Origin of the sequence: Leclercia sp. EC_58, assembly GCF_019584355.1 — a bacterium.
Taxonomy (GTDB): domain Bacteria; phylum Pseudomonadota; class Gammaproteobacteria; order Enterobacterales; family Enterobacteriaceae; genus Enterobacter.
In genome coordinates, this window is the sequence record NZ_VDAM01000001.1 from 29,191 (window position 1) to 84,434 (window position 55,244).

Below are 55,244 nucleotides of genomic sequence, written 5' to 3' on the forward strand. Positions count from 1 at the left end.
ACGCACCACGCCTTCAGTAGCGGAGCAGGAAGGACATCTGATGGAAATGGAAGCCACGCAAGCACCTTAAAATCACCATCATACACTAAATCAGTAAGTTGGCAGCATTACCGGGTTTCGGAAAGACTGCTTAAGTCATATTCATTTTTACTTTGGCAATGAAGATGAATATTCACCGTTTACTGGTATATTCGGTGGTAGTATTGGCAAAGTGGCAACCGAGCAGCTACGGGGGCGACAGTGGGAGGGGTTGCTGGCAAAGAGTTAAAGATAAACTTAATAATGCAAAAAAGAAAAATGGAAAAATGGAAAAATTTAATATTAAGGATTTGGTTAAACTGGTTTGCGTATGTGTAAGTATATTGTTTATTGCGGTACTCATAAGCTATCTAATCGTTTCAGTAATCGTTTATTTTAAAATAAGTGTATTTGAGTTCGATTGGAGAGAAGCTTTCAGTGATGCCTTAAGGAAAGGCATCGCTGGCGGCTTAATACTTGCTTTCGGCATCTGGGTTAAAGCCAGGTTACAAGAGCGTAAAAAACAAAAAAGAAGCAGATAAATAAGTCAACAACAATCTCAGTCAGCAGACTGGGATTGTTGTAGAGAATAGCGCCCCTGGTGACATCGCCACGGGGCAAGTGCCGGGTAAACCCACCGAGCAGGTGGCCGAAGAGCAGGTGAAGGCCGAAAATGAACGCTATAAGCGCGAAAAATGTAGGAATACTTGCAGCGATGACTCTTGCAGAAGTTGGGCCAGCGTCTGATGTAAAAGGTTTTTTCAATGTGGTGCTCTCTTTATTATAAAACGGCACCAACGGTAGCAAATATCCTTGGATAATGAGAAAACTTTACCGTGGGTCTTTAGCTTATGATGAGCTTTACAAAGTCAAAAACGAGCTGGACTCCATTAAAAATGAATTCTCAGCAATATCACCTGATAATATTGAGTGGTCGACATTTGGGATAGTTAAAAATCACTCCAGATTAAACTTTGATGCTGGGAATTTGTTTTTAGTCTTTGAACGGTTCTTTAAAGCTTTTGAAGAAGCATTTACATGTTCAGAGGCTTACTATCAAGCTTTTAATGAATATATACCTGTAAGATTAGGGTTCAACGACGCGCCTTATTATATTGATGATGTGAATAGAACATCAGAGCAATACAATGCATCAGGCCCAAATGTTCCACCTTTCTGGTTACAATAATCAATATTAAGATAGCTCCAGTTTATTCTGGAACTGGAGCTACTCTATCAATGGCGAGCGCCCTATAGAAAAACCTGTATTAATGAACCGGGAGAGAAAGAATGAGAAATGATCAAGAGATTTATAAAGATATCGGTACTGTTTTATACAGTATTGCTCCCGACGAAGCTAAAAAGATCATTATGCGTGCAGAGTTGTCACCGGAAAACGATCATTGTAAATATGAATATGATTATCTTGATGATGCTGATGAAACTCAATGGTTGACGGCTGGTGGAAGGGCAAATACAGATATCCTTCGTTATCTGGTAGAGCTTCGCAACTACTATATTGAAAACAATCTGACCAATGGCCGCCCTGCATGGCATGGATGTGAAGTTACGCTGGATATTGAAAAAATGAAACTCAATATAGACTTCCGCTACGATGATTAGGCATCAACGCTCCCTCTCCTGGCACCGGGAGCATGCTATCAGACGTGAACCCATTGCCCTCCTGGCAAAATGCGTTGTTCGAGGGGGCGTGTTATCGATGGTATCACTTGAACCGATTTAGTATTGATGTTCTATTTTAAGCATCGCTATCGAGCTCATATGAGCTAATTTATCTGTCAGGAGGAATGATGCGCGAATCCCAGGATATTTATAATGACATTGGTGCGGTATTGCTTTCGATCGCGCCTGAGGATGCGGTAGAAATCATTCTGAACGCAAAGTTAGAACCTGAAAGCGACTGCGGTGAGTTTACTTATGACTATGTCGATAAACAGGGAAACCAGCATTGGGTTACTGAAACAGCGGATGCCAGTGCAAGACTTTTAGATCTTTTGGTCGAACTGAGGAATTTCTTCGTTGATAACGTTCAATCACTCGAAAAGCCGTTCTGGCAGGGCTGTGAGGTAACGGTAAACGTTGAAACACTCAGTATTAATATTGACTTTAAATATGAGGACTAAAATGTCTAATTTTTTGAAAAAAGTCTTATCCGGTTGCGGCGGTCAATTTTGTCTAAAAGAAGATGGCATATACACGTTCGATCCAGAGACAGGCGCTTTTGATTACCTTGCTCCAGATATCAATGAATGGTGTAAACATATTCTTGAAGACTATGAGGTATTAACGGGCTACCCACTGGCAAACGCATGGCAGAAGAAGTATGGTTCAATACCAGCGGGCTATCGCCTGGTTCCAAAAATTCCGTTTGTAGTGGGTGGCGAATATGAGCCAGATAATCTTTATTTAGAAAAATCGACAATAGCAATGAAAGCAAGAGCCAATATTGCATTGCAAATAAGAGACGTTCCTGATGGTAGCAATATCCAGTTAACGTTAAAATAGTGTGCAGTGAGGTTCAATAATATGTTAGTCAACATTGATGAAATACAAAAACAAGTTAATGAAATTATTTTACGAGCAGGCTTTCCAAAACATTCAGTTAATCTGTGTTCTGCTCCCTATGGCGATGGCACTCCCTATATTTCATTCGAAAATAGTTCATATAACTATATTTACTCAGAAAGAGGGTATGAGTTCTCCCGAAAAGTCACTCACTCTTTAAACACGCTGCTTTATTGGATAATCTCCGAATTTGCCTATAAGATTGCATACCAGTATGAGTTAGATCACAGGGTTGAAGGCAGAGATGGAAGGCGCATCGCTTTTCCAAAATTTATTGAAATAATGGCAAATATGAACCCAGCCTGGGAGTCAGAAGCACGAAATGAAATTCAAAATATTCTGGTTGAAGCACCCTATGACGATAGCCTCTATACATAGTTGAGGGCAGCATCGCATCAGCACCGACGCAGAAAATGTCTGCTCATTTTGACAAGGTAATGGCTATCAATCACAGGGAGTCGCAAATGAAAATATTCCCCATCCTGTTCTGTTTCATGCTCAGCGGCTGTGTTGTTGGCAATATGGATTCAACCGACTATCAATACGTGCGCTATGCGCAAACGTTTCAGAAGCCGGGTGCAGGCGGTTACACCGATAATGAACAGCGTAAAGCCGATCTCTATAGCTGTGGCGTACCTAAAAATGCCAATCTTGATGATGGTAGCTGGAACGGTGGCAGCGCCCGCCCGGAGCAAACGCTTCAGGAGATCGTTGCCAGGAACGAAAAAATTTCAGGCTGTATGAAAAGTAAAGGCTACAAGGTGTACGGTTACGATGCATGTGGCCCACTTAAAGCGCCGACCGGCCTTTGCCCTAATTAATACGATTTGTCACCCCAGGATGAAAATATGCGCGAATCCCAGGCTATTTATAATGATATTGGCTCGGTCTTAGTTGCCGCTGCGCCCGATAACGCCGCAACCGTCATCGTGCGTGCTGAGCTGTCGCCCGAAAATGATCACTGCAAATGTGAGTTTGATTATGTGGACAGCACCTCAGGTGAGACAAACTGGTTTACTGCAGGCGCACAGGCCAATGCTGATTTGCTGGACCTTCTGGTTGAGCTGAGGACATTTTTTGTTAATAACATCTCCTCAAAACAGCCTTCGTTCTGACATGCCTGCGAAATAACGGTCGATGTTGAAACGCTCAGAATCAAGATTGATTTTAAGTATGCTGATTAACAGATAATAATCTTGCACTAAATAAAACTTCAGGACAAATAAATGAGCGACTTAGACGATCTGCATAATAAAATTGGTCAATTACTGGTTGATGCCGGTCCTGCTGAGGCGAAGAAAATCATTGCTCGCGCAAAATTAGCCCAAGATGGCGAGTCCTGTGAATATGAATATGATTATGTTGATCAGCAGGATAACCTGGACTGGTTCGTGCCGGATAAGCTCGCCAGTTATCATCTTCGGCTCCTGTTAGTTAACCTGCGGGACTATTATATTCAGAATAATATGATGCAGGCTAAAGCGCCCTGGACAGGTTGCGATATCACCGTTGAAATACCCACAGAGAAAATAAGCATCAGCTTTAAATATGATGCCCTACCAATATAGGGGAGGCAAATTCCAGGACTATTCTGGCCTTTAAGATTATTCCCTATTTCATCACCCACCAAAAAAACCAACAATTTTATCGCCTTAATTTGCAGTGGAATATCTTCAGCCTGACGGATGGGGATCTGTGGCATTACACATAAAAAATGACAACAAGGATTACGGAAAATGAAAAAACTCTCTCTGGCGGTATGCGTTGCGGCGAGTCTGGCAAGCGGCGCTGCTCTGGCGGATAATCAGACCGTTTCTGTGGGTTACGCGCAGAGTAACGTTGAAGACTTCAAAAATATCCGCGGCGTGAACGTTCAGTATCGCTATGAGTGGGATTCCCCGGTCAGCCTGATGGGTTCATTCACCTATATGAGCGGCGATCAGGACGAGCATTATTATCTCTTCTCTGACTCCGTTAAAAACCACATTGAAGTGAAATATTACTCCCTGATGGCAGGCCCGGCGTATCGCCTGAATGATTTCGTTTCCCTGTATGCGCTGGGCGGCGTGGCGCGCGTGAAAGCAGACGGCCACACCACCTGGGTGAACGGCGGCGACAACTATACCCAGCGTGACGGCATCGATGAGAAATCCACCTCTTTCGCTTACGGCGCGGGCGTACAGTTCAACCCAACGCCTGAGCTGGCGATCCACGTCGGTTACGAAGGCACCACGGCCGACCTGGGCGACGATTATGGGATCGACGGCTGGAATGTGGGCGTAGGTTACCGTTTTTAATTGGTGCGGCCTGATGCCGGGTGGCGGCGATGCCTTACTCGGCCTACGGTCTGAAGGTTTTGTAGGCCCGGCAAGCGCAGCGCCGCCGGGCGTTACAAACCGCACTGTGCCTGCATAATATGCTCAATAAACCGCGTGAGTTTCGGCAACGGACGTAGATCCTGACGCCATAACAGGTGTACCGGTCGGGGTTGTGGTGTGTAACCTTCTAAAACGCGTATAAGCCGCCCATTCGCCAGTTCGTCCGCCACCAGCACCTCCGGTTGCAACATTAATCCCCCGCCGGCAATCGCCGCCATCCGCAGGCCATACCCGTCGTTACAGCGCAGGATCGCATCGCGCTTCCAGCGCACCTCCCCCTCCATGCCCGGCAGTCGCCACTCGTTGCGCGCGGTCCAGACGGTGTGGGAGAGACAAAGATGCTCCACAAGATCGTCCGGCGTTTGCGGCGTGCCGTGGCGGGCTAAGTAGTCCGGCGCGGCGCAGATCACCATCCGGTACGGGCAAAGGTATTTCGCCACCAGATCCTCGGTGTGGATGTCGCCAATGCGGATCGCCAGATCTACCCCCTCCTCCACCAGATCGACCATCCGGTTAGTGAGATCCAGCTCGACGCGCACCTCAGGGAAACGCTGCAAAAAGGTGGCGGTCAGCGGGGCAATCACGCACCCGCCGAACGAGGTGGGCGCGGTTACCCGTAGCGTGCCCGCGGGCGCGGTACGCAGACGCTCCACCGAACGTTCAGCGATGGCGACCTGCTCGATAACCCGCTTTGCCTCCTCAAACCAGACCCGCCCGGCGTCGGTCAGGCTCTGGCGGCGGGTATTGCGCTCCAGCAGCCGGGTGCCAAGCTGCGCCTCCAGCCAGGCGATATACTTCCCGACCATCACCGCCGACATCTCCAGCCGGGCGGCGGCACCGGTAAAGCTGCCGCTCTCCACTACCGCGATAAAGGTCTCCATGCCGCGAAGCTTATCCATATTGCAAACCTCTGGTTAATAATGATCTAACTTTAGCCCAGTTTATCCGCCCTCTGGTTTGTTAAACAATCAAGGCTCACAACACAGAGGAGTCGGCTATGAAAATCGTCATTATTGGTGCCAGCGGTACGGTCGGTCAGGCCGTTACAGAAGAGCTAAGTCGTCGTCATGAGGTCATTCGCGTGGGTCGTACGAAAGGCGATCATCAGGTGGATATAACCTCGCAGGCCAGCGTGCAGGCGCTGTTCGAAAAGATCGGTCCGGTGGATGCGATTGTCTCCGCCAGCGGCGGGCTGCACTTTGGCCCTCTGTCGACCATGACCGACAGCGAGTTTAACCAGGGATTGCAGGACAAATTGCTGGGCCAGGTGCGGCTGGCGCTCACCGGGCAGCACTATCTGAATGAAGGCGGGTCAATTACGTTAATCAGCGGCATCGTCGCCCACGAGCCTATCGCCCAGGGGGTGAATGCCACCACGGTAAACGCCGCGCTGGAAGGCTTTGTCCGCGCCGCCGCCTGCGAACTGCCGCGCGGGATCCGCATCAACCTGATTAGCCCGACGGTACTCACCGAATCGGCAGAAGCCTACGACGGTTTCTTCCCGGGGTTCGAAAGCGTGCCCGCCGCAACTGTCGCCCAGGCCTATCGCCGCAGCGTGGAAGGGGTACAGAGCGGGCGGATCTATAAGGTGGGTTACTGATGATATCCGGGGCGAGTCGGCCTCGCCCCGGTCAGGATCAGAGCCTGCGGCGGATTTTTTCCACCATCGCCGCGGTGGAGATCCCGTAGCGGTCGTGCAGGGTCGGCAGCGCCCCGGCGTCGAGGAAGGCGTCCGGCAGCGCGACGGTATCAAAATCGACATGCACCCGGTTGCGCATCAGCAGTGACGCCACCGCCTCGCAGAGGCCACCCACGCTGCTGTGGTTTTCCGCCACCACCACCAGCCTGCCCGGCTTCGCCGCCTGCGCCAGAATGGTCTCCTCGTCCAGCGGCTTGATGGTGGGCGAGTGCAACACCGCCACGCTGATGTTGTCCTTACGCAGCTGCTTCGCCGCCTCCAGCGCCCGCATGGTCATCAGGCCGGAGGCGATAATCAGCACATCGCTCCCCTCCTCCAGCAGCGCGGCTTTGCCGATTTTGAACTGATAGTTGTACTGGTCCAGCACCACCGGCACCTTGCCGCGCAGCAGGCGCATATAGACCGGGCCATCGTGATCTGCCATGGCCGGTACCGCCTGCTCGGTGTCTATCGCGTCACAGGGATCGATAATCGTCATCCCCGGAATGCCGCGCATGATGGCGAGATCTTCCGTCGCCTGATGGCTGGGGCCGTAACCGGTGGTCAGCCCCGGCAGCGCCGCGCAGATCTTCACGTTCAGATGCTCTTCGGCAATCACCTGATGAATAAAGTCATAGGCGCGGCGGGTGGCAAACACCGCATAGGTGGTGGCGAAGGGAATAAAGCCCTCTTTCGCCATCCCGCCCGCGGCACCCATCAGCAGCTGCTCCGCCATCCCCATCTGGAAGAAGCGCTCGGGGTGTGCCTGGGCAAAGATATGCAGGTCGGTGTATTTCGACAGATCCGCCGTCATGCCGACGATCTCCGGGCGCTGCTCCGCCAGCTTCACCAGCGCGTGGCCGAAAGGCGCGGCGCGGGTCTCCTGCCCCTCTTCGGCAATTGAGGCGATCATCGCCGAGGTGGTTAAACGCGGTTTTTTCTCGGTGGTCTGGCTCATCACTGCACTCCTTCCGGTTTGTTCGCGTCCAGCACCGCGAGCGCTTTTTGCCACTCGTCAGCATCCACGCGGATAAAATGGTTCTTGTCGCGCTGCTCAAGGAAAGGCACCCCCTTGCCCATCAGGGTGTCGCAAAGAATGACGCGGGGCTGATTCTCCGGATAGCGCTTCGCGTTATCGAACGCCGCCACCAGCGCCGGCACGTCGTTGCCGTTGACCCGCTGCACGTACCAGCCAAACGAGGTCCACTTATCTTCCAGCGGCTCAAAGCCGAGGATTTTGTGGGAGTTGCCGTCGGCCTGCTGGCGGTTGATATCCACCAGCACGATCAGGTTCGACAGGCCGTGGTGGGCGGCGGACATCGCCGCTTCCCAGGTGGAGCCCTCATCCAGCTCGCCGTCGGACATGGAGTTCACCACCCACGCCTCACTCCCCTTGTGCTTCAGCCCCAGGGCCATGCCCACGCCGATGCTCAGGCCCTGTCCCAGCGAGCCGCCGGAGATCTCCATGCCCGGTGTGTAGGTAGCCATGCCGGACATCGGCAGGCGGCTGTCGTCGGCGCCGTAGGTCTCCAGCTCCTCTTCGGGAATAATGCCCGCCTCGATCAGCGCCGCGTAGCAGGCGATGGCGTAGTGGCCGTGGGAGAGCAGAAAGCGGTCGCGCCCTTCCCACTCCGGCTCATCGGCTCTGAAGGTCATGCCGTGGGCAAAGGCGGTGGCCAGCACGTCCGCGTAGCCCAGCGCCTGGCCGATATAGCCCTGCCCCTGAACTTCACCCATCCGCAGGGCGTAGCGGCGGATGCGCCATGCTGCGGCGGCGACCTGTTGAATCGTGGTATCAGTCATAATCCTGTCTCCTTAGTGGATCAGCATGCCGCCGTTGACGTCGAGGGTGATGCCGGTGGAGTAAGAGGAGAGATCGCTGCCGAGGAACAGCGCGGCGCGGGCGATATCCTGCGCGTCGCCGAGGCGGTTTAGCGGAATGCCAGCCAGAATGGCGGTTTTCATCTCGTCCGAAAGTTTGCCGGCGGTGATGTCGGTCTGGATCAGCCCCGGGGTAATGCAGTTAACCCGCACGTTGTCTGGCCCCAGCTCGCGGGCCATCGCCTTCGCCAGCCCCAGCACGCCCGCTTTGGCGGCACTGTAGTGCGGCCCGCCGAAGATGCCGCCGCCGCGCTGGGCCGACACCGAGGAGATGCAGACGATGCTGCCGGACTGCTGGCCGCGCATGGTGGGAATAACGGCCTGGGACATTAAGAGCGTGCCGCGCAGGCTGACGTCCAGCACCGCGTCATAGTTTTCCCGCTTAATATCCATCAGCTTGATCGGCTGGGTGATGCCAGCGTTATTCACCAGAATATCGATGCGCCCGTATTTGCCCAGCACCTGCTCGATGGCGGCATTCACCTGCAGCTCGTTGCTGACGTTCGCCGCCAGCCCCAGATGCCCCTCGCCCAGGCTTGCCGCCGCCTGCTTACTGGCCTCTGCATCTAAATCAATAATGACCACTTTCGCGCCCTGTTCGGCATAGAGTTTTGCCGTGGCGAACCCCAAACCGCGTACGGAAGCCGCGCCGGTAATAACGGCGACTTTATCTTTCAGTAGCATATATTTACTCCATAATATTGAGAGGTGTTTAATTTATTATTTCGGTTCTTCCAGCAGGGTGATCATTAATAAGCCAACGGCTGCGCAAATACCGAAATAAATAAAGACGGAATTAAAACTTCCTGTTTTATCCAGCAGATAACCCGCCAGCATTGGCGAAACAAATCCACCGAGATTACCGCCGCTGTTAATAATGGACGCGGCGATGGGATAGGTTTTACTGTCCGCTACCGCCATGCCGTAGGCGGTAAAAGCGGGCCAGCCGATATTCAGACACAGGCCAACAAAGAAGAGCCCCACGCACACCGCCACGGTGCTTTGCGGAATATTGAGCATGATGACCATCATCAATACGGTGCTGATGGCGGTAAACATCATGGTCGGCTTACGTCGGCGCCCCAGCAGCTTGTCCGACACGTAGCCGCCGAAAATCGCCCCGATAAAGCCGCCGATGCAGGGCATGCTGGCGACCAGCCCCATGCTCATGAAGGTAAAGCCTTTCTCTTTGACCAGGTAGAGCGGGATCCAGGTCAGCAGGCCGTAAAGCACGCTTACCATCATGAAGTAGGCCACGCAGTCGCCGAGAATATTCTTCGAGGTAAAGAGCCCTTTCACCGTCTCTATCGGGGCCAGATCGCGCACGCGGATCAGCCGGTCGAGGCGGTTGAAGCGCGGTTCAATCACGATGTTTTCCCGGCGGGTTTCCGCTGCGTTTTGCCCCCCGACAATGGTCTCCAGCTCAGCTTTAGAGACCATCGGGCTCTCTGCGGGACGGGTACGCACCAGCAGATACCAGAGCACGGCAATCACCAGCCCCGGAATGGCGAAGGAGAAAAAGACCCAGCGCCAGCCCCAGGTCATGGCGATCCACACCGCCAGCGGCGGCACCAGAATGGGGGCGAACATGGTGGCGGCGATATAGACGCCGGTGGCAGTGGCTTTCTCCTTCGGCGGGAACCAGTTATTGATGGTGGAGGCCAGCCCTACCGGGCAGGGGCCTTCCGTCAGGCCGAGCCCGAGGCGGATAAACTTCAGCCCCAGCACCGAGGTGGCGGTGCCCATCAGCCAGGTGAAGGCAGAGAAGCCAAATATCGACAGGGCCACCATGCCGCGAATGCCTTTTTTAGCAATAAAAAAGCCCGCCGGGATCTGGCTCAGGGCATAGCCTAAAAAAAACATGCTGGCGATGGCGCCGGCCTCGAAATTATTGATATGAAATTCATCGATGATAAAGGGAAGCACGGCGCCAATATTGGTTCTGTCTGCATAATTAATGGCATACACAATAAATATTAACGCCAGCACCACGAAGCGGTAATTGGTTTTTTTTGTGGCTATGTAGGGGACAGCTTGTTCTATACGAGACATGTTTTACCTCATTATTCGAACAACGTGAGTCGTTTTAATTTCGCGTTCGAACTCAATATATCGGCTTACGTTTGAAACACCATTCAATAAAACTCATTTATTGCTGAGATAAATTTGATTCGCGAAGCGCGTCATAAAAATAACGGCTTCGTTTATGGGGATATAGGTTTTTTAAAAAATGTGGCGGGGATCCTGTTTAATCCATTCAGCCGCAATAATATTGCCGGTGCAGGGCCAGGATGTTATGTTTTTTTACCGCAACATCCTCAAGGAGGACCGGTTATGCCCGCGCAGGATCGCCAGACGCTCCCCATCCCTTCGCTGCGAAACATTCAGTCTTTTATCGCGGTCGCCAACTCCCTGAGCATTCACCTGGCGGCCGAGCAGCTTAACGTCACCCCCTCGGCGGTGAGCCATCAGATCGCCTCTCTGGAGTCCTGGATGGGCAAAAAGCTGTTTATCCGCAGCGGCAAGGGGGTCACCCTTACGCCTACCGGCGAGAAGTATCTGCGGGAGGTCTCGGCGGCAATGAGCGCCATCGGGCGCGCCACCGAGCAGGTGATCAAAGAGAAGGAGAACGCGGTGCTGCGCGTACACTCCTCCCCGACCTTCGGTTTATCCTGGCTGCTGCGCCGCCTGGGCAAGTTCCGCGCCGAATATCCCGATATCATCCTCAACCTCACCTGCTCTTATGAGAACCTGCAGTTCGCCCGGGATAACATCGACATCGATATTCGCCACGGCATCCCGGACTGGGACGCCTATCGGGTGATGACCATTAAGAATGACGCGCTGGTGGTGCTGGCCTCGCCGGATTACCTGCGTGAGCACCCCGTACAGTCACCGCAGGATCTCTTACAGCAGGCGCTGATTTCATCCACCAGCACCCTGGTGAACTGGGAGAAGTGGTTTGCCTGGCACAATATCGACCGGCCCTGGCTCAACTTCAGCCTGAGCTTCGATCGCTCCTATATGAGCTTTGAGGCGGCGCGCATGGGGCTGGGATTTATTCTTGAAAGCAAGATGATGGCTACCGATCATCTGAACGATGGCTCGCTGGTGCAGGTCCTGCCGGACAGTATGGGGATCGCCATCAACGCTCATCATCTGGTGATGCCGCACATGAACGAGCGCAGCTGGAAGATCCAGCAGTTTGTCGAGTGGATTGACCGGGAGTTGCGGCTGTCGGGGTATCATCTGTAACGCCGGGTGGCGGCTTCGCCTTACCCGGCCTACAGAACGTGCGGCCTGATGCCCTCACCCCAATCCTCTTCCACAAGGCTGAGGAATCCCCGGTAATTTTATTGCCTTTAAAGCAATGAAATAATCACATTAAAATAAATAAATTACAGCGACTCCCTGGTCCGGCTGAAAATCGCCGAAGCGTTTCCGGAAGGCCGGGGCGAGGCGCAGGGACGCGCCGAGAGGGCATAGCCTGCAGGGATGCAGGCTGGTGCCCGACCCGAAAGCCTGAAGGAATAAGCTGAGGGGACCGCGAAGCGGCGATTTTCTTTGCCGGGAGCCGGGGTTGCCAGGGGGGAGGCGGCGAGCCCCCCTGGCACGTTCACTGGTTCAGGCGTATCAGAGAAGCAAGGAACGTGAGGTGAACGGAACCCCCTCTTGAGTCGCATGCTCCCCCTCAGCCCACAGGGTGAGTACGCAAACACTAAAAACGGTAACTGGCGCTACCGTTTTGCTTTTACCTTGTAGGCCGGGTAAGGCGTAGCCGCCACCCGGCACAACATCACCCCACCGTGCCCCACACCAGATTCCCGTTATGGAAGGTCGCGGTACGCGGGGAGATGCGCGCCACCGCTTCGGCGGAGCAGGAGGCGTCCACCAGCACAAAGCTGGCAGCGTCCTGGGCTTTCGGCCAGACGCGTTCGCCTTTATCGTTCAGCGGCAGCACGTCGCCAGTGGCGATACCCAGCGCGCGGGAGAGCGTCTGCTCGTTCGGGCGGATATAGAGCTGGGCGTAGAGATTCGCTTTCTCCAGCATGTCCCCTAGGCCATACGGCGACCAGTGGTCGATCACGCTGTCGGTGCCGGTCATGACAAACACGCCTTTGTCACGCAACTGCTTGAGCGGCATGTGGAGCGTGCCAATCGGCACCGTAGAGGCGATCGTCACCTGCTGCGCCGCCATGCGGGTGGCGATCTCATCCACCTGGTGCTCGTTCATCGTCGCCAGCGCAAAGGCGTGGCTGATGGTCAGCTTACCCTTCAGCGCCGGAGTCTTCTCTACGGTCTGCACCATGTAGTTCACCGCCGCCACGCCCGCCGGGCTGGTTTCGTGCAGGTGGATATCCACCCCTCTGTCGTAATCGAGCGCAATCTGGAACATCAGGTCGAGGGATTTCTCCATCGCTCCGTCAACGCTGGTGGGATCCAGCCCGCCGACGTAGTGCGCCCCGGCCTGCATCGCCTCACGCATCAGCTTTTCAGCATTTGAGAGCAACAGGCCGTGCTGCGGGAAGGCGACAATCTCACAGTCAAACCCGGGTTTACGTCGGGCCAGTACCGCCTGTAAATTTTCCAGGTTTTTTAATCCGGAGGTCGGCTCGATATTGCAGTGGCTGCGGGCGATGGTGGAGCCCTTCGACTGGATCAGATCGATCATTTTTTCCGCCCGCTCCCGGGTATAAGGTTGCAGCTCCGGGAGCAGCTTTTGCTCCAGGCGGATCATATCCTGAATGGTGGTGCCCGCCGGGCGGTTGAGCGAGCGCCACGGGCCGCCGTAGAAGGTCTTATCCAGATGGATGTGCATATCGCGCATCGCCGGTAACAGCAGTTTGCCGCCCGCATCGTAGTGCGGCAGCGTGGCGTCGGCGTGGCTGTTGTTGTCGCGCAGGGCGGCGATTTTGCCGTCCTTGATCTCCAGCGTTTTCAGCTCGGTGCGGGTGCTGACGGCCACGTCGCCGTCAAAGTTAAACCCGGCCTCCAGCAGCACGTTGTCCAGATAGTAGTGTGTCGCGGTGATGTTCATCGGTTTGCCCGTCTCGCAGGTCGCTTTTGCGGTGTCAGCAGCATACGCGACGGAGCCAGCAGTGCCAAACAGGGCGCAGGCGGTTGCAGCGGTGGCGATTTTGCCGCTCTGGCTGAGAAACTCCCGGCGGCTTTTATTCTCACTCATTGTCTTGTCCTTTTACTTACGCATTCACACAGCGGGCGGGAAGCCCGCCAGGGTTAAGCCACAATATGGGTTCCGGTTTCACCACGCAGGGCTGCGGGCAGGCAGTCCGGCGAGGTGATGATCACCCGCTTGCCGCCGTGGTGCAGAAATTCCAGCGAGGCCACAATTTTCGGCAGCATGCTGCCCGCCGGGAAGTGCCCCTCTTCCATGTAGCGCGTCATCTGCGCCACGTTGACGGTGTCCAGCGCCTGCTGGTCTGGCTTGCTGAAGTTATGCACACTCTCTCCACACCGGTGGTGATCACCAGTACGTCGGCGCGGATCTCCCGCGCCAGCAGCGCGGTAGAGAGATCTTTGTCGATCACCGCATCCACGCTCTGGTAGTCGCCCTGTTCGGTACGCACCACCGGAATGCCGCCACCGCCCGCGCCAATCACCACAAAGCCTTGTTGCGTGAGGGCCTTGATGGCATCCGCCTCAACGATGCGTAGCGGCTGGGGCGAGGCCACCACCCGGCGGTATCCGCGGCCTGAATCCTCGACGAAATGCCAGTCGGGATGGGCGCGTTGCAGCTCATCGCGCTGCGTCTCGCTGAAAAACGCCCCAATGGGCTTGGCAGGATGGGTAAAGCCGGGATCGTTTTTATCCACCTCCACCTGGGTGACCACCGTGACCGCTTTCTGCTCACCGCGGGCGGCAAGGCGGTTATTCAACGCCTGCTGGATCAGGTAGCCGATGCCGCCCTGGGTATCGGCCACGCAGTTTGCCAGCGGGGTCAGCGGCAGCCCTTCCCGCTCGTGCGCAATCTCGGCGCGGCGCAGATCCAGCCCCACCTGGGGGCCGTTGCCGTGGGTGAGTACGATGTCGTAGTCGGAAGCCAGCATCTCCAGCACCGACTCGGCCACCGCTTTCACCGCCTGCGCCTGGTGCTCAATCGACTGGCTAGCGTTATCTTTGATAATGCTGTTGCCACCAATGGCAACGACCATAAGCTCTTTCATACGTTGTCCTTTATAACGGTGCCCGACGTCGCGCTTGCCGCTTCGCGGCTATCCAGAACATGCTTCAGCACAAACATGCCGCTCATCATCAGGTAAGCCAGCACAAAGGTCAGCGAGCTGCCCTCGGCGAAGCCCACCACCGGGGCGTGGATCACCCCGAACAGCGCCAGCAGCGCACCGACCGCGGCGGCAACGGCACCGCGAAGCGGCTTATTGATGATGGCGAAGATGGCGATACAGCCCCACAGCATGCTGGCGAGCGGTGCGCCGTTGCCGAGATGCATCAGCCCTTCGTAGTAAATCCCTTTGCTGTGCAGCACGTCGGTGCCGATTTTCGCCGCGTTGGTGCCCGCCGCGCCCATCACGCTGTTCATCATGGTCAGCGCCCAGTTGGCGATCCACGGGAACAGACAGATAAAGATGACGGGTACCTCCACTTTGGGCGTCTCCCTCACCACCTGGTTGGCGGTAACCACGCCGATAAAGACCAGAATCGGCACGATGGCGGTCATCGGGATGATGGCGAGCATAAAGGCCCCCAGCCCGAACAGCGGCACGATAAACATGGTGACGCCGGAGGCCAGCGTATAGCCGATGCTCGCGCCCATCGCTTTCCAGCCTGCGTGGCCGACGTAGACCGTCACCGGGAACGGGTTCCCCATCAGGCAGCCAAGCATGGACGAGAGCCCGTTGGCCAGCATCACCTTGCGGGTCGGGTATTCGTCCCCCGCCGCGTGGGCGCTTTCGATGTTCTCCAGGTCAAAGATGTAGTTCGCCAGCCCCAGCGGCACGGCAGAGGCCAGATACGGCAGTGCGTGCGGCAGACCCTGCATAAAGCTGTCGATATGCACTTCCGGCGGGTTAAAGCCGAAGGAGGACATCGACGCCTTGATCGCTTCCGGGCTTTGCAGGCCGGAGATCCACGCCAGTGCCGTACCGGCGATCAGCAGCAGGAGACCGGTGGGGATGCGGGCGAAGATCGGCTTTTTACCAAACCAGTTAATGAAGATCAGCAGCAGGACGATAAAGGAGACCGTCGGCGCTTCGAACGCCTGCAACATCGGGTTCATCGCCAGCAGCAGCAGACCCAGACCGGAGAGGCACGAGAGCAGCACGGTACGCGGGATCATCTTGCGGATGGTTTCGCCGAGGAAGGAACCGCCCGCGAGGATCATCGCCTCCACGAAGCACCACACCAGACCAATCTGGATGGCGAAATCCGCGTCACCGGTCTGCTGGTAGACCGGCATCAGCACCAGAAAGGTGACGGTGAAGATCGAGGGCGCGCTCGGCCCTGACGGCAGTGCAGTCACATCGTTACGCCCGGTCTGGCGCGCCATCTGTAAACCAAACCACGCATAGCAGATGCTCGCCACCAGTACCGCCAGCCCGAAGGCTGGCGCAATACGTCCATAAACAATCTCTTTCGGGATGCCGACGACAAAAATGAGCAGCCCCATCATGGTCAGCAGGTTCGTCAGGTTGTTGGTCATCAACCCGAAGTACGCCGCCCAGTCACCTCTTTTCCACTCCAGTTTCATGCTTTTCATGGATGCTTACCTTAAAGGAAATAGCGATCGCGGAAGGCTAACAGCGCCTTTTCAAAACAGCTAAATGGCGGATGAACGATCCCGGCACCAATCATGCCGATGCCCGCATCTTTATGGGCAATGGCGGTGTTGATCACCGGCAGAATACCGCTGCCCGCCACGCGGGTGATGTCAATGGCGGTGGGAACGCCCATAAACGAGAGCAGCGGAATGGTGACGTTCGGGTTTTCGCCCAGCGTGATCTCGCGCATCTGGCGGGAGAAGTCGATGGCTTCTTCCACCGTACCGCCCACCAGGGCGACAATCGCCGGGGCCGTCGCCATCGCAAAACCGCCAATGCCGTAGGTTTCGGTGATGGCGCTGTCGCCGATATCCAGTCCGGAGTCTTCCGGCTTGTATCCCGCGAACATCGGGCCAATCACCTGCTGCGCCGGACCGGTGAACCACTGCCCCGGCAGGCCGGAAACGCGCAGGCCGAACTCGTAGCCGTTGCGCGCCATGGTGGTGACCACGGTGCTGTACTCGATGCCGTGGGCGGCATCCAGCGCGGCCTTACACATCGCCATCCAGGTCGGGCCGGAGAAGTAGTCGCTGCTGGCGACGAATTCAAACACCTGCCGCTGCTGCTCCACCGGATAGCCCGCCTGGATCAGCCCCGGGGTTAAGGCCTGAATCAACAGCGTGGTGCCGGCGTTGTTGCGGTTGTGGCACTCGTCGCCCATGTGCAGCGCCTGAGCCAGCATCAGGCGCAGGTCGATTTCGCCGATGATTTTCATGGCGTCGCGCAGCATCGGGCCGAGCACGTCGCGCATCCAGTTCAGACGGTCGATCACGCTCTGGTCATTGGCCCCCATGCGCAGGATCTTCGCCATCTGTTCGCTGAGGTTGGTGAAGGCGCGGTTGCCGTAGGTTTTGTTCTCGACGATGTGCATAAACATCGACGCCGAGGTGACGCCCGCCATCGACCCCACGCAGTCGTGCTCGTGGCACGGCGAGAAGGTGATCTCCCCGGAGGCCGCCAGTCGTGCCGCCTCTTCCAGATCCCTGGCTAAACCTTCAAACACCAGCGCCCCGGTGACCGCTCCTTTCATCGCCCCGCACATGTTTTCCCATGCCACCGGCGGACCGGCATGTAGAATGGTGGTGCGGGTCATGCCTGGCACGACGTTGATCGCCTGGTCATAACCCACCAGCACCGGATGCGACTGAATAATGCGTTCAAGGGCAACCTTGTTAGCCGCGGCGATCTTCTCCGCCAGCGATTTTTCAGCCAGCTGATCGAGGGCTTCAACGACCTGCATATTGCCCTGCCCCGGCGGGGTCCAGTCGAGATGGGTGACCGGAACGTGCTGCTTCTTGAGATCGTCGCTGAACAAGGCGATGCCGACGTTAATGACGTTTAGCGGCTGGTTAAATAAGGTGGTCATCAGGCTTTCTCTCCTTTGAAGACAAATTCACGTGCCAGTAATCCGGTGTTGGTGCTGCTGCTGGCCCAGATGACGCCCGCGTCGGTGAGCCGCTGGCACTGCTGCGCCAGAGACTGGGGATCCTGGTCGGTGCCGAGCACATAGCCGAGGATGACCAGCGGTCGGTTATCGGCTTTCGCGATCGCCTGCGCCTCCTGGATCGCCTCGATCATCACCCCTACCGGATCGTCATGCGATCCAAAGCCGAGGACGAAATCCATCACGATCACACCCACTTCCGGATCGCGTGCCTCCTGCAACAGGCGGCTGATGCGGTTGGTCGGGTCGATCATCGGGTGCGGTTTGCCGTTGGTGAAATTGTCATCGCCGAAATCGAGGAAGGTATGGGCCTGGCTGACGTTAATGTCCTTCAGGCGTTTAGCCGGGTCCGGCTGGATGTTGCTCCAGACGTCGTCATATTTTTCCAGCGCGGCGAACATCGCTTCGTCGCACAGGGTACCGCCGCAGAACAGGCCGCGAATGTACTTCTGCTGCGGGGTCAGATGGGCGCGCACCTCTTCAATCAGCGGCCAGTTAAGCGGGTGCAGATCGAGGGACTCTTTTTTGATGCCGGTGAGCAGGACCGCCTTCAGTGCCGCCTCTTTGGTGCCGCGGGCAAACACTAATCCCGCTTCATCGGCGGGGGGTTCATTGCGGCCGAGGAAACAGACTACGACCGGTTTGCGGCAGGCACGGGCGCGGGCCAGCACCTTTTCCGCCACCGCAGGCGCAGGCGGTTTGGAGATCAGGGCGATGACCTGGGTGGCGTCGTCCGCTTCCAGCATGGCGATAGCATCAAGCATCATCAGGCCGCCGATTTTTTCGCTCAGGTCGCGACCCCCTGTGCCGATCAGCTGGGAGATGCCACCCCCGAACTCGTGGATGCGCGCGCTCAGCTCCTGGCTGCCGGTGCCGGAGGCGCCGACGATGCCAATGGATCCGCGACGGACCGCGTTGGCGAAGCAGAGCCCTGCCCCGTTAATGATGGCGGTACCGCAGTCCGGCCCCATCATCAGCAGCCCTTTTTCATGGGCCAGCTGCTTGAGCGCCAGCTCATCGTCGAGGGAGACGTTATCCGAGAAGAGCATTACGTTGAGGTTGTTCTCCAGCGCCTGCCGCGCCTCGCGGGCGGCAAAGGTGCCGTTGACCGAGATCACCGCCAGGTTGGCGTCCGGGCGGTGGGTTTTGGCGCTGGCGAGCGTGGCGTAGCGCGATTCGTGTGAGCCTGCGCTCTCTTTGCGGGTAAACAGGGCTTCGATGGCGGCCAGGGTGTCGTCGTTAGCGGCCTCGCCTTTAATCACAATCATCAGATCGCCGTTTTTGGCGTCTTCTAATTCCGGCGTCAGCAGGCCGAGATTTTTTAATACGCCTTTATTCATTTCGGTGGCCATAGCAACAAAGGCCTGCTCCACGCCGGGCAATTTGTTGGCTTTGGTGGAAACCGACATCAGCGAAACAGAATCAAAATAAGTGTTCTTTTTTATCACGATTTTGGTGGGCATTACGTCCTCCTGAATGCGGGCAAAAGGGGGCCACATCACGCCCGAAGGCATGACGGGAAGAGCTATTTTTATTTCAGGCCAGCGCGAAACGGCTGGCCGGGAGTATTACGCGCCGGCGGCGATCAGCAGGTCGGCAATTTCGCTGAAGCCTTTTTCCCGCGCCAGTTCGAGGGGGGATTTGCCGTATTTATCGGTCATGTGCGGGTTGGCGCCGTGGTCGAGCAGTAGCTTCACGATCGCCTGCTGGCGAGGGCCGCCGTCATTTAACACAATGGCTTCGAGCAGCGGGGTCCAGCCGACAAAGTTGGTGTGGTTAACGTTGATGTCGGTGCGGGCCAGTAGCTCTTGTACCACCTCCAGATGCCCTTTCTCGCTGGCCGGGGTGATCCCCACCCCGCCAAAACGGGTCAGCCTGTCGAGATCCGGGTTGGCCGGTAGCACAAGACGCAGCAGGGTGAGATCGTTGGTCAGGCAGCTAATCAGGAACGGGTTGAAACAGGTCTGATCCTGCTGGTCGATATTTGCGCCAGCGGTAATCAGCCGCTCCACGCAGGAATAGTGTTTATTCAGGCTGGCGATAATAATGGCGGTTCTTTTCTGCCGGTTGGTGGCATTTATATCCACCCCTTTTTCCAGACAGGCGTTTAATGCCGCGACATTCCCCTGCTCGGCGGCTAACAGAAATTCAGTAACGAGTTCATTGCTGGACATATCCACACTCCGGGTTTTCCTTTCTGATGGAGTGAGCATAGCAATGGCCTGGTCAGAAAAGAATCCGCTTAAAAATGATTCATCGACAGCGAATTCATTGTTGAGTTAAATTTAACAGTCCGGTCAAAACGTGCGTCTGTGCAACCTTTTCCTTATGTTTTACCGCTTTTTAGGCCCTTAAGCTGCATTCTGCTTATGTTTACGCAGGCCTTGCGCTGCGGGGCTCGCAGCAAATTAGCAGAACTGTGACCGGCTTCAAATGAGTTGTAACCGCGTTGTTAAAATATGTTCAAAACTGATGGGTGCCGGGAGCCATAATATGAATTCCATCTTTACCGAAGAGAACCTGCTGGCGTTTACTACCGCGGCCCGCTTCAGCAGCTTCAGCAAAGCGGCTACCGAGCTGGGGGTCACCACCTCGGCCATCAGTTACACCATCAAGCGGATGGAGACCGGCCTCGACGTGGTGCTGTTTGTGCGTAACACCCGCAGCATCGAACTCACCGAATCGGGCTTTTACTTTTACCGTAAGGCAGTAGACCTGCTGAATGACTTCCACGCCATCAAACGCGGGATAGATACTATCTCCCAGGGCATTGAGACGCGGGTGCGGATCTGCATCAACCAGCTGCTCTATACGCCGCGCCACACCGCCCGCCTATTGCAGGTATTAAAGAAACAGTTCCCCACCTGTCAGATCACCGTCACCACCGAGGTGTATAACGGCGTCTGGGATTCGATCATCAATAATCAGGCGAACATCGCCATTGGCGCGCCGGATACCCTGCTGGACGGCGGCGGGATCGATTACACCGAAATTGGCGCGATCCGCTGGGTGTTTGCCATCGCCCCGGACCATCCGCTGGCGCTGGCCCCGGAGCCGCTGGCCGAGAGCCAGTTGCGCCTGTATCCCAACATCATGGTCGAAGACACGGCCCATACCATTAACAAGAAAGTGGGCTGGCTGCTGCACGGCCAGGAGGCGATCCTGGTCCCGGATTTTAATACCAAATGCCAGTGCCAGATTCTGGGCGAGGGGATCGGTTTTTTACCGGAACATATGGCGAGAGAGGCAGTCGAGGCGGGGCTGCTGGTGACGCGGCGCATCAATAACCCGCGCCAGGACTCGCGCATGCTGCTTGCCACGCAGCATGCGGCAACCGGTCTGGTCACCCGTTGGATCAAACAGCAGTTTGCGCCCCAGGGGGTGCTGACCGGAATCTACAGCGATTTACTGTGGCGGGATTAGCTGCGGCTTTGCACCCAAAACGCATGGATAAGGCCGGGGATGTAGCCCAGTAGCGTCAGGATGACGTTGAGGATAAAGGCCCAGCCAAACCCTTTGCCCAGCAGCACGCCAAGCGGGGGAAGCAGGATGGTAATTACGATACGCCAGAAACCCATAGATTCTCCATACAAGCAGTCAGGTCATTGTTAAAAAAGAGATTTTAACTTTAAGGGTAGCGAGTCTACGCACGGCTGCCAGCGTTGGCGTGAAGTTTTACCCTCTTTTACCCTCTTTACACAGGTTTAGGCTGGCGATTAAGGGGTAATCCGCCCGCCGCGCTGTACCGCGGCCTGCGCCTGGGCTAAGCTCGGAATTCATCCATCATAAGGAGGTAACTATGTTTTCTGTTGGCGATCTCGTACAGCCGCGCATGGGCGGACCAAAACTTAAAGTCATCGAAGTGCATGAAGATCAGATTGTGGCGGTGCAGGCAGGTAACGAACAGGGAGATAAATACACCCTGAAAGCAGCGGATGTGGCGCTGTATAAAGAAGATGGCGATTTCGGCGTCTGCTAAGCGCCGGTGCTGCCGGGCGGCGTGAATCCGCCCGGTCTGCGCGGATTAAATCAGGAAATCATCCAGTGATTTACCCTCTGCCAGCGCAAGGGAGATAGGCTTCGGCGTACGGCCCTGGCCGGTCCAGGTTTTTTCAGTGCCATCGAGATCGGTATAGCGATATTTTGCAGCACGTGGTTTGCGCTTTTTCGGCTGCGCGCTGGCGCTCAGCAGCTCCGAACCCAGCAGGTCTTCTGCCGAAATACCGTCAGCTTTCATCATCTCCAGCAGAGCGCTAATTTTCTGCTGCTGCTCGGCACGTTGCTGTTCAATCTCAGCCTGCTCATTACGTTTTTCTTCCGTGACAATGCGCAGCTTTTCGAGCATATCTTCCAGCACGTCCAGAGAGAATTCACGCGCCATCGCGCGAAGTGAACGGATATTATTAAGATTATGTAACATTGAAGTCATGTAATATGAAAACCTTTTCAAAGTCGTCTGAATAATCAATACCGGCTCATGGTAATTCATTTGTTTATAAACATCCAGACGATACCGCACGAAAATATAATTCAGGTCAAACAACAGGGAATTAAGAATATATAATGATGGTTATTTTCACTTTGAATGATTTATTCAGGACCGCTGTTTAATCATTATTTATTACCACTGTGCTATTACCGGCATCAGTGGTTGAGCCGCTGCAGCGCAAAACGAATATTCATTCATCTGCATCGCATAAAACCAAATCATCAATCTCAGAGCTTTACGCTGCACAACATCATTTTAACAACATAACCGCCTTGCGACATGGGCGTTTTTCCTTACCTGAACACAGGTCATGCCAGACGCGGAAAAACGTTACATTAAGTCGTTGTTTTAAAACATAAAAACAGAGAGTAACAAAGAAAATAACGCAACACTGGCAAAACCGGTTCGTTTAGAGAATTTTACGGACAAAACGCCAGTAAATAAAAATTTATCGCTAATTGAGAGTTTCAATGCAGAGAGATACGCTATACAAGAAAAACAAAGCAAACTAAAGCACTATCCCAACCCGCTTTAGCCTCGTTATCGTATCATCTTCAGGAGTCAGAACATGTTCTCACGGCAGTCTCGCCTGCGCCACGCTGTAGCGGACACATTTGCAATGGTGGTCTACTGTTCGGTGGTGAACATGCTGATTGAAATATTCCTCTCCGGAATGACCTTTGAGCAGTCACTTTCTTCACGTCTGGTCGCCGTGCCGGTGAACATCCTTATTGCATGGCCGTACGGTTTCTACCGCGATGCGGTGATGCGTTTTGCCCGCCGCTATTCATCTACCGTCTGGATGAAAAATCTGGCGGACGTGGTGGCCTATGTCACCTTCCAGTCGCCGGTATATGTCGCCATTTTATTAACGGTGGGCGCAGACTGGCACCAGATCGCCGCTGCTGTAAGTTCGAATATTGTGGTGTCGATGATGATGGGCGCCGTCTACGGCTATTTCCTCGACTACTGCCGACGTCTGTTTAAAGTGAGCCAGTACCAGCAGATCAAGGCCTGAAACACGGCGACTGGCGAAAGCCAGTCGCGTCGTTATTGCGAGTCGCCAAACAGGCCTTTCAGAAAGCGTTCCAGCGCCATGCGGGAACTGAAACCATGCGGAATACCATAATGTTCCTGATTATTGCCCCCTAAATAGAGCGGGAACTGCTGGTAATGGTCGCTGGTTTTCATCTCTGAAGCAGGCTCCGCGAAGGAAAGACTTCTCTCTTTCAACGTCGGATGAATGATCAGCGCAGTGCGCCCCATGCGGGCTTCCCGGTTCACATAAACATAATTATCGCCACGACGATAACCGTATGCTTTTTGTGTTACCACATCCACCGTAAATCCCGCTTTTTCAAGTTCGCGCGCAACCTCATCGGGTCGTAAATACATATTCTTTCCTCGTTATCATTTCCTGCCGGGCAACCTTACCGTATTCAGCATTAGCAGTGCTTTCAGAAAAATCCATAAACGGCCTGATAAGCCGTGACCAGCTTCAGATATTAAAAAGGTGGTCTAAACTGTTTATTACCGCAAATTCAAGGGAGAATTGTATGTTTAGCCGATCAAACCGAAACGATGTTGAGGACGATGCTCAGGATATCCATAACGATGTCAGGAAATTAGCGGATACGCTGGAAAGCGTTTTGAAATCCTGGGGATCGGATGCGAAGGGCGAAGCGGAAGATGCGAGACGTAAGGCGCGGTCGCTACTGCGCGAAACCCGTGCGCGTCTTAATGGATGCTCCACCAGCAAACAGTCTGCCTGCGATGCCATAAACTGTGCGAACACCTTTATTCGCGAGAGACCCATGTGTGCGGTAGGTACCGTCGCGGCCGTCGGGATCTTCATCGGTGCGCTGCTCGCCCTGCGTAAGTAACGCCCAACGCCGAACTATGCTCTTCTACCCCAATGCCCTGCGGTGTTGGGGTTTTTCATTTTTATAAGCCATAGCCCCCCTTCCCGTAACAGTTGTTACCGGCAGCAAATACGCTTGAATTTCCCATATCTTGTGTGGTTGAAAGTTTAGATAACTACATCTAGTATTCCTTTTAGCAAGACAGACTCCTGGTGACGCGTTCAATCGCGTTGGACCCCCATTTTAAATGGAAATACGAATCATGCGCATTATTATTTACACTCGTGACAACTGTGTGCAGTGCCATGCCACCAAACGCGCCATGGAGAGTCGGGGCGTGAGCTTCGAACTGGTGAATGTGGATCAGGTTGCCGACGCGGCAGAGAGGCTTAAAGCCCAGGGGTTCCGCCAGTTGCCGGTGGTGGTCGCCGGGGAGATGAGCTGGTCGGGGTTCCGTCCGGATCTGATTAACCGGCTGCCGCAGGCTGCGCAGGCCGCCCGGGCATGAGCCTGCTCGTCTACTTCTCCAGCAGCTCGGAGAACACGCACCGCTTTATCGTGCGCCTCGGGCTGCCCGCCGTGCGGATCCCGCTGAACGAGCGGGAGCGCATTCAGGTGGACGAGCCTTTTATTCTGGTGGTGCCCAGCTACGGCGGCGGTGGAACCGCCGGGGCGGTACCGCGCCAGGCGATCCGCTTTCTTAACGATCCCCATAACCGGGGGCTTATCCGCGGGGTGATCGCCGCCGGCAACCGTAATTTCGGCGATGCCTTCTGCCGCGCCGGGGATGTCATCTCACAAAAGTGCGGCGTGCCGTACCTCTATCGCTTTGAGCTGATGGGGACACAGCAGGACGTCGACAACGTGCGTAAAGGAGTAAACGAATTTTGGCAACGACAACCGCAGAACGCGTGATGCAGGGATCGCAGGATTTCCATGCCCTGAACGCTATGCTGAACCTGTACGATGGTGACGGGAAGATCCAGTTCAGCAAAGATCATGAGGCGGTGGACGCCTTTTTTAACGCCCATGTCCGCCCCAACAGCATGACCTTTGCCAGCCCGCAGGCGCGTCTGGACTACCTGCTCAGGGAAGGTTACTACGACCCACGGGTGCTGGCGCGCTATGAGAGCAGCTTTGTGCTGGCGCTCTTTGCCCATGCCCATGCCAGCGGTTTTCGTTTCCAGACCTTCCTCGGCGCCTGGAAGTTTTACACCAGCTATACGTTGAAAACTTTCGACGGAAAGCGCTATCTGGAGAGCTTTGAGGATCGGGTGGTGATGGTCGCCCTGACCCTGGCCCAGGGAGATGAAACGCTGGCCCGCCAGCTGACGGACGAGATCCTTTCCGGGCGTTTTCAGCCCGCCACGCCTACCTTCCTCAACGGCGGCAAGGCGCAGCGCGGGGAGCTGGTCTCCTGTTTCCTGCTGCGTATTGAAGACAATATGGAGTCGATTGGCCGGGCGGTCAATTCGGCGCTACAACTTTCCAAACGCGGCGGCGGCGTGGCCTTTTTACTTTCGAACCTGCGGGAAGCGGGGGCGCCCATCAAGCGCATCGAGAACCAGTCCTCCGGGGTGATCCCGGTGATGAAGATGCTGGAAGATGCCTTCTCCTACGCCAACCAGCTCGGCGCGCGCCAGGGGGCAGGGGCGGTCTATCTTCATGCCCATCACCCGGACATCATGCGTTTTCTTGATACCAAACGCGAAAACGCCGACGAAAAAATTCGCATCAAAACCCTCTCCCTGGGGGTGGTGATCCCGGATGTTACCTTCCGGCTGGCAAAAGAGAATGCCGATATGGCGCTCTTCTCCCCTTACGACGTGGAGCGCATCTACGGTAAGCCGTTTGGCGATGTGGCGGTGAGCGAGCTGTATGACGAGATGGTGGCAGATACGCGGATCCGCAAAAAAACCCTCAACGCCCGAGAGTTCTTCCAGCGGCTGGCCGAGATCCAGTTTGAGTCCGGCTATCCCTACATCATGTACGAGGACACGGTCAACCGCGCCAGCCCCATTGCCGGGCGCATCAATATGAGCAACCTCTGCTCGGAGATTTTGCAGGTTAACAGCCCTTCAACCTATGACGAGAATCTGGACTACGCCCGTACCGGGTACGATATCTCCTGCAATCTGGGCTCGCTGAATATTGCCCACACCATGGACTCCCCGGATTTTGGCCGCACCGTTGAGACCGCGGTGCGCGGCCTGTCGGCAGTGTCGGAGATGAGCCACATCCGCAGCGTGCCGTCGGTAGAGGCCGGGAATGCCGCCTCGCACGCCATTGGGCTGGGGCAGATGAATCTGCACGGCTATCTGGCGCGGGAGGGCATTGCCTACGGCAGCCCGGAGGGGCTGGATTTCACCAACCTCTACTTCTACACCATCACCTGGCACGCGCTGAACACCTCAATGATGCTGGCCCGTGAAAAAGGGCAGCGATTCGCCGGTTTTGAGCAGTCGCGTTACGCCAGCGGAGAGTACTTTAACCTGTACCTCAGCGGCGACTGGCAGCCAAAAACGGAAAAAGTGCGGGCGCTGTTTACCCGCACCGGGGTCCGCCTGCCAACGCGGGCGATGTGGCAACAGCTGCGCGACGACGTGATGCGCTACGGCATCTACAACCAGAATCTGCAGGCGGTACCGCCCACCGGGTCGATCTCGTACATCAACCATGCCACCTCAAGCATTCACCCGATTGTGTCGAAAATCGAGATCCGCAAAGAGGGGAAAACCGGGCGCGTCTACTACCCTGCCCCGTTTATGACGAATGAGAATCTGGACCTCTATCAGGATGCCTATGAAATCGGCCCGGAAAAAATTATCGATACCTACGCCGAGGCGACAAAACATGTCGATCAGGGGCTGTCGCTGACGCTCTTCTTCCCGGACACCGCCACCACCCGCGACATCAACAAAGCGCAGATCTATGCGTGGAAGAAAGGGATCAAGACCCTGTACTACATTCGCCTGCGCCAGCTTGCGCTGGAAGGCACCGAAACAGAAGGCTGCGTGTCCTGCGCGCTGTAAGGAGAGAGCATGAAACTGTCCCGGGTTCACGCCATTAACTGGAACAAGATTGAAGATGACAAAGATCTGGAGGTATGGAACCGCCTGACCAGCAACTTCTGGCTACCGGAAAAGGTGCCGCTGTCGAACGACGTTCCGGCGTGGCAGACCTTAAGCCACGAAGAGCAGCAGCTCACTATCCGCGTCTTTACCGGCCTGACGCTGCTCGACACGGTGCAGAATACGGTGGGCGCGCCGGCGCTGATTGACGATGCGCTGACCCCGCACGAAGAGGCGGTGATGTCGAATATCAGCTTTATGGAGGCGGTGCATGCCCGCTCCTACAGCTCCATCTTCTCGACGCTTTGTCAGACCAAAGATGTGGATGCCGCGTACCGCTGGAGCGAAGAGAGCGTCACGTTGCAGCGTAAAGCCCAGCGGGTACTGGAACAGTACCGCGCCGACGAACCGCTGAAGAAGAAGATCGCCAGCGTCTTTCTGGAGTCGTTCCTTTTCTACTCCGGCTTCTGGCTGCCGATGTACTGGTCGAGCCGGGGTAAGCTCACCAATACTGCGGATCTGATTCGGCTGATCATCCGGGACGAGGCCGTGCACGGGTATTATATTGGCTATAAGTATCAGAAAGGTCTGGAGAAAGTTAGCGAGGCCGAACGCGAGGCGTTGAAGGGTTTTGCGCTGGATCTGCTGATGGATCTGTATGATAACGAGCTGAACTATACCGACGAGCTCTATGCCGGAACGGGCTGGGAGGAGGATGTGAAAGCGTTCCTCTGTTACAACGCCAACAAAGCGCTGATGAACCTCGGCTACGAGGCGCTCTTCCCGCCGGAAATGGCGGAGGTAAACCCGGCGATCCTCGCCGCGCTCTCGCCGAATGGTGACGAAAACCATGATTTTTTCTCCGGGTCGGGATCGTCCTATGTCATGGGAAAAACGGTGGAGACAGAAGACCAGGACTGGGATTTTTAAGTAAAATAAATCGGTTTTCAATGCGAAATATATCACTTAATGTCTGACAAATATCTCTTCGTGATCTACGCTGTAATTCTCCGGTCATATTCGCCTGAATCACATCGATTCAGGCGAAATTTCCCATCCGCACGGTAAAAATCTCAAAAAAATTCATTTCCCGCTCAGCCCTTATCTCATGGGAAATTGAGCGATATTGCCTGCGTGCAAACCACGGCAAAATTCATGCCACAAGCGCCGCAAGGGTTGTCTCAGATTCTGAGTATGTTAGGGTATGGCCTGCTTATTATTTCACTGGTAACGCTATCGATTTAAATAAATAACGGGACATTCTTTATTGCATGGCAATTAAATTAGAAGTTAAAAACCTCTACAAAGTATTTGGCGAGCACCCGCAGAGGGCTTTCAAATATATTGAAAAAGGTCTCTCAAAAGAACAAATTCTGGAAAAAACCGGGCTATCGCTTGGCGTTAAAGACGCCAGTCTGGCCATTGAAGAAGGCGAGATATTTGTCATCATGGGATTATCCGGTTCGGGTAAATCCACTATGGTTCGCCTTCTCAATCGCCTGATTGAACCCACCCGCGGACAGGTGCTGATTGACGGCGTCGATATCGCCAAAATATCAGACGCCGAGCTCCGCGAGGTGCGCAGAAAAAAGATCGCGATGGTGTTTCAGTCGTTCGCCCTGATGCCGCATATGACGGTGTTAAATAACACTGCTTTCGGCATGGAATTAGCCGGCGTACCGGCCAATGAGCGCCAGGAAAAAGCGCTGGATGCGCTGCGTCAGGTGGGGCTGGAAAATTACGCCCACGCATATCCGGATGAACTTTCCGGCGGGATGCGCCAGCGCGTGGGATTAGCCCGCGCATTAGCGATCAACCCCGATATATTATTAATGGACGAAGCCTTCTCGGCCCTCGATCCATTAATTCGCACCGAGATGCAGGACGAGCTGGTAAAACTGCAATCCCGACATCAGCGCACCATTGTCTTTATTTCCCATGACCTCGATGAAGCCATGCGAATTGGCGACCGGATTGCCATTATGCAAAACGGCGAAGTGGTTCAGGTGGGTACTCCGGACGAAATTCTGAATAATCCGGCAAATGATTATGTCCGCACCTTCTTCCGTGGCGTGGATATTAGCCAGGTATTTAGCGCCAAAGATATTGCCCGCCGCACGCCAAACGGCATTATCCGTAAAACGCCAGGTTTTGGCCCGCGCTCGGCGCTGAAGCTGCTGCAGGATGAGGACCGGGAATACGGTTATCTGGTTGAACGCGGGAATAAATTTGTCGGTGTTGTCTCCATCGACTCCCTGAAAACCGCCCTTGGCGAAAATCAGGGTATCGATGCAGCGTTAATTGACGCGCCACTTGCCGTGGACGCAGAAACGCCGCTCAGCGAGTTGCTCTCCCATGTCGGCCAGGCGCCCTGTGCGGTGCCGGTAATTGGAGAGGAACAACAGTACGTCGGCATCATTTCAAAACGCATGCTGCTGCAGGCTTTAGATCGCGAGGGGGCAAACAATGGCTGATCAATCTAACCCGTGGGGTACTACAGAGGCGGCGGACAGCGCGGCGCAATCCGCTGACGCGTGGGGTTCTTCTACGCCAGCACCCGCCGACGGCGGCGGCGCTGACTGGCTGACCAGCGCTCCGGCGCTGGAACCAGAACATTTCAATATTATGGATCCGTTCCATAAGACCCTGATCCCGCTCGACAGCTGGGTGACGGAGGGGATCGACTGGGTGGTGACCCACTTCCGCCCGGTCTTCCAGGGGATCCGCGTCCCGGTGGACTACATCCTCAACGGCTTCCAGCAGCTGATGCTGGGGATGCCTGCTCCGGTCGCCATCGTGCTCTTCTCGCTGATTGCCTGGCAGTTTGGCAGCGCGGGAATGGGGATCGCCACGCTGATCTCGCTCATCGCCATCGGCGCCATTGGCGCGTGGTCCCAGGCGATGATCACCCTGGCGCTGGTACTGACCGCTCTGCTCTTCTGCGTGGTGATCGGCCTGCCGATGGGGATCTGGCTGGCGCGCAGCCCGCGGGCAGCGAAAATCATCCGCCCGCTGCTGGATGCGATGCAGACCACCCCGGCGTTTGTCTACCTGGTGCCTATCGTGATGCTGTTCGGCATCGGTAACGTGCCGGGCGTGGTGGTGACCATTATCTTCGCCCTGCCGCCGATTGTGCGTCTGACCATTCTGGGCATTAACCAGGTCCCGGCGGATCTGATCGAAGCCTCGCGCTCGTTTGGCGCCAGTCCGCGTCAGATGCTGTTTAAGGTGCAGCTGCCGCTGGCGATGCCCACCATTATGGCGGGCGTAAACCAGACCCTGATGCTGGCCCTGTCGATGGTGGTGATCGCCTCGATGATCGCCGTGGGCGGTCTGGGCCAGATGGTGCTGCGCGGGATTGGTCGTCTCGATATGGGGCTGGCCACCGTCGGTGGCGTCGGGATCGTGATCCTCGCCATTATCCTTGACCGCCTGACCCAGGCTGTCGGTCGTGATGCACGCAGTCGCGGCAACCGTCGCTGGTATACCACCGGCCCTGTCGGGTTGCTTACCCGCCCATTCACAACGTCTAAATAAGGAACAACGATGCGACATAGCGTACTTTTTGCCACAGCGTTTGCCACCCTTGCCTCTACCAGCGCATTCGCTGCCGACCTGCCGGGCACCGGTATTACCGTGCAACCGGTCCAGAGCACCATCTCCGAAGAGTCATTCCAGACCGGGCTGGTCAGCCGGGCGCTGGAGAAGCTGGGCTATACGGTTAATAAACCCAGCGAAGTGGATTACAACGTCGGCTATACCTCCATTGCCTCCGGCGATGCCACCTTTACTGCCGTGAACTGGCAGCCGCTGCATGACGACATGTACACCGCCGCGGGCGGCGACAAAAAGTTCTACCGTGAAGGGACCTTTGTCTCCGGTGCGGCTCAGGGTTACCTGATCGACAAGAAAACCGCCGACCAGTACCACATCACCAATATTGAGCAGCTGAAAGATCCGAAGATTGCGAAGCTGTTCGATACCAACGGAGACGGCAAAGCCGACATGATGGGCTGCTCGCCAGGCTGGGGCTGCGAAGCGGTGATTAACCACCAGAACAAAGCCTTCGACCTGGCGAAAACCGTGGAAGTGAGTCACGGCAACTACTCTGCGATGATGGCGGACACCATTGCCCGCTTTAAGGAAGGCAAGCCGGTCATCTATTACACCTGGACACCATACTGGGTGAGCGACGTACTGAAGCCGGGTAAAGATGTGGTCTGGTTGCAGGTGCCGTTCTCCTCCCTGCCGGGCGAGCAGAAGGATATCGACACCAAACTGCCTAACGGCATGAACTACGGCTTCCCGGTGAATACCATGCACATTGTGGCCAACAAAGCCTGGGCTGAGAAAAACCCGGCGGCGGCGAAGCTGTTCTCAGTCATGAAGCTGCCGCTGGCGGACATCAACGCGCAGAACGCGATGATGCATGCCGGCAAGTCATCTGAGGCCGATGTGCAGGGCCATATCGATGGCTGGATCAAAGCCCACCAGCAGCAGTTTGATGCATGGGTAAATGAAGCCCTGGCGGCACAGAAGTAACGCTACTCTGCTCCTCTCTCCTGGAGAGGGGAGCAGACCGCACGATCCATCACTTAACAACTCCCCGCCCCCTCACTTCATCCGTTATTATGGTTTACGAGAAAATAATCACTTAACTAATGATTTCGAAACCAAATGACAAAAACAACTCAAGGGCTTAGCCCCGCGCTTATTCTGCTGATGTCAGTGGCAACCGGTCTGGCGGTCGCCAGCAATTACTATGCGCAACCCCTGCTGGAAACCATCGCCCGTAACTTCTCGCTCTCGGCAAGCTCAGCCGGTTTTATCGTTACCGCCGCCCAGCTGGGATACGCCGTTGGTCTGCTGTTCCTCGTCCCGCTGGGGGATATGTTTGAACGCCGGGCGATGATTGTCTCCATGACGCTTCTGGCCGCGGGCGGGATGTTGATCACCGCCTCCAGCCAGTCGCTGAGCATGATGATCCTCGGCACCGCCCTGACCGGTCTTTTCTCAGTAGTGGCGCAGATACTGGTGCCGCTGGCCGCCACCCTCGCCTCGCCGGAAAAACGCGGTAAGGTGGTGGGCACCATTATGAGCGGCCTGCTGCTGGGGATTTTACTGGCGCGTACCGTTGCGGGCTTACTGGCGGGTATCGGCGGCTGGCGCACCGTTTATTGGGTCGCCTCGGTGCTGATGGTGGTGATGGCGCTGGCACTGTGGCGCGGCCTGCCGAAGGTGAAGTCAGAAACCCATCTCAACTATCCGCAGCTGCTGGGCTCCGTCTTTAGCCTGTTCATAAAGGATAAACTGCTGCGTACCCGGGCGTTGCTCGGCTGTTTCACCTTCGCCAACTTCAGCATCCTCTGGACCTCGATGGCCTTCCTGCTGGCCTCTCCGCCGTTTAACTATTCCGAAGGGGTGATCGGTCTGTTTGGTCTGGCCGGGGCTGCCGGTGCGCTGGGGGCGCGTCCTGCGGGTGGCCTGGCGGACAAGGGCAAATCGCACCTCACCACCACGGTCGGCCTGGTGATGCTGCTGCTCTCCTGGGCAGCAATCTGGTACGGACATGTCTCGGTGCTGGCGCTGATTATCGGCATCCTGGTGCTCGACCTGACCGTGCAGGGGGTGCATATCACCAACCAGACCGTGATTTACCGCGTCAAGCCGGATGCCCGTAATCGCCTGACGGCCGGGTATATGACCAGCTACTTTATCGGCGGTGCGGCCGGGTCGCTCATTTCGGCCTCGGCGTGGCAGCATGCCGGCTGGACGGGCGTGTGTGCGGTCGGGGCGGTGATGGCGCTGCTTAACCTGCTGGTCTGGTGGCGCGGTTATCACCGTCAGGAGGCTATTCAATAAGGTTTACATAAGTTTGGGGCTCTCAGGGTATTAAGGAGCCCCTCAGTCTGTTAAGGTACGCAATCATTTATACCGAAAATTTTTATGTGGGTAATATATTAGAATACCGCATGAATAGCTTACGCCTGATGACCCATCCCCGTTTTGCCAGCGTTACCCCCTCTTTTCTGTGCTTACCGGGTCACGGATCAACCCGGCTCTTGATGACAGTGAAATTCGTCTTGCGGATTTTATCTGCACAAATAATTCATTTACATTATTTGTCACTGTCGTTACTATATCGGCTGTAATTAATGAGGTTATGCCCAAATGGATAGTTCGTTTACGCCCATTGAACAAATGCTTAAATTTCGCGCCAGTCGCTATGCAGATTTCCCTTATCAGGAGATCCTGTTAACGCGTCTCTGCATGCACATGCAGGGTAAGCTGCTGGAAAATCGCAATAAAATGCTGAAAGCTCAAGGGATTAACGAGACGTTATTTATGGCGTTGATTACGCTGGAGTCTCAGGAAAATCACAGCATTCAGCCTTCGGAGCTGAGTTGCGCGCTGGGTTCGTCCCGTACCAATGCGACCCGTATTGCCGATGAGCTTGAAAAACGTGGCTGGATTGAGCGCCGCGAAAGTGACAACGACCGCCGTTGTCTGCACCTGCAACTGACCGAGAAAGGTCACGAATTCCTGCGCGAGGTGCTCCCACCTCAGCACAACTGCCTGCATCAACTCTGGTCGTCTTTAAGTAACGCAGAGAAAGATCAGCTTGAGCATATCACCCGTAAGCTGCTCACCCGTCTGGACCAGATGGATGAAGATGGCGCTGTTCTTGAGGCGCTGCGCTAACGCGACGACACGCTCCAAAATCCAGATTAATAAGAAAACCGTCAGGCCAGCATCTCATCGTGCTGGCCTTTCTGATAACAGGTCGGCTCAGCCGATGTGAAATAATAAGATCGTGGAGAACAACATGAGCGCAAATGCGGAGAACACAACCCCGCAGCAACCGGTCAACAAGAAAGGCAAACGCAAGCGCGCCCTTCTGCTGCTGACCTTGCTCTTTATTATCATTGCCGTGGCATATGGGATCTATTGGTTTTTAGTACTGCGTCATAGTGAAGAGACGGATGACGCGTATGTGGCAGGGAACCAGGTTCAGATTATGGCGCAGGTGTCGGGCAGCGTGACGAAAGTCTGGGCTGACAATACCGACTTTGTGCAAAAAGGTGACGTGCTGGTGACGCTTGATCCGACCGATGCCCAGCAGGTGTTTGAAAAAGCGCAGACTGAGCTGGCGTCAAGCGTACGTCAGACCCGCCAGCTGATGATCAACAGCAAACAGCTGCAGGCCAATATTGACGTGCAGAAAACCGCCCTCGCCCAGGCCCAGAGCGACCTCAATCGTCGCGTCCCGCTGGGTTCGGCTAACCTGATTGGCCGCGAAGAGCTGCAACACGCCCGTGACGCGGTCGCCAGCGCGCAGGCCCAGCTGGATGTGGCCCTTCAGCAATATAACGCCAATCAGGCGATCGTGCTGAATACCACGCTCGACCAACAACCGGCGGTAAAACAGGCGGCGACCGAAGTCCGTAACGCCTGGCTGGCACTGCAGCGTACCAAAATCGTCAGCCCGATGACCGGCTACGTTTCCCGTCGTTCCGTGCAGCCTGGCGCGCAGATCACCTCCTCCACCCCGCTGATGGCGGTGGTGCCGGCAACCAACCTGTGGATTGACGCCAACTTCAAAGAGACCCAGCTGGCGCATATGCGTATCGGCCAGACCGCCACGGTCGTCAGCGACATCTACGGCGACGACGTGAAGTACACCGGTAAAGTGGTGGGGCTGGATATGGGCACCGGCAGCGCCTTCTCGCTGCTGCCTGCGCAGAATGCCACCGGGAACTGGATCAAAGTGGTTCAGCGTCTGCCGGTGCGTATCGAGCTGGATGAGAAACAGCTGGCGGACCATCCGCTGCGTATTGGCCTCTCCACGCTGGTGACGGTGGACACCTCCAACCGTGACGGCCAGATGCTGGCAAACCAGGCACGTTCGAACCCGGCCTACGAAAGTAATGCCCGCGAGATCAGCCTTGAGCCGGTGAATAAACTGATCGATGAGATCGTGAAGGCAAACGCCGGTTAATCCGAAGGTGAGCGTTATGCAGCAGCAAAAACCGCAAAAACCGTTGGAAGGGGCGCAGCTGGTCATCATGACCATTGCGCTTTCGCTGGCGACATTCATGCAGGTGCTGGACTCCACCATCGCGAACGTGGCGATCCCGACCATCGCCGGGAACCTTGGCTCATCCCTGAGCCAGGGGACATGGGTGATCACCTCATTCGGGGTGGCGAATGCGATCTCTATCCCGATTACCGGCTGGCTGGCAAAGCGCGTCGGGGAAGTGAAACTGTTCCTCTGGTCAACAATCGCCTTCGTGCTGGCCTCCTGGGCGTGCGGCGTCTCCAGCAGCCTGAACATGCTCATCTTCTTCCGCGTGATCCAGGGGATTGTCGCCGGGCCGCTGATCCCGCTGTCGCAAAGTCTGCTCCTGAACAACTATCCGCCTGCCAAGCGCTCCATTGCGCTGGCGCTGTGGTCGATGACGGTGATTGTCGCCCCGATCTGCGGCCCGATTCTGGGCGGTTATATCAGCGATAACTATCACTGGGGCTGGATCTTCTTTATCAACGTGCCAATTGGCGCCCTGGTGGTACTGCTGACCCTGCAGTCGCTGCGTGGCCGCGAAACCCGCACTGAACAGCGGCGGATTGATGGCGTGGGGCTGGCGCTACTGGTGCTGGGCATCGGTAGCCTGCAGATCATGCTCGACCGCGGGAAAGAGCTGGACTGGTTCGCCTCCCAGGAGATCATCGTTCTGACTGTTGTGGCGGTGGTGGCGCTCAGCTTCCTGATTGTGTGGGAGCTGACGGACGACAACCCGATAGTCGATTTGTCGCTATTTAAATCACGCAACTTCACCATAGGTTGTTTGTGTATCAGCCTTGCCTACATGCTTTACTTCGGCGCGATTGTTCTGCTGCCGCAGCTGTTGCAGGAGGTGTACGGGTATACCGCCACCTGGGCAGGGCTGGCGTCGGCGCCGGTCGGGGTGATCCCGGTCCTGCTGTCGCCGATCATCGGCCGCTTCGCCCATAAGCTGGATATGCGACGCCTGGTGACCTTCAGCTTCATCATGTATGCGGTGTGCTTCTACTGGCGCGCCTATACCTTTGAACCGGGCATGGACTTTGGCGCCTCCGCGTGGCCGCAGTTCATCCAGGGGTTTGCAGTGGCCTGCTTCTTTATGCCACTGACCACCATCACCCTCTCCGGTCTGCCGCCAGAAAGGATGGCGGCGGCGTCCAGCCTGTCGAACTTTATGCGTACGCTGGCGGGCTCTATCGGCACCTCGATGACGACAACCATGTGGACCAACCGGGAGTCGTTGCACCATGCGCAGCTGACCGAGTCGGTGAACGTGTTCAATCCGCAGGCGCAGGAGATGTACAGCCAGCTGCAGGGAATGGGCATGACCGAGCAACAGGCATCCGGGTGGATAGCACAGCAGATCACCGCTCAGGGGCTGATAATTTCGGCCAACGAGATCTTCTGGCTGTCGGCAGGTGTGTTCATTGTGTTACTGGGGCTGATCTGGTTTGCCAAACCGCCGTTCGGGGCGGGTGGCGGAGGGGGCGGCGCCCACTGACGTGTTTGCCTGAAAAGAAAAACGGATCTGTATGCAGATCCGTTTTTTTATGGCCGCGGTTACGGCTACTTAATCCCAATAATTTTAATCGTGATGATCGAGACTGTACCTGGCGGTACGAAACCGGGGACACCCGATTCACCATACGCCTGCTTCGCCGGGATATGGATTTTTGCCTCTCCGCCCAGACCCAGCTTTTTCACTACCGTCTGGAACAGCGGCGGTAAATCTTTCACCCGACTGGCACGAATTTCATTCTTGGACATGACTTTACCGGTGCCGAGCACTTCATCGATTTCGGTCATGATTTCATTTTTGTCGTTGATCAGGGGAGCTTCACCTTTTTTAATCACCCTGTAGACAGCGCCATCAGGTAGTCGCTTAGCCCCCTTCTCATTCGCCGCTTTTGTCATGATAGCTTTACTCTGCTTTTCATTTTCACTTTGCGTTGCGACAAACTGTTTTTTCTGTAACTGATCCAGTGCCGTCAGCTCTTTCGAAAGCGTGGCTTCTGCCAGCTGTAGCTTGTTAGTCACCTTATCGTTAAAGCCCTGCATAAAGGCGTTAAGATCGAGTTTTTTACTCAGACCGTCCAGCTTGGCTTTCTCACGCTCTGCCGCATCGCCATACCATGCACCGATTGCGTAGCTGGTCTTCGTATCTTTTGACGCCGTCTTATCAATCTTCACCTGCTGCACAGGCGCAACGTCTTTTCCAGCCTTAGCCTGAGTCTCCTTTAACTTCTGGTTTTCAGCCGTCAGCGCTGTAAGAGAGCTATTTTGCGTTTTATATTTCTCCTCAAGCGAGGCGTTTTGCCTCTGTAGCTCTGCCAGCTGCTTTTTCAGTTCCGCGGTCTCTTTACCTGCGGTCGCCAGCTGCGCGCTGCTCTTCTCTTTCTCAATACCCGTATTGCTTTTATGTAAAGAGAGCAGGGATTCCTGAGAAGCGATAACTTTTTTAGCATCTTCAAGCTGCTTCAGCACAATATCGGACTTCGTTTTTTCACTGCTGAACTGCTTTTCCTGCTCGGCCAGACGGGTTTCCAGCGTCGCTTTTTGCAGGTTCAGTGCCGATAGCTGCGCTTTTAACGTGTCGAGCTCTTTGACCACACCGGTGCTTTTATCACCGCTCGCTTTAAGGGTAGCCAGCTGCGCATCCAGCACCTGCCGCTGCGCCTGCAGTTCTGCGAGCTGTTTGGTCAGGACGGCATTTTTCTCACGCGTCTCTTTCAACGCAATCAGCTCCGTTTCCAGCGCCTTTTTCTGCGTCTTCAGATCGCTCAACTCTTTGGCCAGCGCGGCGCTCTTTTCATCGGCGGTCTTCAGCGCGGTAAGCTGGGTTTCCAGCGCCTTTTTTTGCGCCTGCAGATCGGTCAGCTCTTTTGTGAGCGTCGCATTTTTATCAATGGCCTGTTTCAGCGTCGCCAGTTGAGTTTCCAGCGCTTTCTTCTGCGTTTGCAGATCGGTCAGCTCTTTAGTGAGCTTCTCTTTCTCGCTCCCGGCATTGCTTTTTTGCATTGCCAACAGTGACTCCTGAGAAGCCAGGACTTTTTTGGTATCTTCAAGCTGGCTCTGCGCGATGGCGGATTTCGCCTTCTCACTGTTGAACTCTTTCTCAAGCTCGGCCAGCCGCTTTTCCAGCGCGGTTTTTTGCTGGTTCTGTGTGGACAGCTGAGTTTTCAGGGCATCGATCTCACCCGTCAGGACAGTGCTCTTTTCAGAGTGAGTTTTAAGAGAGGCCAGCTGGGCATCCAGCGCATTCTTCTGCGCCTGCAGGTCGGCCAGCTGTTTGGTCAGCGCGGCGCTCTTTTCATCGGCGGCCTTCAGCGCGGTAAGTTGGGTTTCCAGCGCCTTTTTTTGCGCCTGCAGATCGGTCAGCTCTTTAGTGAGCTTCTCTTTCTCACTTCCGGCGTTGCTTTTTTGCGTTGCCAGCAGTGACTCCTGAGAAGCCAGGACTTTTTTGGTATCTTCGAGCTGGCTTTGCGTAATGGCGAATTTCGCCTTTTCACTGTTGAACTCTTTCTCAAGCTCGGCCAGCCGCTTTTCCAGCGCGGTTTTTTGCTGGTTCTGAGTGGACAGCTGAGCTTTCAGGGCATCGATCTCCCCTGTCAGGACAGTGCTTTTTTCAGAGTGAGCTTTAAGAGAGGCCAGCTGGGTATCCAGCGCATTCTTCTGCGCCTGCAGGTCGGCCAGCTGTTTGGTCAGCGCGGCATGCTGCGCGTTGGCTTTACGCAGTTGTTCCGCCAGTTCCGCGTTTTTTTGTTTCTCGATGTCAGCAGACTTTGGTAATGCCGCAATGAGGCTTTCGACAGCAAGTTTTTGCGCACTGCCATCCGGTTGCGGTTTAAGCCGGGCGAGCGCCTGCTCCTTTTCCGCAACGCGATCCTTTTCATGGGCAACCGCCTGTTCCAGAGAGGCTTTCTCTCTTTCTAAAACACTTAGCTGTTTATTTAACGCGGTAATGGTGGAGTTGGCCTGGCGAAGCGCGTCGTTCAGACGCGTAATTTTTGCCGGGTCTATCCCGGCAGCCTTGTCACTTTTAACGGCACTGGCACGGGGTACCGGATCAGCAGGCTTACTCGCCTGCGATTGGGGAAGATCCACTGCCGCCTTCTGGGGAGTTGTAGCGGTTTCAGGGGCAATAAAGGGGTTAGTTTTCTCCTGGCCGATAATTTTTTCATCATCCAGACGCTTTAATAAATCCGTGCCAACTGCAAGCGCCTTTCCGCCTGATAATAACAATCCGCAGTACAGTGCTGCGCTAAAGAATTTATTCATAACTTATTCATTTCATTAGCACGGTTCATCATGTTGGTATAAACCGTATTACGAATCCTTACGCATACCAGCGATAATTTTTTATTAATTTCGGTGAGCATAACCTCCGAAGCATTACCATCCACCAGGGATTTATTCGATTCGTAAATTTTATAGTTTTTATTAATATTATCGAATTGCTTACGGTAGGATTCATAGGCTACGGGGTCGAGCTTCTGTAACGCGGAAAACTCCTGATAGCATTGCACTTCCTGCTTACGCTCAGCAGGTGCTTTCGCAATAGGCGTCGTAACGCTTCCAGATCCGCATGCAGACAAAAAAAGAGTAGAAAAAAGGATGGCGGCACCTGTCAAATAAACTTTCATAAATCCCTCTGATTTTTATCTATTCCATGAAATATCAACGCACCCATAATTACAATGAATGCGTATTAATACATCATCCATAGATATAATATATAATTAACCATCATGCGTTGGCTGCAATAATAGTCACAAAGAGAGGGATGCACAACGAGAGATAATTTTTTAGGAATTTATAAATAAACAAGGCAGAAGGGCGTAAAATTACCCAGCTCACGCTTTGTTGAGAGCCGGGTAATGAACTAGATGTGCAGTTCCTGCAGCTTCTCTTTTGGCAGCGCCAGTTCGTCGTTGCTGTTAACGCGAACGTCACGCTCAAGAATGTGGCGGGCGATATCCTGTGCTTCTTCCAGAGAGTGCATCTGATATGTGCCGCACTGGTAAACGTTGAGTTCCGGGATCTGGTTCTGCTCTTTCACCTTCAGCACGTCAGCCATCGCCGCTTTCCAGGCCTCAGCAACACGGGTCTCTTCCGGCACCCCAATCAGGCTCATGTAGAACCCGGTACGACACCCCATAGGCGAAATATCGATGATCTCAACGCCGTTACCGTTCAGGTGATCGCGCATGAAACCGGCAAACAGGTGCTCCAGAGTGTGAATGCCTTTTTCCGGCATCACTTCTTTATTCGGTACGCAGAAACGCAGGTCGAATACCGTGATCGTATCGCCGTGCGGGGTATGCATGGTCTTCGCAACGCGTACAGCAGGTGCTTCCATACGGGTATGGTCGACAGTAAAGCTATCTAATAACGGCATACGTCACCTCCGATAGTGATTTTTTTTTAAAAATAATGAACTCTTCAATTCAACGCGAGTCTGAGTATATGAAAGACGCGCATTTGTTATCATCATCCCTGTTCTTCAGAGATGTTATTTTGGCCACAGCGATGTGGCCTTTTTCTTTTCTGTCAGCCTTGTTTCGCCAGAAACTCAGCAAACGACTCTGTATCCGCCGCCTCAATCTCAGCCTGACGCACCATTGATGCTTCACGTTCAGCAGCAAACTCCGCTTCGGTAAGCACTTCCAGCGGCTCCTGCAGCAGCATATCGCGATACTCCGCCGCCAGCGCACGGCCGGTGCCACCGATACCCCGATCAATCATAGAACGCAGAATGCGTGCCGAGAATGTCAGCTCCGGATTATCAAAACTTTCGACCAGCTGATCGCACACCTGCTGATACTCATCACCACCATAGACGCTATCCAGTGTGTGGGCGACACGTTTGAGATCGCGGAACAGATCTTTCCCCACCTGCTGCAGCGGGAACTGTGCCGTCTGGCAACCGATGCCCAGCGTCAGGCCTGGTTTGCGCCCTTCGAGGATCACCCGGTTCCAGTTAGTGCGGGTGCAAAGCAGTTCGTCAGAACTCATTTCCGGCGCATCGGCCAGCACGCACCAGACCATAAACAGATCGAGGAAGCGTACCTGCTGCTCGTCCACGCCAATTGGCGAGAACGGGTTGATATCCAGGGAGCGTACTTCGATGTACTCAATCCCACCGCGCTGTAACGCATCCGACGGAGTTTCTCCGCTGCGCGTGACGCGTTTCGGACGGATAGGCGCATACAGTTCGTTTTCAATCTGTAAAACGTTACTGTTGATTTGCAGGCGCTTACCGTCTTTCTCAAGACCGATCTCTTCGTAGGCTTCGGACGGGGTTTTGATCGCCCGCTTTAATCCTGCCACATACTCATGCAGATCGTTAAACGTAATTCCGAGATTGCTTTGCGACTTATTGGTATAACCCAGATCGCTGAGACGCAGGGAGGTCGCGTACGGCAGGTAGTACATGCCGCATTCGGTTTTCTCAAACGGCAGCGTGGTCGGTTTGCCCTGCAGGAAAGAGGAGCAAATCGCCGGAGACGCACCAAACAGATACGGGATGACCCAGCCGAAGCGATAGTAGTTACGAATCAGGCGGAAATAGCCTGCGGAGATCGCCTCTTTATCCGTTTCGCCGCACTTCGCCTGCCAGAATGCCATCGGCAAGGAGAAGTTATAGTGCACGCCAGAAATCGTCTGCATCAGCGCACCATAGCGATTTTTTAATCCTTCGCGATAGAGCGTTTTCAGACGACCGATATTGGAGGTGCCGTACTGCGCCAGTTCAATATCCTGCCCCTGCGCGATATAGCAAGGCATACTCAGCGGCCACATCCGCTCATCACCCAGATTACGAGCGCTGTAGCGATGAATGTCACGCATGATTTTCAGCATGTGGTCAATTTCGCCGTCGACCGGCGTAATAAACTCAAGCAGTGCTTCGGCGAAATCAGTGGTGATCCATTTATGGGTCAGCGCCGAACCCAACGCCTGTGGATGGCCCGTCGTTGCGAGACTGCCATCTGCGTTAACGCGCAGCGTTTCGCGCTCAAGACCGCGCTGAATACCCTTCAGAGCCTGAGGGTGGTTTTCCAGCCAGGCCAGTGCCTGTGATACGTCCGGGATCAATTCGACCTCCCGCCTGTCAAAATCATTTTATTTAGCATAATTGTAATGGTTTCTGGTCACAAACAGTCCAATTAGTGCCACCACGTCATGCCCTGCAAAGTTGCAACCGCTACAAGAATGTAGCGCAACGCCTTGCCAAGGCATAAAAAAAAGAGCACAGGCCCCCAGGGGATGCGCATCCATCCCGCCAGCAGGCACAGTAAATCACCGATTACCGGCATCCAGCTTAATAAAAGCGTGGCAGCGCCATAGCGTTTTAGCCAGCCGACTGCCTTTTCCTGCCAGCGCGACGTTTTGCGTAGCGGAAAGAATCGCCCAAGAATAACGTTAGTCAGCCCTCCAAGGCTATTACCCATTGTTGCTATTAACACGAGCAACCACGGCTGACTGACGCTGGACAAGAGCATCGCCACCAGCACCACCTCGGAATTTCCGGGAAGGATCGTAGCGCTTAAAAAACTGCTGGCGAATAATGAGGCGAGTGACAGTGCGTCACTCACAGTAAGCGAACATCCACCGCGGCCATACCGGCGTCTCGCGCCGCCTGAATACCGAAATCGGCATCTTCAAACACGACACACTTCGCGGGAGGGACTCCCATCAGCTCTGCACAAAGCAGAAAGGTGTCAGGTGCAGGTTTATGGTTTTTAACGTGATCGGCCGCGACCACGGCAGAGAAATAGTGGCGCAGGTTAAGATGGTTGAGCAGCGCTTCGGCGATAGCGCTTTCACTGCCCGTACCAACGGACATGGGACGTCGCCCGTGCCACGCCTTCACCACCTCGATTAAGGGCAAAGGACGTACGGTGTCCAGCAGCATGGCTTTTACCGCATCGGTTTTTTCACGCGCGAGCAGGTGCGGGTCGAGATCGGCCTGATTCAGTTCAATCACGGCCTGTGCTATACGCCAGGTAGGAGATCCGTTGAGGGCAATCATCGCCTGTAAGTCGAAACGCATTCCGTAACGGCCAAGGACCTCAGTCCAGGCTTTACGATGCGTAGGCTCGGTGTCCAGGATGGTGCCATCCATATCGAAGATCAAACCGTCATACTGTGCGTACATCGTGCTCTCGCTAAACGATTAACAAAGCATTACTTTATCGTAAATGGCGGTTTTTGTCGCTGACAGTGAAGATGATTGCTGACGAAACGTCGAAGGAATAAACAATGAGGGAGAATATGGTGCATCCGGGAGGATTACTCGGCGTTGCCTCGCCCTCCGGGTCGTTGCTGAAGCAACGTTATCCTCCCTGGTGCTGACGATTGATTCGCAGACCATGAAACAACAGCCTGGCTGTTATCTCTGAGAAGTTGGTGCATCCGGGAGGATTCGAACCTCCGACCGCTCGGTTCGTAGCCGAGTACTCTATCCAGCTGAGCTACGGATGCATCGGGATTTACTACTGTTACTGCTGATACTCGGTATTGCTTCATAAGCAATACAAAGTAAAAGATGGTGCATCCGGGAGGATTACTCGGCTGCGCCTTGCCCTACGGGTCGTTGCTAAAGCAACGCTATCCTCCCTGGTGCTTGCGATTGACTCGCAGAGCATGAAACAACAGTTTAGCTGCTATCTCGGAGAATATGGTGCATCCGGGAGGATTCGAACCTCCGACCGCTCGGTTCGTAGCCGAGTACTCTATCCAGCTGAGCTACGGATGCATCGGGATACTGCTTTGAGATGTAGTAAATGGTGCATCCGGGAGGATTCGAACCTCCGACCGCTCGGTTCGTAGCCGAGTACTCTATCCAGCTGAGCTACGGATGCATCGGGATTTACTACTGTACTGCTCGATATTCATATCACTTCTAAAGCAATATGAAGTAATAGATGGTGCATCCGGGAGGATTCGAACCTCCGACCGCTCGGTTCGTAGCCGAGTACTCTATCCAGCTGAGCTACGGATGCAAAATGGCGGTGAGGCGGGGATTCGAACCCCGGATGCAGCTTTTGACCGCATACTCCCTTAGCAGGGGAGCGCCTTCAGCCTCTCGGCCACCTCACCACACAACGCCTCTTTCGAGTGCTTCGAGTAACTCGCTAAGAGCTTCTCGTCGCTGCGTGGCGCATATATTACTTTCTGGGACTTATAAGTCAAACAATTTTCCACAAGCTTTTATCGTTTGCACAATTCACAGGCAATTCGGACGTAAAACCCGCAAAGAGAGTGTTTTATAAACGTATTTTGCCCCTCTTTCTGCACTCTTCTGCATGAAGAACGGTGGATTTTGGCGAAGTAAAAGAGATGAGAGTGGTCAAAAACAGAGCGAACGAAACAGAACGGTAACTTTAAGGAAGGAGAATGTCAGGAGGGGTGCGTCTCGCCAGAGAGCGAGACGCGATAATATCAGTAACTTGACTGCTGGGATTTTTCAGCCTGGATACGCTGGTAGATCTCTTCACGATGAACAGAGACTTCTTTAGGGGCGTTCACACCAATACGTACCTGGTTACCCTTTACCCCTAAAACTGTCACGGTGACCTCATCCCCAATCATGAGGGTCTCACCAACTCGACGAGTCAGAATCAGCATTCTTTGCTCCTTGAAAGATTAAAAGAGTCGGGTCTCTTGTATCCCGGCATTATCCATCATATAACGCCAAAAAGTAAGCGATGACAAACACGTAATGTGTAGGTAGTCACGGCATCACAATCTGTTAAACGTAAGTTTAGCCGATATACACAAACTCAACCTGACTTTATCATTATCGATAGCGTAGAGCGCAGTACGCCATAATAGTGTCGTTATGGCGTCTGATTACGCTTTGTAATTATTACAGTTTCGAACTTACCCAGCTTTCTACGCTGGCCAGCGCTGCCGGGAGGGCCGCTGCGTCCGTACCACCGGCTTGCGCCATGTCAGGACGACCACCGCCTTTACCGCCCACTTGCTGAGCGACCATACCAATCAGCTCCCCTGCTTTCACACGGTCGATCACGTCCTTAGATACGCCCGCAATCAGAGAAACCTTACCTTCCGCTACCGTAGCCAGAACGATAACCGTTGAACCGAGCTGGTTCTTCAGATCGTCGACCATGGTACGAAGCATTTTCGGCTCAACGCCCGTCAGCTCGCTGACCAGCAGTTTAACGCCTTTAATTTCAACCGCTTTGCTGGAGAGGTTTGCGCTCTCCGCAACCGCAGCCTGCTCTTTCAGCTGCTGGAGTTCTTTTTCCAGCTGGCGGGTACGTTCCATCACGCTGCGCACTTTCTCGCCCAGGTTCTGGCTGTCGCCCTTCAGCAGTTGGGCGATGTCGTGCAGCTGATCGCTCTCCGCATGGAGGCTGGCAATCGCGCCTTCACCAGTGACCGCTTCGATACGACGAACGCCTGCCGCGGTACCGGATTCGGACACGATGCGGAACAGACCAATGTCGCCCGTACGGCTGGCGTGCGTACCACCACACAGCTCGGTGGAGAAATCACCCATGCTCAGCACGCGCACACGGTCGTCATACTTCTCGCCGAACAGGGCCATTGCGCCTTTATTCTTCGCCGCCTCGAGATCCATGATGTTGGTTTCGATCGGCAGGTTACGACGGATCTGGGCATTAACCAGATCTTCCACAGCGCGGATTTCTGCCGGTTTCATCGCTTCAAAATGGGAGAAGTCGAAACGCAGCACTTTGTCATTCACCAGCGAGCCTTTCTGCGCAACGTGCGTACCCAGAACCTGGCGCAGTGCGGCGTGCATCAGGTGCGTCGCGGAGTGGTTCAGACGAATACGTGCGCGGCGCGCTTCGTCAACGGTAGCCTGAACGCCCTCGCCCACTTTCAGTTTGCCGGATGCCAGCGTCCCCTGGTGGCCAATTGCCTGACCATATTTCTGCGTGTCGCTGACGGCAAAGCTGAAACCATTGCCTTTCAGTTCGCCTTTATCTCCCACCTGGCCGCCTGATTCTGCGTAGAACGGCGTCTTGTCCAGAACCACAACGGCAGTCTGGCCCGCACTGATGCTCTCCACGGCTTTGCCGTCAACAAACAGGGCAGTCACTTTGCCGTTGGTTTCCAGATGCTCGTAACCTTCAAATTCACTGCTGCCATCAACGCGGATCATGGCGTTGTAATCGGCACCGAAACCGCTGGATTCACGCGCACGACGGCGCTGCTCTTCCATTGCCGCTTCGAAGCCCGCTTCGTCAACATTGATGTTGCGCTCGCGGCAAACATCAGCCGTCAGGTCAACCGGGAAACCATAGGTGTCGTACAGACGGAAGGCGGTTTCGCCATCCAGGGTGTCGCCTTTCAGCTTCGACAGCTCGTCGTCCAGCAGGGTCAGGCCACGTTCCAGCGTACGGGCAAACTGTTCTTCTTCGGTCTTCAGAACCTGCTCAACCTGCGCCTGCTGACGTTTCAGCTCTTCGCCCGCGGCGCCCATCACGCCAATCAGTGGCCCCACCAGCTTATAGAAGAAGGTATCTTTCGCGCCCAGCATGTTGCCGTGACGGATCGCGCGGCGAATGATACGGCGCAGCACGTAGCCGCGGTTTTCATTCGATGGGATCACGCCGTCAGCAATCAGGAACGCACAGGAGCGGATGTGGTCGGCAATAACGCGCAGGGATTTGTTGCTCAGGTCGGTCGCGCCAGTCACGTCGGCAACGGACTTAATCAGAGTGCTGAACAGATCGATGTCGTAGTTGGAGTTAACGTGCTGCAGTACCGCGGCAATACGCTCCAGACCCATACCGGTATCCACGGATGGCTTCGGCAGTGGCTCCATAGTACCGTCGACCTGACGGTTGAACTGCATGAAGACGATGTTCCAGATCTCGATGTAACGGTCGCCGTCTTCTTCTGGGCTACCCGGAGGGCCGCCCCAGATGTGGTCGCCATGATCGTAGAAGATTTCGGTGCAAGGACCGCACGGACCGGTATCGCCCATCTGCCAGAAGTTGTCAGACGCGTACGGGGCACCTTTGTTATCGCCGATGCGAATAATGCGTTCGCGCGGGATACCGACTTCTTTTTCCCAGATTTCATAGGCTTCATCGTCGGTTTCGTAGACGGTAACCCACAGGCGCTCTTTCGGCAGGTTGAACCAGTTTTCACCGGTCAGCAGTTCCCATGCGTACTGGATAGCGTCATGTTTGAAATAGTCGCCGAAGCTGAAGTTACCCAGCATCTCGAAGAAGGTGTGGTGACGTGCGGTATAACCGACATTTTCCAGATCGTTATGTTTACCACCCGCACGTACGCAACGCTGCGAGGTGGTCGCGCGGGAATAATTACGCTTGTCGAGACCAAGGAAGACATCCTTGAACTGGTTCATCCCGGCGTTGGTAAAGAGTAAAGTTGGATCGTTGTTCGGTACCAGGGAGCTGCTGGCAACAACCTGATGTCCCTTACTATGGAAAAAATCGAGAAACGCCTGTCGGATCTCAGCGGTGCTCTTGCTCATAATTATCCTGAAATCAAGCTAACGAAATGTCACAGCGGGTCACTACGCAACCGTTGTTGGACGGACCAGCTACTGTAAAAAGTGGGAATAAGATAAGTTTTCTTTGGAGGGAAGTAAAATCCCGTATGCGTTCAATCGGTAAAATTACGCCAGATATCCTGTATATCCTCCATCAGGAAACCGCGGTAGAGCAAAAAGCGCTGGATTTTGACTTTTTCTGAAAATTCACGCGGCAGTGGTTCGCCGTATTTTCGCACCGCCTGTTCCCGTGCCAGCGCGCACCAGTCAATCTCGCATTCACGCATCGCGCGTTCTGTAATTTCCCGTAGGATACCTTTCTGATTAAGCTCCTGGCGGATACGCGCCGGGCCATAACCTTTACGGCTGCGGCTGGCGATAAAGCGAGAGACGAAGCGGGTATCGTCCAGATAGTTATGCTCATAACACCAGGCAATAACGCGATCATAATCTTCCGCGGTCGCGTCGATTTGTTCCGGGCCGTTTTTGCTCATGACCGGCGCCATGAGTTTGCGGCGCAGCTCCTGTTCGCTATGGTCGCGCACACTCAGTATGCGTACCGCGCGATCAAGCAGACGGTTCCAGGCGGGGCGTCGGGGGGATGATTCACTCATAAAGCACCTGCTGAAAAACAAATGCAAAAAAGGGCCGCAATCGCAGCCCTTTTATTACATCAAGTGATTAGAAATCTTCGTTGGTTTCTTCTACGTCTGCGTCATCCGCAGTGAAGTCAGGCTTAGCATCCTGATTGTTGAGAAGCAGATCGCGTACCTTCTTCTCAATCTCTTTCGCTGCCGCCGGGTTCTCTTTCAGCCAGGAGATAGCATTCGCTTTACCCTGACCGATCTTGTCGCCGTTGTAGCTGTACCAGGCGCCCGCTTTCTCAATCAGCTTCTCTTTCACGCCGAGGTCAACCAGTTCGCCGTAGAAGTTGATGCCTTCGCCGTAGAGGATCTGGAATTCAGCCTGTTTGAACGGTGCAGCAATCTTGTTCTTCACAACCTTCACGCGGGTTTCGCTACCCACCACGTTTTCACCGTCTTTCACGGCACCGATACGGCGGATATCCAGACGCACGGAGGCGTAGAATTTCAGCGCGTTACCACCGGTGGTGGTTTCCGGGTTACCGAACATCACACCAATCTTCATACGGATCTGGTTGATGAAGATCAGCAGCGTGTTGGACTGCTTCAGGTTACCGGCCAGCTTACGCATCGCCTGGCTCATCATACGTGCCGCGAGGCCCATGTGAGAGTCACCGATTTCGCCTTCGATTTCTGCTTTTGGCGTCAGCGCCGCTACGGAGTCGACGATGATTACGTCAACTGCGCCAGAGCGCGCCAGTGCGTCACAGATTTCCAGCGCCTGCTCACCGGTATCCGGCTGGGAGCAGAGCAGGTTGTCGATATCAACACCCAGTTTACGTGCGTAAACCGGATCCAGCGCGTGCTCAGCATCGATAAAGGCACAGGTTTTGCCCTCGCGCTGTGCAGCAGCCACAACCTGTAAGGTCAGGGTGGTTTTACCGGAGGATTCTGGCCCGTAGATCTCTACGATACGACCCATAGGCAGGCCGCCAGCACCCAGTGCAATATCCAGAGAAAGCGAACCGGTGGAGATAGTTTCTACATCCATGGAACGATCTTCACCCAGGCGCATGATGGAACCTTTACCGAATTGCTTTTCGATCTGGCCCAGTGCTGCCGCCAACGCTTTCTGTTTGTTTTCGTCGATAGCCATTTTTTCCTCTCATGCCGGGTGAAACAACTGCGCTTCACCTTGGATTTCTGTTCTGTTGCAGCAATTATACTGTATACTCATACAGTATCAAGTGTTTTGTAGAAATTGTTGCCAGAGCGTTTTTAACGCATAAACGGTGGCCTGACGACGCACGCTTTCACGGTCACCGCTGAAGCATTCCCGGCGAGTAATCCCCTCGCCTTGCGCCGTCGCAAAGCCAAACCATACTGTTCCAACAGGCTTTTCTTCGCTGCCACCGTCCGGCCCGGCGATACCGCTAATAGAGATAGCATAGTCCGCCCGGGCGGCACGCAGGGCGCCAATCGCCATCTCAATGACCACCGGTTCACTGACCGCGCCATGCTCGATAAGCGTGGGTTCACGAACCCCGATCATCTGCGCTTTCGCTTCATTACTGTAGGTGACAAAACCGCGTTCAAACCAGGCGGAACTGCCCGCGATATCGGTGATAGCTTTCGCTACCCAGCCACCGGTACAGGACTCAGCCGTGGTGACCGTGGCACCGCGCTGTTTTAGCGCCTGCCCTACCCTCTCACTGAGCTGCATTAATTCATGGTCAGTCATCTCGTTTTGTCTCCATAAAAACGTGCAGCACAAGATAGCACTTTAGTCGGTAGATATGAGGATGAGGGGGAGGTTTTACGAGGGGGATTCAGAAAAAATAAACCTGGCCATCCGGCCAGGAGTGAAACATGAGTGGCATAAGCCACTCACGTTTTCAGGCGTTAACTGAACGGCGAGGCCGCTCGTGCCTGGGCCACCGCCAGCCCCAGCTGCCAGACCGCCATCGCATAGTGCGTGCTGTGGTTGTAGCGGGTGATGGTGTAGAAGTTCGGCAGACCGTACCAGTACTGATAGCCGGTACCAATATCCAGACGCAGCAGGCTCACCTGCTGATTGCCGTTCAGCGGCTGCTGCGGCGTAAGCCCGGCAGAGGTCAGCTGCGCCGCGCTGTAGCGGGTTTTAAAGCCGTTCTCCAGCCCCGGTGCCTGGCCGTTAGCCATAACCGCGACCGGCTGGCCTGGCGTCCAGCCATGCTCTTTAAAGTAGTTGGCGACGCTGCCAATGGCATCTTCAGGATCCCACAGGTTGATGTGCCCGTCCCCGTTGAAATCAACCGCATACTGCTTATAGGAGGAGGGCATAAACTGGCCGTAGCCCATCGCCCCGGCAAAGGAACCTTTCAGATCCAGCGGGTCATCCTGTTCGTCGCGGGCCATCAGCAGGAAGGTTTCCAGCTCGGAGGAGAAGTACTCCGCCCGGCGCGGGTAGTTAAAGGAGAGGGTCGCCAGCGCATCAAGGATGCGGGTTTTACCCATCACCCGGCCCCAGCGGGTCTCCACGCCGATAATCCCGACGATGATCTCCGGCGGCACGCCGTAAACCTGCTGAGCACGGGTCAGCGCATCCTGATACTGATTCCAGAACGCCACGCCATTCTGCACGTTGTCCGGGGTAATAAACTGTTTGCGATAGCGCAGCCATGCGCCGTTCGGTCCGGCTGGCGGCTGGGTGGTCGGCGCCTGACGATCCATCAGTCGCAATACATAATCCAGACGTTTCGCCTGGGAGAGGATCTCCTGTAGCTGGGCTTTGTTAAAGCCGTGCTTGCTCACCATTTTGTCGATGAACTGTTCCGCCGCAGGGTTATTGGCAAAGTCGCCCCCCATCTGTATCACATTATGCTGAGGCTCCAGCAGGAAGCCGCCGGAAGGGGCGCCTGCCGTTTGCTGGACCTCTTCGGTCTTCGGTTTACTACTGCAGGCGGAGAGCAGAATAAGCGCAGGGAGTAGCGCTGCGTAACGACGCTTGAACATGACACATCCATTCACGAATTCGATAAGTGGCAAGTATGGTAAAGCATCCGGGACACCTCAAGGAAGGGGCGCACACGCACCCGGCAAAATCTTTACGCTGCCTAAAGGTAAATTCGTTCTCTTCTGCACCACGCCGCCGTCACCTTTCTCATTATCTTTCAAAATAATCATTTTTTCTTTCATTGTGAGATCTGTTTAACACTTTAAAACCTTTCAAAGTGATTATTATTACTCCGCCAGAGCGAACTTACCCTACAGGAGAAAATAATGATAGAAACCATCACCCACGGCGCCGAGTGGTTTATCGGGCTGTTCCAAAAAGGTGGCGAGGTCTTCACCAGCATGGTCACCGGCATTCTGCCGCTGCTGATCAGCCTGCTGGTGATCATGAATGCGCTGATCAACTTTATTGGCCAGCAACGGATTGAAAAGCTGGCCCAGCGCTGCGCGGGTAATCCCATCTCCCGCTATCTGCTGCTGCCCTGCATCGGCACTTTTGTGTTTTGTAACCCCATGACCCTGAGCCTCGGGCGCTTTATGCCCGAGCGCTACAAGCCGAGCTACTACGCGGCGGCGTCCTACAGCTGCCACTCCATGAACGGTCTGTTTCCGCACATCAACCCCGGCGAGCTGTTTGTCTATCTGGGGATTGCGAGCGGCCTGACCACCCTCGGCCTGCCGCTCGGCCCGCTGGCGGTGAGCTACCTGCTGGTCGGCCTGGTGACTAACTTCTTCCGCGGCTGGGTGACCGATCTCACTACCGCCATTTTCGAAAAGAAAATGGGCATTCAGCTTGAACAGAACGTCCAGCTTAAGGGAGCTACAGCATGAGCCGGATCCGCATTGAAAAAGGCACGGGTGGCTGGGGCGGCCCGCTGGAGTTCGACGCTACCGAAGGCAAAAAGATCGTCTATATCACCGCGGGCACCCGCCCGGCTATCGTCGACAAGCTTCGCGAACTCACCGGCTGGGAAGCGGTGGACGGCTTTAAAGAGGGCGAGCCGCCGGAAGCAGAGATCGGCGTGGCGGTGATCGACTGCGGCGGCACCCTGCGCTGCGGCATCTACCCGAAACGGCGCATTCCCACCGTCAATATTCATTCGACGGGGAAATCCGGCCCGCTGGCGCAGCATATCGTGGAGGACATTTACGTCTCAGGCGTAAAAGAAGAGAACATCACGCTGGTAGACGGGGCTGCGCCGGTGAAAAAGCACGCGCCGCGCGAATATGACACCAGCAAGAAGATCACTGAGCAGAGCGACGGCCTGCTGGCAAAAGTCGGGATGGGAATGGGCTCTGCGGTTGCGGTCCTGTTCCAGTCCGGGCGCGACACCATCGATACGGTGCTGAAAACCATCCTGCCGTTCATGGCCTTCGTCTCGGCGCTGATCGGCATCATCATGGCCTCCGGTCTGGGGGACTGGATCGCCCACGGCCTGGCTCCGCTGGCCAGCCATCCGCTCGGGCTGGTGACCCTGGCGCTGATCTGCTCCTTCCCGCTGCTGTCGCCGTTTCTCGGCCCCGGCGCGGTCATCGCCCAGGTTATTGGCGTGTTGATTGGCGTGCAGATTGGGCTGGGCAATATTCCCCCGTACCTCGCCCTGCCCGCGCTGTTCGCCATTAATGCCCAGGCCGCCTGTGACTTTATTCCGGTGGGGCTGTCGCTGGCTGAAGCGCGCCAGGAGACCGTGCGCGTCGGCGTCCCTTCGGTGCTGGTAAGCCGCTTCCTGACCGGCGCGCCAACCGTACTGATCGCCTGGTTCGTCTCCGGCTTTATTTATCAATAAGAGGAATTACTGATGACCGTGATTTACCAGACCACCATTACCCGCATCGGCCAGAGCGCCCCGGATGCGCTCAGCGACCAGATGCTGATCACCTTTCGTGAGGGGGCCCCGGCGGATATCGAAGAGTTCTGTTTTATCCACTGCCACGGCGAGCTCAATGGCGAGCTGAAGGCCGGAAGCCAGCTGGAGCTGGGCGAAACGCGCTATGCCGTCACCGCTGTGGGCGACGTGGCCGAACAAAACCTGCGCGAGCTGGGCCACATCACCCTGCGTTTCGACGGTCAGCCCCAGGCGGAGTACCCCGGCACGGTTCACGTGGCGGGCCCGGTTCCGCAGGCTGTTACCCCAGGCTGCACATTAAAATTTGTTGCGTAATTAAGGAGAGAAATATGAGTCAGGTTGCCGTTGTCATTGGTGGAGGACAAACCTTAGGGGAGTTCCTCTGCCGTGGGCTTGCCGCAGAGGGTTACCGCGTGGCGGTAGTCGATATCCAGAGTGAAAAGGCCGCCCGCGTGGCGGACGCCATCAACACCGAATTTGGTAACGGGATGGCCTGGGGATTTGGTGCCGACGCCACCAGCGAGCAGAGCGTACTGGCTCTCGCCCGCGGCGTGGACGAGATTTTTGGCCGCACCGATCTGCTGGTTTATAGCGCCGGGATCGCCAAAGCGGCGTTCATCAGCGATGTGGAGCTGGGGGATTTCGACCGTTCATTGCAGGTGAACCTGGTGGGCTATTTCCTCTGCGCCCGGGAGTTCTCGCGCCTGATGATCCGCGACGGCATTGCCGGGCGCATCATTCAGATCAACTCCAAATCCGGCAAGGTGGGCAGCAAGCACAACTCCGGCTACAGCGCGGCCAAGTTCGGCGGCGTGGGGCTGACGCAGTCCCTGGCGCTGGATCTGGCGGAATATGGCATTACCGTACATTCGCTGATGCTCGGCAACCTGCTGAAATCGCCGATGTTCCAGTCCCTGCTGCCGCAGTACGCCACCAAACTTGGCATTAACGAGGATCAGGTGGAGCAATACTACATCGATAAAGTGCCGCTGAAGCGCGGCTGCGACTATCAGGACGTGCTGAATATGCTGCTGTTTTATGCCAGCCCGAAAGCCTCTTACTGCACCGGGCAGTCGATTAATGTCACCGGTGGACAGGTGATGTTCTGATTGAGCCTAAATGCCCGGTGGCGCTTCGCTTACCGGGCCTACAAACCCCGAACCGTCGGCCGGGCAAGCGTAGCGCTGCCCGGCAATAGCACAGGAGCTAAACATGGTCACCACCCTGATTACCGTCGCCGTTATCGCCTGGCTGTGCCAGCTGGCACTCGGCGGCTGGCAAATCCATCGTTTTAACCGCGCCTTCGACGCCCTTTGCCAGAAAGGGCGCGTGGGCGTGGGCCGCTCCGGCGGTCGCTTTAAGCCGCGGGTGATTGTCGCCATTGCGCTGGATGATAACCACCGAGTCTGTGACTCCTTGATGATGCGTGGGCTGACGGTCTTTGCCCGACCGGTGAAAATTGCAGCGATTAACGGCACCGCGTTGCAGGAATTAGAGCCCGATGTGATCTTTCCCAATGATTCGCTCTGTCAGGATGCACTATCATTAGCGCTTAAATTGAAACATGGATAATTTCGTTGTGAACGTTATAAGCTTGCGAAATTATCATTTCGCAACCTAAGGAACTCAACGCCTATGAAACCCCGCCAGCGGCAGGCGGCCATACTCGACCATTTGCAAAAACAGGGAAAATGTTCGGTTGAGGATCTGGCCCACTACTTTGATACCACCGGCACCACAATCCGCAAGGATCTGGTGATCCTGGAAAACGCCGGGGCGGTGATCCGTACCTATGGCGGCGTGGTACTGAATAAAGACGAGGCCGACCCGCCTATCGATCACAAAACGCTCATCAACACCCATCAAAAAGCGTTAATCGCTGACGCCGCGGTAAAATTTATCCATGACGGCGACTCCATCATCCTCGATGCGGGCAGCACGGTTCTGCAGATGGTGCCAATGCTGAGCCGCTTTAATAACATCACGGTGATGACCAACAGCCTGCATATCGTCAACGCCCTGTCCGAATTCGACAAC

The 55,244-nt window shown here is 55.2% G+C and carries 58 protein-coding genes, 5 tRNA genes and 2 pseudogenes (1 of these 65 running past the window's edge); 33 read left to right on the forward strand and 32 right to left on the reverse strand.

The genetic code is table 11. The annotated features are described in order from the left end of the window. Positions 1-164 precede the first annotated feature (164 nt). The 10 genes and pseudogenes from FHC51_RS22870 to FHC51_RS00175 all read left to right on the forward strand — a co-directional run bounded on the left by FHC51_RS22870 (position 165) and on the right by FHC51_RS00175 (position 4,901). Positions 165-560 (forward strand): hypothetical protein, encoded by a 396-nt coding sequence (locus FHC51_RS22870; protein WP_255584713.1) that lies wholly within the window; start codon positions 165-167, stop codon positions 558-560. 260 nt (positions 561-820) lie between these two features. Then, positions 821-1,207, forward strand: a pseudogene (locus FHC51_RS00135) (Imm70 family immunity protein); the annotation flags it as partial. Between the two features lie 101 nt (positions 1,208-1,308). Continuing rightward, positions 1,309-1,641: a hypothetical protein gene (locus tag FHC51_RS00140; protein WP_220434640.1), complete on the forward strand. Its 333-nt coding sequence runs from the start codon at positions 1,309-1,311 to the stop codon at positions 1,639-1,641. A gap of 188 nt (positions 1,642-1,829) precedes the next feature. Beyond that, positions 1,830-2,162, forward strand: coding sequence for a hypothetical protein (locus FHC51_RS00145; RefSeq protein ID WP_103822623.1), 333 nt, complete (start codon positions 1,830-1,832; stop codon positions 2,160-2,162). Between the two features lies 1 nt (position 2,163). Further along, positions 2,164-2,544, forward strand: a complete 381-nt coding sequence (locus tag FHC51_RS00150) for a hypothetical protein (protein ID WP_114385900.1) — start codon at positions 2,164-2,166, stop codon at positions 2,542-2,544. Positions 2,545-2,565: 21 nt separating this feature from the next. Next, positions 2,566-2,982: an Imm63 family immunity protein gene (locus FHC51_RS00155; RefSeq protein ID WP_197080109.1), complete on the forward strand. Its 417-nt coding sequence runs from the start codon at positions 2,566-2,568 to the stop codon at positions 2,980-2,982. 86 nt (positions 2,983-3,068) lie between these two features. Further along, positions 3,069-3,425 carry a hypothetical protein gene (locus FHC51_RS00160; RefSeq protein ID WP_103822626.1) on the forward strand — a complete coding sequence of 119 codons (357 nt, stop codon included), beginning with the start codon at positions 3,069-3,071 and terminating at the stop codon, positions 3,423-3,425. A 27-nt stretch (positions 3,426-3,452) separates the two neighbouring features. Then, positions 3,453-3,719 (forward strand): hypothetical protein, encoded by a 267-nt coding sequence (locus FHC51_RS00165; protein ID WP_255584714.1) that lies wholly within the window; start codon positions 3,453-3,455, stop codon positions 3,717-3,719. A gap of 111 nt (positions 3,720-3,830) precedes the next feature. Next, positions 3,831-4,172, forward strand: a complete 342-nt coding sequence (locus tag FHC51_RS00170; protein ID WP_220434641.1) for a hypothetical protein — start codon at positions 3,831-3,833, stop codon at positions 4,170-4,172. A gap of 168 nt (positions 4,173-4,340) precedes the next feature. Beyond that, positions 4,341-4,901 carry an Ail/Lom family outer membrane beta-barrel protein gene (locus FHC51_RS00175; protein WP_220434642.1) on the forward strand — a complete coding sequence of 187 codons (561 nt, stop codon included), beginning with the start codon at positions 4,341-4,343 and terminating at the stop codon, positions 4,899-4,901. A gap of 92 nt (positions 4,902-4,993) precedes the next feature. Here the strand turns inward: FHC51_RS00175 and FHC51_RS00180 are convergent, their stop codons facing one another. Then, positions 4,994-5,881, reverse strand: a complete 888-nt coding sequence (locus FHC51_RS00180) for a LysR family transcriptional regulator (protein WP_220434643.1) — start codon at positions 5,879-5,881, stop codon at positions 4,994-4,996. 98 nt (positions 5,882-5,979) lie between these two features. On the opposite strand from FHC51_RS00180, the gene FHC51_RS00185 reads away from it, so the two are divergent. Further along, positions 5,980-6,582: a short chain dehydrogenase gene (locus FHC51_RS00185; RefSeq protein ID WP_220434644.1), complete on the forward strand. Its 603-nt coding sequence runs from the start codon at positions 5,980-5,982 to the stop codon at positions 6,580-6,582. A gap of 37 nt (positions 6,583-6,619) precedes the next feature. Here the strand turns inward: FHC51_RS00185 and FHC51_RS00190 are convergent, their stop codons facing one another. The 4 genes from FHC51_RS00190 to FHC51_RS00205 are packed head-to-tail and all read right to left on the reverse strand — an operon-like array spanning position 6,620 to position 10,593. Next, positions 6,620-7,618 (reverse strand): transketolase family protein, encoded by a 999-nt coding sequence (locus FHC51_RS00190; protein ID WP_220434645.1) that lies wholly within the window; start codon positions 7,616-7,618, stop codon positions 6,620-6,622. After that, the gene (locus FHC51_RS00195; protein WP_220434646.1) at positions 7,618-8,463 is read right to left on the reverse strand and encodes a transketolase; all 846 of its coding nucleotides are present in this window, start codon (positions 8,461-8,463) and stop codon (positions 7,618-7,620) included. Before FHC51_RS00195 ends, FHC51_RS00190 begins: the two co-directional genes overlap by 1 nt. A 12-nt stretch (positions 8,464-8,475) precedes the next feature. Further along, positions 8,476-9,225, reverse strand: coding sequence for an SDR family NAD(P)-dependent oxidoreductase (locus tag FHC51_RS00200; protein WP_103822634.1), 750 nt, complete (start codon positions 9,223-9,225; stop codon positions 8,476-8,478). A 36-nt stretch (positions 9,226-9,261) separates the two neighbouring features. Further along, positions 9,262-10,593 carry an MFS transporter gene (locus FHC51_RS00205; RefSeq protein ID WP_220434647.1) on the reverse strand — a complete coding sequence of 444 codons (1,332 nt, stop codon included), beginning with the start codon at positions 10,591-10,593 and terminating at the stop codon, positions 9,262-9,264. Between the two features lie 282 nt (positions 10,594-10,875). Here FHC51_RS00205 and FHC51_RS00210 point away from each other — a divergent pair, with 282 nt between their 5' ends. Beyond that, a complete protein-coding gene (locus tag FHC51_RS00210) occupies positions 10,876-11,796 on the forward strand; it encodes a LysR substrate-binding domain-containing protein (RefSeq protein WP_103180848.1) in 921 nt (306 codons plus the stop codon). Positions 11,797-12,337: 541 nt separating this feature from the next. Here FHC51_RS00210 and FHC51_RS00215 read toward each other — a convergent pair. The 6 genes and pseudogenes from FHC51_RS00215 to FHC51_RS00240 form a co-directional block, all read right to left on the reverse strand. Further along, positions 12,338-13,726 (reverse strand): amidohydrolase family protein, encoded by a 1,389-nt coding sequence (locus FHC51_RS00215; RefSeq protein ID WP_220434648.1) that lies wholly within the window; start codon positions 13,724-13,726, stop codon positions 12,338-12,340. Between the two features lie 53 nt (positions 13,727-13,779). Then, positions 13,780-14,726 (reverse strand): annotated as a pseudogene (locus tag FHC51_RS00220) (carbamate kinase family protein). Continuing rightward, complete coding sequence (locus tag FHC51_RS00225; protein WP_220434649.1) at positions 14,723-16,276, reverse strand: xanthine permease; 1,554 nt, start codon at positions 16,274-16,276, stop codon at positions 14,723-14,725. Before FHC51_RS00225 ends, FHC51_RS00220 begins: the two are co-directional and overlap by 4 nt. 11 nt (positions 16,277-16,287) lie before the next feature. Then, positions 16,288-17,703, reverse strand: coding sequence for a DUF1116 domain-containing protein (locus FHC51_RS00230; protein ID WP_210406688.1), 1,416 nt, complete (start codon positions 17,701-17,703; stop codon positions 16,288-16,290). After that, positions 17,703-19,244, reverse strand: a complete 1,542-nt coding sequence (gene fdrA / locus FHC51_RS00235) for an acyl-CoA synthetase FdrA (protein ID WP_220434650.1) — start codon at positions 19,242-19,244, stop codon at positions 17,703-17,705. The genes FHC51_RS00230 and fdrA overlap by 1 nt, the downstream gene beginning before the upstream one ends. Positions 19,245-19,349: 105 nt before the next feature. Further along, on the reverse strand, positions 19,350-19,955 hold the full coding sequence (locus FHC51_RS00240; RefSeq protein WP_220434651.1) for an ankyrin repeat domain-containing protein: 606 nt from the start codon (positions 19,953-19,955) through the stop codon (positions 19,350-19,352). A 319-nt stretch (positions 19,956-20,274) separates the two neighbouring features. Here FHC51_RS00240 and FHC51_RS00245 point away from each other — a divergent pair, with 319 nt between their 5' ends. After that, complete coding sequence (locus tag FHC51_RS00245; protein WP_103822643.1) at positions 20,275-21,204, forward strand: LysR substrate-binding domain-containing protein; 930 nt, start codon at positions 20,275-20,277, stop codon at positions 21,202-21,204. On the opposite strand, the gene FHC51_RS00250 is transcribed toward FHC51_RS00245, so the two are convergent. After that, on the reverse strand, positions 21,201-21,359 hold the full coding sequence (locus FHC51_RS00250; RefSeq protein ID WP_103822644.1) for a YqaE/Pmp3 family membrane protein: 159 nt from the start codon (positions 21,357-21,359) through the stop codon (positions 21,201-21,203). The genes FHC51_RS00245 and FHC51_RS00250 overlap by 4 nt on opposite strands. A 221-nt stretch (positions 21,360-21,580) precedes the next feature. Between FHC51_RS00250 and FHC51_RS00255 the strand changes: the two genes are divergently transcribed. Further along, positions 21,581-21,760 carry a hypothetical protein gene (locus FHC51_RS00255; protein ID WP_103822645.1) on the forward strand — a complete coding sequence of 60 codons (180 nt, stop codon included), beginning with the start codon at positions 21,581-21,583 and terminating at the stop codon, positions 21,758-21,760. Between the two features lie 45 nt (positions 21,761-21,805). Here FHC51_RS00255 and stpA read toward each other — a convergent pair whose 3' ends face one another. Continuing rightward, positions 21,806-22,210 carry a DNA-binding protein StpA gene (gene stpA, locus FHC51_RS00260; protein WP_103822955.1) on the reverse strand — a complete coding sequence of 135 codons (405 nt, stop codon included), beginning with the start codon at positions 22,208-22,210 and terminating at the stop codon, positions 21,806-21,808. 628 nt (positions 22,211-22,838) lie between these two features. Between stpA and alaE the strand changes: the two genes are divergently transcribed. Next, the gene (gene alaE / locus FHC51_RS00265) at positions 22,839-23,288 is read left to right on the forward strand and encodes an L-alanine exporter AlaE (RefSeq protein ID WP_220434652.1); all 450 of its coding nucleotides are present in this window, start codon (positions 22,839-22,841) and stop codon (positions 23,286-23,288) included. 32 nt (positions 23,289-23,320) lie between these two features. On the opposite strand, the gene FHC51_RS00270 is transcribed toward alaE, so the two are convergent. After that, positions 23,321-23,665: a DUF2002 family protein gene (locus tag FHC51_RS00270; protein ID WP_039030004.1), complete on the reverse strand. Its 345-nt coding sequence runs from the start codon at positions 23,663-23,665 to the stop codon at positions 23,321-23,323. Positions 23,666-23,826: 161 nt separating this feature from the next. On the opposite strand from FHC51_RS00270, the gene FHC51_RS00275 reads away from it, so the two are divergent. The 12 genes from FHC51_RS00275 to emrB all read left to right on the forward strand — a co-directional run bounded on the left by FHC51_RS00275 (position 23,827) and on the right by emrB (position 36,766). Then, positions 23,827-24,153: a DUF883 family protein gene (locus FHC51_RS00275; protein WP_103822647.1), complete on the forward strand. Its 327-nt coding sequence runs from the start codon at positions 23,827-23,829 to the stop codon at positions 24,151-24,153. 241 nt (positions 24,154-24,394) lie between these two features. Next, positions 24,395-24,640 (forward strand): glutaredoxin-like protein NrdH, encoded by a 246-nt coding sequence (nrdH, locus tag FHC51_RS00280; RefSeq protein WP_180209177.1) that lies wholly within the window; start codon positions 24,395-24,397, stop codon positions 24,638-24,640. Further along, the gene (gene nrdI / locus FHC51_RS00285; protein ID WP_103822649.1) at positions 24,637-25,047 is read left to right on the forward strand and encodes a class Ib ribonucleoside-diphosphate reductase assembly flavoprotein NrdI; all 411 of its coding nucleotides are present in this window, start codon (positions 24,637-24,639) and stop codon (positions 25,045-25,047) included. The genes nrdH and nrdI overlap by 4 nt, the downstream gene beginning before the upstream one ends. Next, positions 25,020-27,164, forward strand: coding sequence for a class 1b ribonucleoside-diphosphate reductase subunit alpha (gene nrdE, locus FHC51_RS00290; protein ID WP_220434653.1), 2,145 nt, complete (start codon positions 25,020-25,022; stop codon positions 27,162-27,164). The genes nrdI and nrdE overlap by 28 nt, the downstream gene beginning before the upstream one ends. A 9-nt stretch (positions 27,165-27,173) precedes the next feature. Continuing rightward, positions 27,174-28,133: a class 1b ribonucleoside-diphosphate reductase subunit beta gene (nrdF, locus tag FHC51_RS00295; RefSeq protein ID WP_114385886.1), complete on the forward strand. Its 960-nt coding sequence runs from the start codon at positions 27,174-27,176 to the stop codon at positions 28,131-28,133. Between the two features lie 341 nt (positions 28,134-28,474). Next, positions 28,475-29,677, forward strand: coding sequence for a glycine betaine/L-proline ABC transporter ATP-binding protein ProV (proV, locus tag FHC51_RS00300; RefSeq protein WP_220434654.1), 1,203 nt, complete (start codon positions 28,475-28,477; stop codon positions 29,675-29,677). Then, positions 29,670-30,740 (forward strand): glycine betaine/L-proline ABC transporter permease ProW, encoded by a 1,071-nt coding sequence (gene proW, locus FHC51_RS00305; RefSeq protein WP_220434655.1) that lies wholly within the window; start codon positions 29,670-29,672, stop codon positions 30,738-30,740. The genes proV and proW overlap by 8 nt, the downstream gene beginning before the upstream one ends. Positions 30,741-30,749: 9 nt before the next feature. Further along, the gene (gene proX, locus FHC51_RS00310; protein ID WP_156655146.1) at positions 30,750-31,745 is read left to right on the forward strand and encodes a glycine betaine/L-proline ABC transporter substrate-binding protein ProX; all 996 of its coding nucleotides are present in this window, start codon (positions 30,750-30,752) and stop codon (positions 31,743-31,745) included. A 135-nt stretch (positions 31,746-31,880) separates the two neighbouring features. Continuing rightward, positions 31,881-33,065 (forward strand): MFS transporter, encoded by a 1,185-nt coding sequence (locus tag FHC51_RS00315; protein ID WP_220434656.1) that lies wholly within the window; start codon positions 31,881-31,883, stop codon positions 33,063-33,065. A 309-nt stretch (positions 33,066-33,374) separates the two neighbouring features. Beyond that, positions 33,375-33,905: a transcriptional repressor MprA gene (gene mprA / locus FHC51_RS00320; protein WP_039029994.1), complete on the forward strand. Its 531-nt coding sequence runs from the start codon at positions 33,375-33,377 to the stop codon at positions 33,903-33,905. Positions 33,906-34,029: 124 nt separating this feature from the next. After that, complete coding sequence (emrA, locus tag FHC51_RS00325; protein WP_220434657.1) at positions 34,030-35,202, forward strand: multidrug efflux MFS transporter periplasmic adaptor subunit EmrA; 1,173 nt, start codon at positions 34,030-34,032, stop codon at positions 35,200-35,202. Between the two features lie 16 nt (positions 35,203-35,218). After that, complete coding sequence (gene emrB, locus FHC51_RS00330) at positions 35,219-36,766, forward strand: multidrug efflux MFS transporter permease subunit EmrB (protein WP_220434658.1); 1,548 nt, start codon at positions 35,219-35,221, stop codon at positions 36,764-36,766. A 65-nt stretch (positions 36,767-36,831) separates the two neighbouring features. Here emrB and FHC51_RS00335 read toward each other — a convergent pair whose 3' ends face one another. From FHC51_RS00335 to FHC51_RS22875, 18 genes are all read right to left on the reverse strand, one after another. Next, positions 36,832-39,543, reverse strand: coding sequence for an FKBP-type peptidyl-prolyl cis-trans isomerase N-terminal domain-containing protein (locus tag FHC51_RS00335; RefSeq protein WP_220434659.1), 2,712 nt, complete (start codon positions 39,541-39,543; stop codon positions 36,832-36,834). Continuing rightward, positions 39,540-39,908, reverse strand: coding sequence for a hypothetical protein (locus FHC51_RS00340; protein ID WP_146052340.1), 369 nt, complete (start codon positions 39,906-39,908; stop codon positions 39,540-39,542). The genes FHC51_RS00335 and FHC51_RS00340 overlap by 4 nt, the downstream gene beginning before the upstream one ends. A gap of 239 nt (positions 39,909-40,147) precedes the next feature. Beyond that, complete coding sequence (luxS, locus tag FHC51_RS00345) at positions 40,148-40,663, reverse strand: S-ribosylhomocysteine lyase (RefSeq protein ID WP_103822661.1); 516 nt, start codon at positions 40,661-40,663, stop codon at positions 40,148-40,150. Positions 40,664-40,815: 152 nt separating this feature from the next. Next, a complete protein-coding gene (gene gshA, locus FHC51_RS00350; RefSeq protein ID WP_103822662.1) occupies positions 40,816-42,360 on the reverse strand; it encodes a glutamate--cysteine ligase in 1,545 nt (514 codons plus the stop codon). A gap of 71 nt (positions 42,361-42,431) precedes the next feature. Next, entirely contained in the window at positions 42,432-42,860 is a 429-nt protein-coding gene (locus FHC51_RS00355; RefSeq protein ID WP_103822663.1) for a YqaA family protein, read from the reverse strand. Beyond that, positions 42,857-43,423 carry a fructose-1-phosphate/6-phosphogluconate phosphatase gene (yqaB, locus tag FHC51_RS00360; protein ID WP_114316938.1) on the reverse strand — a complete coding sequence of 189 codons (567 nt, stop codon included), beginning with the start codon at positions 43,421-43,423 and terminating at the stop codon, positions 42,857-42,859. Before yqaB ends, FHC51_RS00355 begins: the two co-directional genes overlap by 4 nt. A 249-nt stretch (positions 43,424-43,672) precedes the next feature. Next, positions 43,673-43,749: transfer RNA gene (locus FHC51_RS00365), tRNA-Arg, on the reverse strand. A gap of 197 nt (positions 43,750-43,946) precedes the next feature. Continuing rightward, a tRNA-Arg gene (locus FHC51_RS00370) sits at positions 43,947-44,023 on the reverse strand. A gap of 29 nt (positions 44,024-44,052) precedes the next feature. Next, positions 44,053-44,129, reverse strand: a tRNA-Arg gene (locus tag FHC51_RS00375). A 64-nt stretch (positions 44,130-44,193) separates the two neighbouring features. Continuing rightward, a tRNA-Arg gene (locus tag FHC51_RS00380) sits at positions 44,194-44,270 on the reverse strand. Between the two features lie 4 nt (positions 44,271-44,274). Further along, positions 44,275-44,367: transfer RNA gene (locus FHC51_RS00385), tRNA-Ser, on the reverse strand. 342 nt (positions 44,368-44,709) lie between these two features. Continuing rightward, positions 44,710-44,895 (reverse strand): carbon storage regulator CsrA, encoded by a 186-nt coding sequence (csrA, locus tag FHC51_RS00390; RefSeq protein WP_000906486.1) that lies wholly within the window; start codon positions 44,893-44,895, stop codon positions 44,710-44,712. A gap of 241 nt (positions 44,896-45,136) precedes the next feature. Beyond that, the gene (alaS, locus tag FHC51_RS00395; protein ID WP_220434660.1) at positions 45,137-47,764 is read right to left on the reverse strand and encodes an alanine--tRNA ligase; all 2,628 of its coding nucleotides are present in this window, start codon (positions 47,762-47,764) and stop codon (positions 45,137-45,139) included. A gap of 131 nt (positions 47,765-47,895) precedes the next feature. Next, positions 47,896-48,396 (reverse strand): recombination regulator RecX, encoded by a 501-nt coding sequence (gene recX, locus FHC51_RS00400; protein WP_220434661.1) that lies wholly within the window; start codon positions 48,394-48,396, stop codon positions 47,896-47,898. A 67-nt stretch (positions 48,397-48,463) separates the two neighbouring features. Beyond that, the gene (recA, locus tag FHC51_RS00405; RefSeq protein WP_103180881.1) at positions 48,464-49,522 is read right to left on the reverse strand and encodes a recombinase RecA; all 1,059 of its coding nucleotides are present in this window, start codon (positions 49,520-49,522) and stop codon (positions 48,464-48,466) included. An 87-nt stretch (positions 49,523-49,609) separates the two neighbouring features. Further along, positions 49,610-50,107, reverse strand: a complete 498-nt coding sequence (pncC, locus tag FHC51_RS00410; RefSeq protein WP_114316935.1) for a nicotinamide-nucleotide amidase — start codon at positions 50,105-50,107, stop codon at positions 49,610-49,612. Between the two features lie 161 nt (positions 50,108-50,268). After that, positions 50,269-51,360, reverse strand: coding sequence for a lytic murein transglycosylase B (gene mltB, locus FHC51_RS00415; protein ID WP_220434662.1), 1,092 nt, complete (start codon positions 51,358-51,360; stop codon positions 50,269-50,271). 57 nt (positions 51,361-51,417) lie between these two features. After that, positions 51,418-51,543, reverse strand: coding sequence for a hypothetical protein (locus tag FHC51_RS22875; protein ID WP_255584715.1), 126 nt, complete (start codon positions 51,541-51,543; stop codon positions 51,418-51,420). 84 nt (positions 51,544-51,627) lie between these two features. On the opposite strand from FHC51_RS22875, the gene srlA reads away from it, so the two are divergent. The 6 genes from srlA to FHC51_RS00445 all read left to right on the forward strand — a co-directional run. Then, positions 51,628-52,191, forward strand: a complete 564-nt coding sequence (gene srlA / locus FHC51_RS00420; protein ID WP_103822669.1) for a PTS glucitol/sorbitol transporter subunit IIC — start codon at positions 51,628-51,630, stop codon at positions 52,189-52,191. Beyond that, positions 52,188-53,147, forward strand: a complete 960-nt coding sequence (locus FHC51_RS00425; protein WP_220434663.1) for a PTS glucitol/sorbitol transporter subunit IIB — start codon at positions 52,188-52,190, stop codon at positions 53,145-53,147. The genes srlA and FHC51_RS00425 overlap by 4 nt, the downstream gene beginning before the upstream one ends. A gap of 12 nt (positions 53,148-53,159) precedes the next feature. Then, a complete protein-coding gene (gene srlB / locus FHC51_RS00430) occupies positions 53,160-53,522 on the forward strand; it encodes a PTS glucitol/sorbitol transporter subunit IIA (RefSeq protein ID WP_103822671.1) in 363 nt (120 codons plus the stop codon). A 14-nt stretch (positions 53,523-53,536) separates the two neighbouring features. Next, positions 53,537-54,316 carry a sorbitol-6-phosphate dehydrogenase gene (gene srlD, locus FHC51_RS00435; protein ID WP_103180887.1) on the forward strand — a complete coding sequence of 260 codons (780 nt, stop codon included), beginning with the start codon at positions 53,537-53,539 and terminating at the stop codon, positions 54,314-54,316. Between the two features lie 103 nt (positions 54,317-54,419). Continuing rightward, positions 54,420-54,779, forward strand: coding sequence for a transcriptional regulator GutM (gutM, locus tag FHC51_RS00440; protein WP_103180888.1), 360 nt, complete (start codon positions 54,420-54,422; stop codon positions 54,777-54,779). 63 nt (positions 54,780-54,842) lie between these two features. After that, a protein-coding gene (locus tag FHC51_RS00445; RefSeq protein WP_103180889.1) for a DNA-binding transcriptional repressor crosses the window boundary here: on the forward strand, positions 54,843-55,244 show its 5' portion. The gene runs 372 nt beyond the window's last position; 402 of the gene's 774 nt are visible here — the first part of the coding sequence; its start codon is at positions 54,843-54,845; the stop codon falls past the right edge of the window.

What these genes read in the sequence shown, in the direction of transcription:
- emrA (WP_220434657.1), top strand. Translation starts at nt 34,030, where the DNA reads ATGAGCGCAAATGCGGAGAACACAACCCCGCAGCAACCGGTCAACAAG.
- gutM (WP_103180888.1), top strand. Translation starts at nt 54,420, where the DNA reads ATGGTCACCACCCTGATTACCGTCGCCGTTATCGCCTGGCTGTGCCAG.
- FHC51_RS00175 (WP_220434642.1), top strand. Translation starts at nt 4,341, where the DNA reads ATGAAAAAACTCTCTCTGGCGGTATGCGTTGCGGCGAGTCTGGCAAGC.
- FHC51_RS00170 (WP_220434641.1), top strand. Translation starts at nt 3,831, where the DNA reads ATGAGCGACTTAGACGATCTGCATAATAAAATTGGTCAATTACTGGTT.
- FHC51_RS00335 (WP_220434659.1), bottom strand. Translation starts at nt 39,543, where the DNA reads ATGAATAAATTCTTTAGCGCAGCACTGTACTGCGGATTGTTATTATCA.
- FHC51_RS00190 (WP_220434645.1), bottom strand. Translation starts at nt 7,618, where the DNA reads ATGAGCCAGACCACCGAGAAAAAACCGCGTTTAACCACCTCGGCGATG.
- FHC51_RS00275 (WP_103822647.1), top strand. Translation starts at nt 23,827, where the DNA reads ATGTTTAGCCGATCAAACCGAAACGATGTTGAGGACGATGCTCAGGAT.
- recA (WP_103180881.1), bottom strand. Translation starts at nt 49,522, where the DNA reads ATGGCTATCGACGAAAACAAACAGAAAGCGTTGGCGGCAGCACTGGGC.
- FHC51_RS00185 (WP_220434644.1), top strand. Translation starts at nt 5,980, where the DNA reads ATGAAAATCGTCATTATTGGTGCCAGCGGTACGGTCGGTCAGGCCGTT.
- FHC51_RS00210 (WP_103180848.1), top strand. Translation starts at nt 10,876, where the DNA reads ATGCCCGCGCAGGATCGCCAGACGCTCCCCATCCCTTCGCTGCGAAAC.
- mltB (WP_220434662.1), bottom strand. Translation starts at nt 51,360, where the DNA reads ATGTTCAAGCGTCGTTACGCAGCGCTACTCCCTGCGCTTATTCTGCTC.
- proX (WP_156655146.1), top strand. Translation starts at nt 30,750, where the DNA reads ATGCGACATAGCGTACTTTTTGCCACAGCGTTTGCCACCCTTGCCTCT.
- nrdI (WP_103822649.1), top strand. Translation starts at nt 24,637, where the DNA reads ATGAGCCTGCTCGTCTACTTCTCCAGCAGCTCGGAGAACACGCACCGC.
- srlB (WP_103822671.1), top strand. Translation starts at nt 53,160, where the DNA reads ATGACCGTGATTTACCAGACCACCATTACCCGCATCGGCCAGAGCGCC.
- FHC51_RS00425 (WP_220434663.1), top strand. Translation starts at nt 52,188, where the DNA reads ATGAGCCGGATCCGCATTGAAAAAGGCACGGGTGGCTGGGGCGGCCCG.
- alaE (WP_220434652.1), top strand. Translation starts at nt 22,839, where the DNA reads ATGTTCTCACGGCAGTCTCGCCTGCGCCACGCTGTAGCGGACACATTT.
- FHC51_RS00205 (WP_220434647.1), bottom strand. Translation starts at nt 10,593, where the DNA reads ATGTCTCGTATAGAACAAGCTGTCCCCTACATAGCCACAAAAAAAACC.
- FHC51_RS00215 (WP_220434648.1), bottom strand. Translation starts at nt 13,726, where the DNA reads ATGAGTGAGAATAAAAGCCGCCGGGAGTTTCTCAGCCAGAGCGGCAAA.
- pncC (WP_114316935.1), bottom strand. Translation starts at nt 50,107, where the DNA reads ATGACTGACCATGAATTAATGCAGCTCAGTGAGAGGGTAGGGCAGGCG.
- FHC51_RS00180 (WP_220434643.1), bottom strand. Translation starts at nt 5,881, where the DNA reads ATGGATAAGCTTCGCGGCATGGAGACCTTTATCGCGGTAGTGGAGAGC.
- fdrA (WP_220434650.1), bottom strand. Translation starts at nt 19,244, where the DNA reads ATGCCCACCAAAATCGTGATAAAAAAGAACACTTATTTTGATTCTGTT.
- FHC51_RS22875 (WP_255584715.1), bottom strand. Translation starts at nt 51,543, where the DNA reads ATGAAAGAAAAAATGATTATTTTGAAAGATAATGAGAAAGGTGACGGC.
- FHC51_RS00195 (WP_220434646.1), bottom strand. Translation starts at nt 8,463, where the DNA reads ATGACTGATACCACGATTCAACAGGTCGCCGCCGCAGCATGGCGCATC.
- recX (WP_220434661.1), bottom strand. Translation starts at nt 48,396, where the DNA reads ATGAGTGAATCATCCCCCCGACGCCCCGCCTGGAACCGTCTGCTTGAT.
- mprA (WP_039029994.1), top strand. Translation starts at nt 33,375, where the DNA reads ATGGATAGTTCGTTTACGCCCATTGAACAAATGCTTAAATTTCGCGCC.
- FHC51_RS22870 (WP_255584713.1), top strand. Translation starts at nt 165, where the DNA reads ATGAATATTCACCGTTTACTGGTATATTCGGTGGTAGTATTGGCAAAG.
- FHC51_RS00230 (WP_210406688.1), bottom strand. Translation starts at nt 17,703, where the DNA reads ATGACCACCTTATTTAACCAGCCGCTAAACGTCATTAACGTCGGCATC.
- FHC51_RS00240 (WP_220434651.1), bottom strand. Translation starts at nt 19,955, where the DNA reads ATGTCCAGCAATGAACTCGTTACTGAATTTCTGTTAGCCGCCGAGCAG.
- FHC51_RS00340 (WP_146052340.1), bottom strand. Translation starts at nt 39,908, where the DNA reads ATGAAAGTTTATTTGACAGGTGCCGCCATCCTTTTTTCTACTCTTTTT.
- FHC51_RS00140 (WP_220434640.1), top strand. Translation starts at nt 1,309, where the DNA reads ATGAGAAATGATCAAGAGATTTATAAAGATATCGGTACTGTTTTATAC.
- FHC51_RS00255 (WP_103822645.1), top strand. Translation starts at nt 21,581, where the DNA reads ATGTTTTCTGTTGGCGATCTCGTACAGCCGCGCATGGGCGGACCAAAA.
- FHC51_RS00250 (WP_103822644.1), bottom strand. Translation starts at nt 21,359, where the DNA reads ATGGGTTTCTGGCGTATCGTAATTACCATCCTGCTTCCCCCGCTTGGC.
- FHC51_RS00270 (WP_039030004.1), bottom strand. Translation starts at nt 23,665, where the DNA reads ATGTATTTACGACCCGATGAGGTTGCGCGCGAACTTGAAAAAGCGGGA.
- srlA (WP_103822669.1), top strand. Translation starts at nt 51,628, where the DNA reads ATGATAGAAACCATCACCCACGGCGCCGAGTGGTTTATCGGGCTGTTC.
- alaS (WP_220434660.1), bottom strand. Translation starts at nt 47,764, where the DNA reads ATGAGCAAGAGCACCGCTGAGATCCGACAGGCGTTTCTCGATTTTTTC.
- nrdH (WP_180209177.1), top strand. Translation starts at nt 24,395, where the DNA reads ATGCGCATTATTATTTACACTCGTGACAACTGTGTGCAGTGCCATGCC.
- nrdF (WP_114385886.1), top strand. Translation starts at nt 27,174, where the DNA reads ATGAAACTGTCCCGGGTTCACGCCATTAACTGGAACAAGATTGAAGAT.
- csrA (WP_000906486.1), bottom strand. Translation starts at nt 44,895, where the DNA reads ATGCTGATTCTGACTCGTCGAGTTGGTGAGACCCTCATGATTGGGGAT.
- stpA (WP_103822955.1), bottom strand. Translation starts at nt 22,210, where the DNA reads ATGACTTCAATGTTACATAATCTTAATAATATCCGTTCACTTCGCGCG.
- emrB (WP_220434658.1), top strand. Translation starts at nt 35,219, where the DNA reads ATGCAGCAGCAAAAACCGCAAAAACCGTTGGAAGGGGCGCAGCTGGTC.
- proV (WP_220434654.1), top strand. Translation starts at nt 28,475, where the DNA reads ATGGCAATTAAATTAGAAGTTAAAAACCTCTACAAAGTATTTGGCGAG.
- luxS (WP_103822661.1), bottom strand. Translation starts at nt 40,663, where the DNA reads ATGCCGTTATTAGATAGCTTTACTGTCGACCATACCCGTATGGAAGCA.
- FHC51_RS00165 (WP_255584714.1), top strand. Translation starts at nt 3,453, where the DNA reads ATGCGCGAATCCCAGGCTATTTATAATGATATTGGCTCGGTCTTAGTT.
- srlD (WP_103180887.1), top strand. Translation starts at nt 53,537, where the DNA reads ATGAGTCAGGTTGCCGTTGTCATTGGTGGAGGACAAACCTTAGGGGAG.
- FHC51_RS00245 (WP_103822643.1), top strand. Translation starts at nt 20,275, where the DNA reads ATGAATTCCATCTTTACCGAAGAGAACCTGCTGGCGTTTACTACCGCG.
- FHC51_RS00225 (WP_220434649.1), bottom strand. Translation starts at nt 16,276, where the DNA reads ATGAAAAGCATGAAACTGGAGTGGAAAAGAGGTGACTGGGCGGCGTAC.
- yqaB (WP_114316938.1), bottom strand. Translation starts at nt 43,423, where the DNA reads ATGTACGCACAGTATGACGGTTTGATCTTCGATATGGATGGCACCATC.
- FHC51_RS00160 (WP_103822626.1), top strand. Translation starts at nt 3,069, where the DNA reads ATGAAAATATTCCCCATCCTGTTCTGTTTCATGCTCAGCGGCTGTGTT.
- FHC51_RS00155 (WP_197080109.1), top strand. Translation starts at nt 2,566, where the DNA reads ATGTTAGTCAACATTGATGAAATACAAAAACAAGTTAATGAAATTATT.
- FHC51_RS00200 (WP_103822634.1), bottom strand. Translation starts at nt 9,225, where the DNA reads ATGCTACTGAAAGATAAAGTCGCCGTTATTACCGGCGCGGCTTCCGTA.
- FHC51_RS00145 (WP_103822623.1), top strand. Translation starts at nt 1,830, where the DNA reads ATGCGCGAATCCCAGGATATTTATAATGACATTGGTGCGGTATTGCTT.
- FHC51_RS00150 (WP_114385900.1), top strand. Translation starts at nt 2,164, where the DNA reads ATGTCTAATTTTTTGAAAAAAGTCTTATCCGGTTGCGGCGGTCAATTT.
- FHC51_RS00315 (WP_220434656.1), top strand. Translation starts at nt 31,881, where the DNA reads ATGACAAAAACAACTCAAGGGCTTAGCCCCGCGCTTATTCTGCTGATG.
- proW (WP_220434655.1), top strand. Translation starts at nt 29,670, where the DNA reads ATGGCTGATCAATCTAACCCGTGGGGTACTACAGAGGCGGCGGACAGC.